This is a genomic window from Bradyrhizobium betae, from assembly GCF_004123905.1.
GTDB classification, from domain to species: Bacteria; Pseudomonadota; Alphaproteobacteria; order Rhizobiales; family Xanthobacteraceae; genus Bradyrhizobium; species Bradyrhizobium betae_A.
Genome location: NZ_MZXW01000035.1, coordinates 1 through 57671, shown reverse-complemented (window position 1 = coordinate 57671; position 57671 = coordinate 1). Strand labels below are relative to the sequence as shown.

General features: G+C 65.2%; 41 protein-coding genes and 1 pseudogene (1 of these 42 running past the window's edge). 18 read left to right on the top strand and 24 right to left on the bottom strand.

The features are described 5' to 3' along the window. The 10 genes from aat to B5V03_RS25250 all read right to left on the bottom strand — a co-directional run. Nucleotides 1-495 carry the 5' portion of a leucyl/phenylalanyl-tRNA--protein transferase gene (aat, locus tag B5V03_RS25295; protein WP_129273097.1) on the bottom strand. It extends 186 nt beyond the left edge of the window, so 495 of the gene's 681 nt are visible here — the first part of the coding sequence; its start codon is at nucleotides 493-495; the stop codon falls past the left edge of the window. Nucleotides 496-558: 63 nt separating this feature from the next. Beyond that, on the bottom strand, nucleotides 559-1662 hold the full coding sequence (locus B5V03_RS25290; RefSeq protein ID WP_129273096.1) for a sensor histidine kinase: 1104 nt from the start codon (nucleotides 1660-1662) through the stop codon (nucleotides 559-561). Further along, nucleotides 1659-2099 (bottom strand): response regulator, encoded by a 441-nt coding sequence (locus tag B5V03_RS25285; RefSeq protein ID WP_129273095.1) that lies wholly within the window; start codon nucleotides 2097-2099, stop codon nucleotides 1659-1661. Before B5V03_RS25285 ends, B5V03_RS25290 begins: the two co-directional genes overlap by 4 nt. Then, nucleotides 2096-3613, bottom strand: a complete 1518-nt coding sequence (locus tag B5V03_RS25280) for a sensor histidine kinase (RefSeq protein ID WP_129273094.1) — start codon at nucleotides 3611-3613, stop codon at nucleotides 2096-2098. Before B5V03_RS25280 ends, B5V03_RS25285 begins: the two co-directional genes overlap by 4 nt. Before the next feature lie 105 nt (nucleotides 3614-3718). After that, on the bottom strand, nucleotides 3719-5077 hold the full coding sequence (gene accC / locus B5V03_RS25275; protein ID WP_129273093.1) for an acetyl-CoA carboxylase biotin carboxylase subunit: 1359 nt from the start codon (nucleotides 5075-5077) through the stop codon (nucleotides 3719-3721). Between the two features lie 60 nt (nucleotides 5078-5137). After that, complete coding sequence (gene accB, locus B5V03_RS25270) at nucleotides 5138-5629, bottom strand: acetyl-CoA carboxylase biotin carboxyl carrier protein (RefSeq protein WP_129273092.1); 492 nt, start codon at nucleotides 5627-5629, stop codon at nucleotides 5138-5140. A 37-nt stretch (nucleotides 5630-5666) separates the two neighbouring features. Beyond that, nucleotides 5667-6134 carry a type II 3-dehydroquinate dehydratase gene (gene aroQ / locus B5V03_RS25265; RefSeq protein WP_129273091.1) on the bottom strand — a complete coding sequence of 156 codons (468 nt, stop codon included), beginning with the start codon at nucleotides 6132-6134 and terminating at the stop codon, nucleotides 5667-5669. Nucleotides 6135-6362: 228 nt separating this feature from the next. Beyond that, a complete protein-coding gene (locus tag B5V03_RS25260; RefSeq protein WP_129273090.1) occupies nucleotides 6363-7223 on the bottom strand; it encodes a DUF1236 domain-containing protein in 861 nt (286 codons plus the stop codon). A 224-nt stretch (nucleotides 7224-7447) separates the two neighbouring features. Next, nucleotides 7448-8215 carry a DsbA family protein gene (locus tag B5V03_RS25255; protein ID WP_129273089.1) on the bottom strand — a complete coding sequence of 256 codons (768 nt, stop codon included), beginning with the start codon at nucleotides 8213-8215 and terminating at the stop codon, nucleotides 7448-7450. 109 nt (nucleotides 8216-8324) lie between these two features. Further along, nucleotides 8325-9725, bottom strand: coding sequence for a M48 family metalloprotease (locus tag B5V03_RS25250; protein WP_129273088.1), 1401 nt, complete (start codon nucleotides 9723-9725; stop codon nucleotides 8325-8327). 205 nt (nucleotides 9726-9930) lie between these two features. Here B5V03_RS25250 and B5V03_RS25245 point away from each other — a divergent pair, with 205 nt between their 5' ends. The 3 genes from B5V03_RS25245 (at nucleotide 9931) to B5V03_RS25235 (ending at nucleotide 13179) form a co-directional block, all read left to right on the top strand. Continuing rightward, nucleotides 9931-11118, top strand: a complete 1188-nt coding sequence (locus B5V03_RS25245) for a pyridoxal phosphate-dependent aminotransferase (protein WP_129273087.1) — start codon at nucleotides 9931-9933, stop codon at nucleotides 11116-11118. A gap of 84 nt (nucleotides 11119-11202) precedes the next feature. After that, entirely contained in the window at nucleotides 11203-11760 is a 558-nt protein-coding gene (locus B5V03_RS25240; protein ID WP_129273581.1) for a biotin transporter BioY, read from the top strand. Nucleotides 11761-11844: 84 nt separating this feature from the next. After that, the gene (locus B5V03_RS25235) at nucleotides 11845-13179 is read left to right on the top strand and encodes a dicarboxylate/amino acid:cation symporter (RefSeq protein ID WP_129273086.1); all 1335 of its coding nucleotides are present in this window, start codon (nucleotides 11845-11847) and stop codon (nucleotides 13177-13179) included. A gap of 33 nt (nucleotides 13180-13212) precedes the next feature. Here B5V03_RS25235 and B5V03_RS25230 read toward each other — a convergent pair whose 3' ends face one another. After that, complete coding sequence (locus tag B5V03_RS25230) at nucleotides 13213-14091, bottom strand: SDR family oxidoreductase (RefSeq protein ID WP_129273085.1); 879 nt, start codon at nucleotides 14089-14091, stop codon at nucleotides 13213-13215. Between the two features lie 91 nt (nucleotides 14092-14182). On the opposite strand from B5V03_RS25230, the gene B5V03_RS25225 reads away from it, so the two are divergent. Both B5V03_RS25225 and B5V03_RS25220 read left to right on the top strand, forming a co-directional pair. Further along, complete coding sequence (locus tag B5V03_RS25225) at nucleotides 14183-15019, top strand: helix-turn-helix transcriptional regulator (protein WP_129273084.1); 837 nt, start codon at nucleotides 14183-14185, stop codon at nucleotides 15017-15019. Nucleotides 15020-15068: 49 nt separating this feature from the next. Beyond that, nucleotides 15069-17166: pseudogene (locus B5V03_RS25220) on the top strand (tetratricopeptide repeat protein). On the opposite strand, the gene B5V03_RS25215 reads toward B5V03_RS25220, so the two are convergent. Next, nucleotides 17163-18395, bottom strand: coding sequence for an NAD(P)/FAD-dependent oxidoreductase (locus B5V03_RS25215; protein ID WP_129273083.1), 1233 nt, complete (start codon nucleotides 18393-18395; stop codon nucleotides 17163-17165). The pseudogene B5V03_RS25220 and the gene B5V03_RS25215 overlap by 4 nt on opposite strands. A gap of 54 nt (nucleotides 18396-18449) precedes the next feature. Next, nucleotides 18450-19946, bottom strand: a complete 1497-nt coding sequence (locus tag B5V03_RS25210) for an amidase (protein ID WP_129273082.1) — start codon at nucleotides 19944-19946, stop codon at nucleotides 18450-18452. A gap of 205 nt (nucleotides 19947-20151) precedes the next feature. Between B5V03_RS25210 and B5V03_RS25205 the strand changes: the two genes are divergently transcribed. Beyond that, complete coding sequence (locus B5V03_RS25205; protein WP_129273081.1) at nucleotides 20152-20832, top strand: helix-turn-helix domain-containing protein; 681 nt, start codon at nucleotides 20152-20154, stop codon at nucleotides 20830-20832. Nucleotides 20833-20898: 66 nt separating this feature from the next. On the opposite strand, the gene B5V03_RS25200 is transcribed toward B5V03_RS25205, so the two are convergent. After that, complete coding sequence (locus tag B5V03_RS25200) at nucleotides 20899-23979, bottom strand: Rne/Rng family ribonuclease (protein WP_129273080.1); 3081 nt, start codon at nucleotides 23977-23979, stop codon at nucleotides 20899-20901. A 704-nt stretch (nucleotides 23980-24683) separates the two neighbouring features. Here B5V03_RS25200 and B5V03_RS25195 point away from each other — a divergent pair. The 8 genes from B5V03_RS25195 (at nucleotide 24684) to B5V03_RS25160 (ending at nucleotide 36785) form a co-directional block, all read left to right on the top strand. After that, nucleotides 24684-25979 (top strand): N-acetylmuramoyl-L-alanine amidase, encoded by a 1296-nt coding sequence (locus tag B5V03_RS25195; protein ID WP_129273079.1) that lies wholly within the window; start codon nucleotides 24684-24686, stop codon nucleotides 25977-25979. A 231-nt stretch (nucleotides 25980-26210) separates the two neighbouring features. Next, a complete protein-coding gene (locus B5V03_RS25190) occupies nucleotides 26211-28700 on the top strand; it encodes a penicillin-binding protein 1A (protein WP_129273078.1) in 2490 nt (829 codons plus the stop codon). Nucleotides 28701-28935: 235 nt separating this feature from the next. Next, the gene (locus B5V03_RS25185) at nucleotides 28936-31446 is read left to right on the top strand and encodes a penicillin-binding protein 1A (protein ID WP_129273077.1); all 2511 of its coding nucleotides are present in this window, start codon (nucleotides 28936-28938) and stop codon (nucleotides 31444-31446) included. 105 nt (nucleotides 31447-31551) lie between these two features. Beyond that, nucleotides 31552-32683 (top strand): peptide chain release factor 2 gene (gene prfB, locus B5V03_RS25180; RefSeq protein WP_129273076.1). Its coding sequence is split into 2 segments (ribosomal slippage): nucleotides 31552-31620 and nucleotides 31622-32683, totalling 1131 coding nucleotides; the frame shifts between segments, so codons are not numbered across the junction. 2 nt (nucleotides 32684-32685) lie between these two features. Then, entirely contained in the window at nucleotides 32686-33567 is an 882-nt protein-coding gene (locus B5V03_RS25175; protein WP_129273075.1) for an NAD(P)-dependent oxidoreductase, read from the top strand. 14 nt (nucleotides 33568-33581) lie between these two features. Continuing rightward, complete coding sequence (locus tag B5V03_RS25170; RefSeq protein WP_129273074.1) at nucleotides 33582-34457, top strand: DMT family transporter; 876 nt, start codon at nucleotides 33582-33584, stop codon at nucleotides 34455-34457. A 77-nt stretch (nucleotides 34458-34534) separates the two neighbouring features. Next, nucleotides 34535-35440: a DMT family transporter gene (locus tag B5V03_RS25165; RefSeq protein WP_129273073.1), complete on the top strand. Its 906-nt coding sequence runs from the start codon at nucleotides 34535-34537 to the stop codon at nucleotides 35438-35440. A 109-nt stretch (nucleotides 35441-35549) separates the two neighbouring features. Continuing rightward, the gene (locus tag B5V03_RS25160; RefSeq protein ID WP_129273072.1) at nucleotides 35550-36785 is read left to right on the top strand and encodes an ABC transporter substrate-binding protein; all 1236 of its coding nucleotides are present in this window, start codon (nucleotides 35550-35552) and stop codon (nucleotides 36783-36785) included. Nucleotide 36786: 1 nt separating this feature from the next. Here the strand turns inward: B5V03_RS25160 and B5V03_RS25155 are convergent, their stop codons facing one another. Genes B5V03_RS25155 through B5V03_RS41640 form a run of 5 tightly spaced genes read right to left on the bottom strand, consistent with a single transcriptional unit; the run spans nucleotide 36787 to nucleotide 42296 of the window. Next, on the bottom strand, nucleotides 36787-38067 hold the full coding sequence (locus B5V03_RS25155; protein WP_129273071.1) for an O-antigen ligase family protein: 1281 nt from the start codon (nucleotides 38065-38067) through the stop codon (nucleotides 36787-36789). A 10-nt stretch (nucleotides 38068-38077) separates the two neighbouring features. Then, nucleotides 38078-39457 (bottom strand): glycosyltransferase family 4 protein, encoded by a 1380-nt coding sequence (locus B5V03_RS25150; protein WP_164988272.1) that lies wholly within the window; start codon nucleotides 39455-39457, stop codon nucleotides 38078-38080. Continuing rightward, nucleotides 39454-40194 carry an ABC transporter ATP-binding protein gene (locus B5V03_RS25145; RefSeq protein ID WP_129273070.1) on the bottom strand — a complete coding sequence of 247 codons (741 nt, stop codon included), beginning with the start codon at nucleotides 40192-40194 and terminating at the stop codon, nucleotides 39454-39456. Before B5V03_RS25145 ends, B5V03_RS25150 begins: the two co-directional genes overlap by 4 nt. 3 nt (nucleotides 40195-40197) lie before the next feature. Next, a complete protein-coding gene (locus B5V03_RS25140; protein ID WP_129273579.1) occupies nucleotides 40198-42126 on the bottom strand; it encodes a glycosyltransferase in 1929 nt (642 codons plus the stop codon). An 8-nt stretch (nucleotides 42127-42134) separates the two neighbouring features. Next, on the bottom strand, nucleotides 42135-42296 hold the full coding sequence (locus tag B5V03_RS41640; RefSeq protein ID WP_164988271.1) for a hypothetical protein: 162 nt from the start codon (nucleotides 42294-42296) through the stop codon (nucleotides 42135-42137). 128 nt (nucleotides 42297-42424) lie between these two features. On the opposite strand from B5V03_RS41640, the gene B5V03_RS25135 reads away from it, so the two are divergent. Together B5V03_RS25135 and B5V03_RS25130 are read left to right on the top strand one after the other, a co-directional pair. Then, the gene (locus tag B5V03_RS25135; protein ID WP_129273069.1) at nucleotides 42425-43300 is read left to right on the top strand and encodes a DUF6502 family protein; all 876 of its coding nucleotides are present in this window, start codon (nucleotides 42425-42427) and stop codon (nucleotides 43298-43300) included. Next, the gene (locus B5V03_RS25130; protein WP_129273068.1) at nucleotides 43297-44481 is read left to right on the top strand and encodes a DUF5666 domain-containing protein; all 1185 of its coding nucleotides are present in this window, start codon (nucleotides 43297-43299) and stop codon (nucleotides 44479-44481) included. The genes B5V03_RS25135 and B5V03_RS25130 overlap by 4 nt, the downstream gene beginning before the upstream one ends. A gap of 54 nt (nucleotides 44482-44535) precedes the next feature. Here the strand turns inward: B5V03_RS25130 and B5V03_RS25125 are convergent, their stop codons facing one another. Genes B5V03_RS25125 through B5V03_RS25115 form a run of 3 tightly spaced genes read right to left on the bottom strand, consistent with a single transcriptional unit; the run spans nucleotide 44536 to nucleotide 50365 of the window. After that, entirely contained in the window at nucleotides 44536-47649 is a 3114-nt protein-coding gene (locus B5V03_RS25125) for an efflux RND transporter permease subunit (protein WP_164988270.1), read from the bottom strand. Between the two features lie 11 nt (nucleotides 47650-47660). Further along, nucleotides 47661-48785 (bottom strand): efflux RND transporter periplasmic adaptor subunit, encoded by a 1125-nt coding sequence (locus B5V03_RS25120; RefSeq protein ID WP_164988269.1) that lies wholly within the window; start codon nucleotides 48783-48785, stop codon nucleotides 47661-47663. Nucleotides 48786-48802: 17 nt separating this feature from the next. Continuing rightward, nucleotides 48803-50365 carry an efflux transporter outer membrane subunit gene (locus B5V03_RS25115; RefSeq protein WP_129273065.1) on the bottom strand — a complete coding sequence of 521 codons (1563 nt, stop codon included), beginning with the start codon at nucleotides 50363-50365 and terminating at the stop codon, nucleotides 48803-48805. 203 nt (nucleotides 50366-50568) lie between these two features. On the opposite strand from B5V03_RS25115, the gene B5V03_RS25110 reads away from it, so the two are divergent. Next, the gene (locus B5V03_RS25110) at nucleotides 50569-51216 is read left to right on the top strand and encodes a TetR/AcrR family transcriptional regulator (RefSeq protein WP_245502339.1); all 648 of its coding nucleotides are present in this window, start codon (nucleotides 50569-50571) and stop codon (nucleotides 51214-51216) included. A gap of 37 nt (nucleotides 51217-51253) precedes the next feature. Here the strand turns inward: B5V03_RS25110 and B5V03_RS25105 are convergent, their stop codons facing one another. Further along, a complete protein-coding gene (locus tag B5V03_RS25105) occupies nucleotides 51254-52621 on the bottom strand; it encodes a M23 family metallopeptidase (protein ID WP_206736191.1) in 1368 nt (455 codons plus the stop codon). Between the two features lie 111 nt (nucleotides 52622-52732). Beyond that, nucleotides 52733-53413, bottom strand: coding sequence for a peroxiredoxin (locus tag B5V03_RS25100; RefSeq protein WP_129273063.1), 681 nt, complete (start codon nucleotides 53411-53413; stop codon nucleotides 52733-52735). Between the two features lie 195 nt (nucleotides 53414-53608). Between B5V03_RS25100 and B5V03_RS25095 the strand changes: the two genes are divergently transcribed. Then, nucleotides 53609-57418, top strand: a complete 3810-nt coding sequence (locus B5V03_RS25095) for a DUF3971 domain-containing protein (protein WP_164988267.1) — start codon at nucleotides 53609-53611, stop codon at nucleotides 57416-57418. Nucleotides 57419-57671 lie beyond the last annotated feature (253 nt).

Sequence of the window (57671 nt, the reverse complement as noted above, 5' to 3'; positions counted from 1 at the left end):
CTCGAAGCCGCCATGGATCAGCCGCGCCACCAGATGCACCAGCGCCACCTTCGAGGCATCGCGCGCGGTGTGAAACATGCTCTCACCGAAGAAGGCGCGCCCGAGGCTGACGCCGTAGAGACCGCCGACGAGGTCGTCGCCCTGCCAGGCCTCGACGCTGTGGCAATGGCCGAGCTCGTAGAGGCCGCCATAGAGATCGCGGATGCGCTTGTTGATCCAGGTGTCCTCGCGCCCTTCCTGCGGCGCGGCGCAGCCCGCGATCGTCGCCTTGAACGCGGTATTGACGGTGACGCGAAAATTATCCGAGCGCACGGTGCGCGCGAGGCGCGAGGCGACGCGAAATCCCTCGAGCGGGATGACGCCGCGCAATTCCGGCTCGACCCAGAACAGGGTCGGATCGTCGGCGCTCTCGGCCATCGGAAAGATGCCGCAGGCATAGGCGCGCAGCAGCACGGCGGGCGTGATTTCAGACGAGGCGGAGTCGCGCGAAGTCATGGCGCGACAATAGCAGGATTGCGATGCGCGTGCGATGGGGCGAAAGCCCCGTGTAATCGCGGATCAGCTCGCCGCAGCGGTGCTCGCCCGGTCCGGTGCTGCGGGCACGCGGCGGAACTTCAGCAGAATACGCGTTCCGGAATGGGCGGGATCGCGCTCGACGGTGGCATCCAGCTTGGTGGCCATCGCCGCGACGATGCGCTGGCCCATGCCGGTGGAGCGCGGATCGGCCTTGACCTTGTCGCCGACGCCGTCGTCGGCGATCGACAGCAGCAGATCGTCGCCCTGCGAGGTCAGCTCGACATGGATCGGGCCGGCGCCATCGGGATAGGCGTATTTCACCGCGTTCATCACCAGCTCGTTGACGATGATACCGACGGCGACCGCGCGGTCCGGATCGATCTCGATGGCTTCCGCCTTCACCGTCAGGCGTGACATCCGGTTGCCTTCGGCCGAGCGGCGCAAATCCTCGAGCAGCGAGTCCAGATATTGGTTCAGCACCACGCTCTTCAGGTCCTGCGAGGTGTAGAGGCGGCGGTGCACCTGCGCGACCGCGGCGACACGGCCCATCGCATTGGTCAGCGCGGCCTTGACCTCTTCCTGCCCTGCGGAGTTCGCCTGGAGATGCAGCAGCGAGGCGATGATCTGGAGCGAGTTGCCTACGCGGTGATTGACTTCGCGCAGCAGCAGCTCGCGTTCGGCGGCAAGCGCCGCGTAGCGGTCGCGCGAAGCATGGATCTCGGCTTCGGCCTCCTCGCGCGCCTTCTGCAATTCGGCCTGGCGCAGCGCGCCGTCGGCGGCGACGTGGAGCAGGGGGATGAAGTCGCCCTTGACGTCCTTGACGAGGTAGTCGGCTGCGCCTGCCTTCAGCGCAGTGACCGCGATGGTGGAATCCTGCGAGGCCGTCACGAACACCACGGGCGGCGCGTCCGGGATCGCCATGATCTGCTCGAGCGTCTCCAGCCCGTCGAGGCCCGGCATGTACTGGTCGAGCGCGACCACGTCGATGCGGCCCTCCATCTCGGCGCGGCGAATCCGCTCCAGGCCTTCCTCGCCGCTTGCGGCATGGATGACCTTGTAGCCGCGCCGCGTCAGGCCGCGATCGACCAGGCGCGCGAGCGCTGAGTCGTCGTCGATATAGAGCAGTGTTGGCGTGTGCTGGGTCATGAGGCGGCTGGCGGGACCTGGATGACGGAGAAGAACAGCCCGAGCTGTCGGATGGCGTTGGCGAAATTCTCGTAATTGACGGGCTTGGTGATGTAGACGTTGCAGCCGAGCTCGTAGCAGCGCTTGATTTCCTGGGAATCGTCGGTGGTGGTCAGCACCACCACGGGCGAGGCCTTCAGATATTTATTCTCCTTGATCTGCTTCAGGATGTCGATCCCGGTCATGTCGGGCAGGTTGAGATCGAGCAGGATCAGGAGCGCATTGCCCTTCTGCACGAGGCCGCTTCCGTCGGCGCCGAACAGATGCTTCATCGCGTCAGTGCCGTTCTTGAAGGAGATGATCTCGTTGTTGACGCCGGACCTGCGGATGTTGCGCTCGATCAGCCGCGCGTGTCCCTCGTCGTCCTCGATCATGATGATGCTGACGGGCAATGTCATTTATCGGCGTTCCGGTTGCTGGCGTTCCAATTGATGGGCAGCGTGATCGTGAAGGTGCTGCCCGTGTTCAGTTCCGACGATACCGACATCGTGCCGCCGAGGCGGCGCACAAGTGCACGCACATGCGCAAGACCTATGCCCTGACCGGGCTTGTCCTGGGTTCCCGCACGGCGGAACAAGTCGAAGATCCGCTGATGATCCCTGGCGTCGATGCCGCGGCCGTTGTCGCTGATCTCGAAGATAGCGTAGCCGAGCTTGGTGCGCCCGCGGATTCTGATCGCGCCGGGAACACCGTTCTTCAAATATTTAATCCCGTTGTCGATCAGATTGGAGAAGATCTGCTCCAGCGCAAGGCGGTCACTGACGAGATCCGGCAGCGGTTCGATATGGATTTCGGCCTGCGCTTCGGCGGCCTGATGCGCAAGCGTCGACACGATGGCCTCGATCAGCTCGCGTGTGTCGATCCTCTCCGGCTGGAACTCGCGCCGACCCTCGCGGGTGAGATTGAGGATCGCCGAGATCAGGCGGTCCATCTTGGCGATCGAGGACTTGATGAAGCCGAGCGCTTCGGCAAAATCCGTCGACAATTGCTGGTCCGGACCTTCGAGCGCAATCTCGCCGGCGGCCGGCGGCGGCCCGCCGGTCGCGGCATGGGTGAGGCCGCCGATACGGCGGAAGATGTCGCCGCCGAGCTCCTCCAGCTCGCTGGTAAAGCCCATGATGTTCACCAGCGGCGAACGCAGATCGTGGCTGACGATATAGGCAAAGCGCTGGATCTCGTCGTTGGCTTCGCGCAGGTCGGCCGTGCGCGCCTCGACGGTGGCCTCGAGGTTGAGATTGGCGTCGCGCAGCCGCGTCTCGGCCTCGTCGCGGGCCCGGGCGGAACGACGCACCAGCCAGATCGAGATGCCGGCCAGCAGCACGACGAGGCCGGAGCCGATGCCGGTCATCGATGCGGCGAGGGTCTGGCTGCGGTCCGCGTTTGCCGAGCGGAGCCGGAACAGCCGTTCCTCCTCGCGGATCATCGCATTGGCCAGATTGCCGATCGTGGTTGTGGTGTTGCCGGCAGCGGCCTCGCGGATGAGCGCCACGGCATTGCCGGGTTCACCCTGCCTGACGAAATTCATTTCGCGCGAAAACTGATCGAGCCGGGTCTCGATGGCTGCGCTCAACTTCTCAATGCTGTCGCGTTGCGCCGGATTGTCGCCGATCTGGCGCGTGAGCTTGTCGAGCGCCGGAACGATCGCTGCGATGGCCTTCTCATGATCCGACAGGAAGTCGGGCCCCTGCGTCAGCAGAAAGCCGCGGGCGCCGCTCTCGGCGCGCCGGACTTCGAGCAGCAGGGTGTTGAGCTGGTTCTCCACCTCGATGGTGTGAACCACCCATTTGCTGTCGTCGCGCGCCTTGTTGACGAGATAGACCGAGCCGGCACTGATCACGGTCAACACCAAAAGCCCCGCCGAGAACAGCAGGATCTGCCAAAACGCGCGCCGCCGTTGTCCCTCAGCGGTCACGGCAGTATGGCCTTCTTGCGTCGACGGAGTTCAAAACGGCCCCTTGGAACTTGTCCCCTCCGTCGCAAACGCGATTGGGGTCAAAGGGTTCCATCAGCGAGGCGGTTATTTCGCGGTCGGTTCCGTTTTACCGGCGAGGTACTGTTCCAGCCAGTGGATGTGATAGTCGCCGTCGATGATGGATGGTTGGCGCACGAGGTCACGGAACAGCGGCAGCGTCGTCTCGATGCCCTCGACCACCATCTCGTCCAGCGCGCGGCGCAAGCGCATCAGGCATTCGCTGCGGGTCTTGCCGTGGACGATCAGCTTGCCGACGAGCGAGTCGTAATAGGGCGGGATAGTGTAGCCCTGATAGACTGCGGAATCGATGCGCACGCCGAGACCGCCGGGCGGGTGGTATTGCGTGATGCGGCCGGGCGAGGGACGGAAGGTCTGCGGGTTCTCGGCGTTGATGCGGCACTCGATGGCGTGGCCGATGATCTGGATCTCGCTCTGCTTGGCCGGCAATTCGCCGCCGGCGGCGATGCGGATCTGCTCCAGCACGAGGTCGATGTCGGTGATGCTCTCGGTGACGGGATGCTCGACCTGGATGCGGGTGTTCATCTCGATGAAGTAGAACTCGCCGTCCTCGAACAGGAATTCGATGGTGCCAACGCCGAGATATTTCATCTCGCGCATCGCCTTGGCACAGGTCTCGCCGATTTTTGCGCGCGCGGCTGCCTCCAGCACGGGCGAGGGGCCTTCTTCCCAGACCTTCTGGTGACGGCGCTGCAGCGAGCAGTCGCGCTCGCCGAGATGGATCGCACCGCCGCGGCCGTCGCCGAGGATCTGGATCTCGATGTGGCGCGGCTTCTGGAGGTATTTTTCGAGGTAGACCGAGGCGTCGCCGAAGGCGGATTTGGCTTCGTTGGCGGCCGTCGATAGCGCGATCTGAAGATCCGCCTCGCTCTGCGCGACCTTCATGCCGCGGCCACCACCACCGGCTGCGGCCTTCACCAGCACGGGGAAGCCGATCTTCTTCGCGATCGCCATCGCGTCGTCATCAGGGCCGACCCCGCCGTCGGAGCCGGGCACCACGGGGATGCCGAGCCGCTTGGCGGTCTTCTTGGCCTCGATCTTGTCGCCCATCAGGCGGATGTGCTCGGCCTTGGGGCCGATGAAATGCAGATTGTGCTCGCCGAGGATTTCCGCGAAGCGCGCGTTCTCGGACAGGAAGCCGTAGCCGGGATGCACGGCATCAGCACCGGTGATCTCGCAGGCCGCGAGCAGCGCGGGCACGTTGAGATAGCTGTCCTTGGACGGCGGCGGCCCGATGCAGACGCTCTCGTCCGACAGGCGCACATGCATGGCGTCGGCATCGGCGGTGGAGTGCACGGCGACGGTCGCGATCCCGAGCTCCTTGCAGGCGCGCAGGATGCGAAGGGCGATCTCGCCGCGATTGGCTATGAGGATCTTGTCGAACATGGTGTCCTTTGGGGACTGGCGCGCGAAAAGCGGCGAGGGCGGGTTGGCCGCCTTCAGCCGTTACTCAATGATGACGAGCGGCTCGCCGAACTCGACCGGCTGGCCGTCCTCGACCAGGATCTGCGTCACCGTGCCTGCGCGCGGCGAGGGGATCTGGTTCATGGTCTTCATGGCTTCGATGATCAGCAGCGTCTGGCCGACCGAGACCTTGCTGCCGACCTCGATGAATGGCTTGGCGCCGGGCTCCGGCGACCAATAGGCGGTGCCGACCATCGGCGAGGTCACGGCGCCCGGATGCTTCGACAGATCCGGAGCGGCGGCCGCTGGTGCGGCGGCGGCAATGGCGACCGGCGCGTGGGCCGCATGCGCCATCGGCACCGGCATGGTTGCGGCGACGCTGATGTTGCGGGCAACCCGCAGGCGCAGGCCGGCGCGCTCGATCTCGATCTCGGTCAGGCTGGTCTCGTCGAGCAGAAGCGCGAGCTCGCGGACGAGCGCGGAATCCTCGCTGGAAAACTTTGCGGCTGCTTTGTCGTCTGGCTGGCGCGCCATGTTGTTTGATCCGAATGTTCTGTGTGAGGAGGGAGCGTCAGGCTTTGGGCTTGATGCCGAGCTTGGCGGCAAGGCCCTGGATGGCGAGGCGGTAGCCCTCGATGCCGAAACCGCAGAGCGAGGCGAAGGCCGCGCGCGCGGTGTAGGAGTGGTGGCGGAAACTCTCGCGGGCGTGAATGTTGGTCACGTGCACTTCGACCGTCGGGATCTGCACCGCGAGCAGCGCGTCGTGCAACGCGATCGAGGTGTGCGAATAGCCGCCGGCATTGATGATGATGCCCTTCATCTTGCGCGCATGCGCCTCGTGGATGAAGTCGATCAGCTCGCCCTCGCGGTTGGACTGGCGGCAATCTGCCTTGAGGCCGAACGCTGCTGCGGTCTCCCGGCACAGCGCCTCGACGTCGGCCAGTGTCGCGTGACCATACTTCTCGGGCTCGCGCGTCCCCAACATGTTGAGGTTCGGCCCGTTGAGGACGAGGATCGTGTCGGTTGCAGGTTCAGCCATTCCAATCCCGGAAGAGGTGCTTCGGCGTGGCGGGGGTTATAGGTAACAAAGCGTCCTAGGGGAAGCCTTGAAGGGCCTCCCGGAGGCCTTCAGGTACCTCATCCAGGGTGCAAAAACCTGTGCGGAAGCTACGGAAATTGCTTGTTAACAAGTCCGAACCATGGCTGTCGGCCCAACGCAGGAGGGCGGGCATCGCTGCCCGCCCTCCGAGGTTAACGGCCTTGAGCCTTACACGTCGAGAACGGCAACGATCTCGTAGGTGTTCGGGTCAATGATCACGATCTGCTCGCGGACCATCACGTACCGATAGCTCCGCCATTCCGGATAGATCGTCGCAACGCGGGACGGCAGGGCATGCAGTTCGATGCCCTCGCGCGGAATGCGGGTGCCGACCGAGATTGCGAAGTTCACGTTGGTCACGGGGGACACGCGCTGTTCGCGGATGACGGACGTGATCTGCGTCCGCTGCTCCGTCGAGAGTTTCGCACCCGCGCCGGCCTGACCGACGGTGGTCGAGGACGAGCTCTGGCCCTGTGCGTTCTGGTTGGTGCTGGTGCCGGTCTGACCCTGAGCATTCTGGTTGGGGGTCGTGCCGGTACCCGGGCGATTCTCGGCGTTGTTGGTCGAGGTGCCGCTCTTGCTGCCCTCAGCCTTCATGTCCTTGTCCTTCTGGCCGGACTTTGTCGTGTCCTGGCTCATGCTCTTGGACTTGTCCTGCTGGGACTTGTCCTGCGCGCGTTCATCGGTGCGCTGGCCCTTGGCGGCGCCGGCCTTGTCCTCAGCCGCGTTCTTGTGCATCGCGCCGCCCGAGGGCCGCTCGTCCTTCATCGCGCCGGAAGACTTGTCCTCGGCGGCAGCTCCAGGCTTGGTGCTGGCGCCGCCAGCCTGACCGACGGTGCCCTTCTCAGGAGCCGCGGATTCCTTGCCCATCGAGCCGCGCTCGGCGGCGCCGCCGGACGGCTGTGAATGCTGCATCTGCTGCTGCGAGCCAGCGCCGCCAGCGTCGCGGCCCTTGTCTTGTGCGTTCGCCAGACCGGTGCCCGCGACGAGCGCGAGAGCGGCAACCGAGATCATAAAGCGGTTAGACATCGAATTCTCCTCACGTGTTTCTTTGCGTCATTGCCCGCGCCGACAACGAAAGGGGATTTGAGTTGTTCCGGAACATTGGGGGTTCCGGGGTATTTGTTTCTTAAATGCGGGATGAACGCGCGCGCTGGATTCGCGCCAATATTCGGCCAACGAAAAAGGCCGGCTTTTCAGCCGGCCTCGTTGCATGCGTGTGAGATCTGGAAGCGATCAGCAAGTCGCCTCTTTTAGCAAGTCGCCTTGCCGCAGCGGGCGACGCCGATCTTTTCCTTGAGGCCTTCGAGGCCGACGGCGCCGATCACGATCTGCTTGCCGATCACGTAGCTCGGCGTGCCGTTCATGCCCATGGCTTCGGCAAGCTTGAAGTTCTCCTCGATGGTGGCGCGCACCTCGGGGCTGCCGATGTCCTTCTCGATCTTGGCGGTGTCGAGGCCGGCTTCCTTGGCGGCCTGAAGCGCACGCGCCTTGTCGGCGGCGCCGCGGCCACCGAGCAGCTTCTGGTGGAAGTCGAGATACTTCTTGCCGGAGGGATCCTGCATGCGCACGGCGACCGCAACCTGCGCTGCTTCCACCGAGCCCTGGCTCAGCACCGGAAACTCCTTCAGCACGACCTTCAGCTTCGGATCGGCCTTCATGAGGTCGAGCATGTCGCCCATGGCGCGCTTGCAGTAGCCGCAATTGTAGTCGAAGAACTCGACGAAGGTGACGTCGCCTTCCTTGTTGCCAAGCACGACCTGGCGCGGCGAGTTGAAGATCGCGTCGGAATTCTGCGCGATGCTGGCCTCGTGCTTCTGCGTTTCGGCCGCGGCCTGGCGCTTGCTGAGCTCGGCCATGGCCTCCTCGAGCACCTCGGGATGGCTGATGAGGTAGTTCTTGACGATCGCCTCGATGTCGGTGCGCTGGGCATCGGAGAAGCTGTCGGCCGACGCCGGCACGGCTGCGCCGAACATGGCGAGCGCGAACAGCGCGGGAGCAAGCAGGCGCAGCGAAGGCATAGGCAAATCCTCTTATCCAAAGCAGGTTTCGGAAAACGTCCCGGCGGACTCAAGCCCGGTGTCGTGACGTCGTGGTGCAAGGCGTCTCAGTGGCGTCGTCTTGGTCGCGTTAGTCGCGCGGCGCTTTTGACGCCACGATGTCGTCGGCCTTGACCCATCCGGGCGTGCCGACGGCGAAACGGGTTTTCGCGCGCGTGGCAAGCTCGCGGGCGGTCTTGTTGTCGCCGCGCAGATAAGCGGCCTGCGCCGAGGCCAGATCCGCCTCGGCATAGTCGCCCTTCCGGCCATAGGCCATCGCGAGCTGCATGTAGCCGAGGGCAGCCTCGGGTTCCCGTGCCACCGCGGCCCGGAGAATCCGAACGGCATCGTCCGTGTAGGCCTTATTATCTGATCCAACCAGAGCCTGCCCAAGTAACATCTCGATGAGGGGCGCGTTGTTGGAGAGCGCGACAGCCTTGCGCAGGGGCGCGATGGCCTCGGCCGGCTTGCCGCCCTCCAGAAGCGCCTGGCCGCGCACCTCGTAGAAGTACGGGTTGTTCGGCTGGACCTGAATCAGCGTGTCGATCTGGGCGAGCGCGCTGCGCAGATCGCCGTGCAGATAGGTGCTGATGGCGCGGGCATAACGCGCCGGCAGGCTGTCGTTGGTCTGGGGATAGCGGCGATACACCGTCTCCGGCCGCTCCATGAAGGCCGAGATCTTGGCGCGCACCATGTCGTGGCGGAGCTGGAGGGCCGGATCGTCCTTCTTGTCCCAATAGGGACTGGCGCTGGCGAACTCCTGCAGCGAGGCGACGCGCTCGGCGGGCATCGGGTGCGACTGGAGATAGGGATCGGCGCCGCGGGCCGCAAACAGGCTCTCGCTGGTGAAGCGCTTGAAGGTCTCGTACATGCCCTTGGGCGATTGCTGGGTCGCTGTCAGGAATTTCACGCCGGCACGGTCGGCGTTCTCCTCCTGCTGGCGCTGATAGGACAACAGCGTCCGGCGGATCATCTCCTGCGGGCCGGCGATCGCGGCAGCTCCTGCATTGGCGAGCCCGTTGTTGCCGGTGCTGCTGTTGCGCGTGCTGCCGACGGCGATCGCGCCGGCGCCGAGCAGCATCGCGATGATCATCTGGGTCTGGGCGTTGGCGAGCTGTTCGCGCAGCTTGGACAGATGGCCGCCGGCCAGATGCCCGGTCTCGTGCGCAAGCACGCCGATGATCTGGTTCGGCGTCTCCGACTGGAGGATCGCGCCGTAATTGACGAAGATGCGGCGGCCGTCCGCCACGAAGGCGTTGAACGAGCCCTCGTTGACGATCACCATCTGGATGTTCTGCTTTTCCAGACCGGCGGCGCGCAGGATCGGGCGGGTATATTCGCGCAGCAGCTGCTCGGTCTCGGTGTCACGCAGGACCGGCGGTCCCTTGCCCTGGGCGTGCACGGCCGGCAACGGCAACAGCGCGATCGCCGCCGCCGTGACGAGGGCGGTGAGGGCGGAGGCCTTCTTGCGCAATGCGATCTGGAGCAACATCAAACGGTCTTGGTCAAACGGGCATGGTTAGACAGGCTTGGAAGCAGTTTCGTGATTGGTTTTGGCGATTGGCGGCGGACCGGATACGCGATATGCCCTTATAAGCCGTACCCCTTATGAGCCGTACAATGCGGCCAGTCTGGGGCGCAAGCGCCCTGTTTTCCGGACCGGACGGCCCGGTTCGCCAGCGAAATAGCAGAAATCGATGCACGATGCGACATTGAGGAACCGGTTGGGGCAGTGGCTCGAGCCCTCCCGCCGCAGCGACGTTCCCCCGTTCATGGTGATGGACGTGATGGCCGCTGCGGCCCGAATCGAGGCGGCTGGCGGCCATGTCATCCATATGGAGGTCGGCCAGCCCGCGGCAGGCGCCCCGAAGACCGCGATCGCGGCCGCCCACGCGGCGCTCGAGGCGGGGCGGATCGACTATACCTCCGCGCTCGGCATTCCCTCCCTGCGCGCCCGCATCGCGCGCCACTATCGTGACGCCTACGGCTGCGACGTCAGTCCTGACAGGATCGTGGTGACGACGGGCTCATCCGGCGGCTTCATCCTGGCCTTCCTGTCTATGTTCGAGCCCGGGGATCGCGTCGCCGTGACGGTGCCGGGCTATCCGCCATACCGTCATATCCTCACCGCGCTCGGCTGCGAGCCGGTGCTGATCGAGACCACCAACGAGACGCGCCATGCCCTGACCGGCGAGGCGCTGCTGGCGGCGCATCGCAAGGCACCGCTGAAGGGCGTGCTGGTGGGCAGTCCCGCCAACCCGACGGGGACGATGATGTCCCGCGAGGCGCTCGCCGGTCTCATCATCGCTGCGGAAGACGCCGGCATCCGCTTTATCTCCGACGAGATCTATCACGGGCTCGACTACGCATTTCCTGCGGTGACGGCGGCCTCGCTCTCCGACCACGCACTCGTGATCAACTCGTTCTCGAAGTATTTTTGCATGACGGGCTGGCGCGTTGGCTGGATGGTCGTGCCTGACGTTCTGGTGCGGCCGATCGAGCGGCTCCAGCAGAACCTCTCGATCTCGGTACCGTCGCTGTCGCAGATCGCGGCAGAGGCCGCCTTCGACGGCGCGGCCGAGATGGAGGAGATCAAGCACGGCTATCAGGAAAACCGGCGCATTCTGATCGAGGGATTGCCGAAAGCCGGCCTCAGCAAGTTCCTGCCGGCTGACGGCGCATTCTATCTCTATGCCGATGTCTCGGATTTTACCTCCGACAGTTTCGAGTTCGCCAAGCAGATGCTGGAACAGGCGCACGTTGCGGTCACGCCGGGCCTCGATTTCGACCCCATCCATGGCCGCTCGTTCATACGGTTGTCCTATGCACGCTCGCCTGACGAGATGCGGGAGGCAGTTGACCGGATCGCTCACTGGCTTAAATAGCCGCCAGTTTTCGACAGAATTCTGGAGTGCCCCTTGTCTGACCGTTCCGTCTCGACCGCCACACATTCTCCTCTCGCCGCTTTGATGTGGCCGACCCGGCCGGGTGAAAGCGTCGGCGCCCTGCGCGCCGTCGTGCTGATCGCGCTCGGTACCGCACTTATGACGCTGTCGGCCAAGGTGAACCTGCCGCTGCCTTACGTGCCCATGACGTTGCAGACGCTGGTGGTGCTGATGATCGGCGCCGCCTATGGCTGGCGCCTTGGCAGCGCAACCATGATCGCCTACCTCGCCGAGGGCGCGATGGGCCTGCCGGTGTTCGCCGGTCCGGTCGGTGGAATTGCACCGCTGGTCGGCCCGACTGCCGGCTACCTGTTCGGCTTCGTACTAGCTGCCTTCGTCACGGGCTGGCTCGCCGAACGCGGCTGGGATCGCAGCGTGGTGCTGCTGTTTGCGGCGATGGCGGTTGGCCACATCGTCATTCTGGCCGCCGGATTCGGCTGGCTGGCCTTCGGCATCGGCCTTGGCATGGCCAAGGCCTGGCAGGTCGGCCTTGCGCCGTTCATTGCAGCATCTCTGGTCAAGAACGCGCTGGGCGCGACGTTGATGCCGGCGGCCCGCCGGATCATCAATCGTCGCGGTTAAAGCGCGCTAAAAAAGAGCAGTTCCAATTGACAGGGCCGGCCAAGTTGATCTTGGCTGGCTCTGAGTTTGAGGGGGAGTGAAACAATGACGACGACAACGATGGCGGGGGCGCCGGTCGCACCCAGCGCCGCAAAGCCGTGGTATAAAGTTCTCTACGTTCAGGTGTTGATCGCGATCGTGCTCGGCGCCATCGTCGGCTGGCTCTGGCCGACGGTTGCCACCAACGACTGGATCAAGGCGCTCGGCGACGGCTTCATCAAGCTGATCAAGATGGTGATCGCGCCGATCATCTTCTGCACCGTGGTCTCCGGCATCGCCCACATCCAGGACGCCAAGAAGGTCGGCCGCATCGGCGTCAAGGCGCTGGTCTATTTCGAGATCGTCTCGACCTTCGCGCTGGTGATCGGGCTCATCGTCGGCAATGTCGTCAAGCCCGGCGCGGGCTTCGGCAGCGCCGCCGCCAACGCTCAGGCCGTCGCGAATTATGCCAAGCAGGCCGAAGGCCAGAAGTCGGTCGACTTCATCCTGCACATCATTCCCGACACGGTCGTCGGCGCCTTCGCGCAGGGCGAGATTCTGCAGGTGCTGCTGTTCTCGGTGCTGTTCGGCTTCGCCATCATGGGGCTCGGCGAGCGCGGCCACACCATTCGCACCTTCATCGACGATGCCGCGCATGCGGTGTTCGGCGTCATCTCCATCGTGATGCGTGCGGCGCCGATCGGCGCGTTCGGCGCGATGGCTTTCACCATCGGCAAATTTGGTACCGGCGCGATCCTCAATTTGATGGGGCTGATTGCGACATTCTATCTGACCGCTGCGCTGTTTGTCTTCGTGGTGCTCGGGATCATCGCGCGGGTCGCGGGCTTCTCGATCTTCCGCTTCCTGGCCTACATCAAGGACGAGCTCCTGATCGTGCTCGGCACCTCGTCGTCGGAAAGCGCGCTGCCGTCCCTGATGGAGAAGCTCGAACGTCTCGGCTGCTCCAAGTCGGTTGTCGGCCTCGTGGTCCCCACGGGCTATTCGTTCAATCTCGACGGCACCAACATCTACATGACGCTGGCGACTTTGTTCATCGCGCAGGCGCTGGGCTTCGACCTCACCTTCGGCCAGCAGCTCACCATCCTCGTGGTGGCGATGCTGACCTCGAAGGGCGCCTCCGGCATCACCGGCGCGGGCTTCATCACCCTGGCCGCGACGCTGGCCGTGGTCGACCCGCGCCTCGTGCCGGGCATGGCAATCGTGCTCGGCATCGACAAGTTCATGAGCGAGTGCCGCGCGCTGACCAATCTGTGCGGCAACGGCGTCGCCTGCGTCATCGTCGCCTGGTGGGAGGGCGAGCTCGATCGCGACAAGCTCAACGCGCGGCTCAGCCGGCAGATCGATCCGACCGACATGGAAACGGCTGTTACGACGGACTGATCTGCGAACTGCATATGGCGGCGCGGTGCGCCGTCAGGTCTTGAAGTAATAGGGCTGGTCGAGATCCTCGATCAGCCCTTTTTCTTTCGGCTCCCAGCCGAGGAGGGCGCGTGTCTTCGCGCTCGAGGTCGGGACGTCGACGTCCGCAAATCGCGCGAACCAGCCGAAATGCGCTTCGGCTTCATCAGGGGATTTCGAGACCACGGGCACGCCAAGACTTTTGCCGATCACCTCCGCGATTGCCTTGAACGGCACGCCTTCCTCGGCGATCGCGTGATAGTGCTTCATGGTTGCGCCTTGCTCCAGAGCGACACGATAGACGCGCGCAGCGTCGACACGGTGCGTGGCCGGCCAGCGGTTCATGCCATCACCGATATAGGCCGCCACGCCCTTCTCGCGCGCAAGATTGATCAGGATCGGAACGAAGCCGTGATCGCCTTCGCCGTGCGTGGACGGCGGAAGCCGAACGGCGGCGGCGCGGACGCCGGCGAGCGACAGTGCGGCCGATTCCGACACGCGCGGGAAATGCTGCGCCGCCTCGTCGTCCTCGGTCGCGAGACGTCCGGGCGCGAGCAGTGCCACGCCTGACGTGACGATGAGCGGACGCTCGGAGCCCTTTAGCTCCTCGCCGAGCGCGAGGATCGCGCGGCGGTCGAGCTCGCAATTGTCGAGGAATTTCGAGAAGTCGTGGTTGAAGCCGAGATGCAGCACGCCGTCGGAGGCGGCGGCGCCGCTGCGCAAGGACGCATGGTCCTCCAGCGAGCCGCGATGGACCTCGGCGCCCATCGCAATGAGTGTTGTGGCACCCGCGTCGGAGCGGGCGAGACCGGTGACACGGTGGCCGGCGGCGATCAGGTCGCGCACTACGGCGGAGCCGACGAAGCCGGTGGCGCCGGTGACGAAAACACGCATGAGATATCTCCAGAGGTTGGTCGAGACGAGCTTCTGCGCTAGGATTATCCGGGTAAAGTAGTGACGTTATTAGGGTATAATAGCTAACAGGATGAGCGAAACCGTTTCAGCCGAGAACCTGCTCGGGACCTATCTGAAGGACCGTCGCACCCGGCTCGATGCGGCGGCGTTCGGCCTTGGCGGCAGCCGCAGGCGCACGCCCGGCCTGCGTCGCGAGGAGGTGGCCCAGCGCGCCAATATCAGCCCGACCTGGTACACGTGGCTGGAGCAGGGCCGGGGCGGGGCGCCGTCGGCCGATGTGCTCGACCGCATTGCGCGTGCGCTGATGCTGACCGATGTCGAGCGCGAGCATCTGTTCCTGATCGGCCTCGGCCGCCCGCCTGAGGTGCGCTACCAGGCCACCGAAGGCGTCTCGCCTCGGCTCCAGCGCGTGCTCGATGCGCTCGCGTTCAGTCCCGCGCTGGTGCGGACCGCGACCTGGGACGTCGTCGCCTGGAATCGCGCGGCGAGCGTGGTGCTGACGGACTACGGCGCGATCCCGCCGGACAAGCGCAACATCCTGCGGTTCATCTTCTGCGATCCGCGCGTGCGCGCCGCGCAATATGACTGGGACAGCGTCGCCCGTTTCGTGGTGGCGGCGTTCAGGGCGGACGCCGCGCGCGCAGGCGCGGTGTCGCATGTCGCCGATTTCGTCGACGAGCTGTGCCGGACCAGTCCGGAATTCGCAGCGCTTTGGCGCGACAATGACGTACGCCATCATGGCGACGGCACCAAGCGGCTGAAGCACCCCGTGCACGGCACCATGTCGTTCGAATATTCGAGCTTCAATGTCGAGGGCCGACCGGATCTCAGCATGATCGTCTACAACCCGGCGACGCAGGAGGATGCCGACCGCATCAGGACACTGCTCGTCGAGCGCGCCGACTGACGGAATTTGCGACCTCGCCCGTTTAATCCCCATCTCGGACCTCGAAGGGGTGGGTGGTATCGTGGGCAAGGCGGCAGTGAATCCGATTGTGGTGCAGGCGGCGGAGCACTTTGCGGCGGGGCGTCCGGACCAGGCCGATGCGCTCTGCGCGGAGGTTTTGAGGGCCGATCCGGATCACGTCCCGGCGCTGCATCTGGCTGCGGTCGCCGCCTTCCTTACCGACCGCGCGAGTGCGGGTGCTGCGCTGCTCGGCCGCGTCTTCAACATCGATCCCGACCACGCGCCGGCCCTCGTCACGCTCGGCGATGCGCTCGCCGTGAAGGGCGAGCAGGAGGGGGCGGTGGCCGCGTTCCGACGCGCGCTGGTTCGGCGGCCGGATGATGCCGGCCTGCACAACAAGCTCGGCGTGGCGCTCGGCGAACTCGCCCGCTTCGACGAGGCCGAGGCCGCCTATCGCCGCGCGCTGGCACTCGATGCGCATCTGACGCGAGCCTGCTTCAACCTCGCCGTCGCGCTCGCGGAGCAGGGACGGCTCGCCGAGGCCGAAGAGGCCTATCGCGCGGTGATTGCGCGAGAGCCGGCCTATCGCGGCGTCTGGCTCAATCTCGGCAACATCCTCGTGGATCAAAAAAGGCTCGGCGAGGCGGAGACAGCCTATCGCCGCGCGCTCGACCACGATCCCGATGATCCCGGACTGCTCTGCAATCTCGGCGCCGCGCTTTATCGGCAGGGGCTGCTGGAAGGTGCCATCGTCCAGTACCGCCACGCGATTGCGCTCGCGCCGGACAACGGTCCAGCGCTGCGCTTGCTCGGTCTCGTCCTGCATGAGGCCGGTCATCTGCTGGAAGCTGCCGCGATCTACCGGCGGGCCTTCGCGCTGGATGCCTCGGATCATGTGATCGCCAGCAATCTCGGCGCCTGTCTTTCCGAGCTCGGCACATTGGACGAGGCGATTGCGGCTTGCGAGCATGCGCTGCTGCTCAAGCCGGATCATGCGCCGGCCTGGACCAATCTCGGCATCATCTTCGAGAAGCAGGAGCGCACCGAGGAGGCGGTCGCCGCGCATCGCTGCGCGGTCGTGGCCGACCCCGCCTATGCCAAGGGCCACGCCAACCTCGCGGTCGCGCTGCGCAATGCCGGCGAGATCGACGAGGCGCTCGCGGTCTCGCATCGCGCGATCGCGCTCGATCCGGAGCAGCCACTCGCGCAGTACAACCACGCGCATTTCCTGCTGATGAACGGCGATCTCCTGAACGGGTTCGAGACCTATCGCTGGCGGCGCAAATGCAAGACGCTGTCGGACGGCGATCCCGAGTTCACCGAGCCGGAATGGCAGGGCGAGCCGCTCGACGGCCGCACGCTGTTGGTGTTCGCCGAATATGGGCTTGGCGATGCCCTGCATTTCGTGCGCTATCTGCCGATGGTGACGGCGAAGGGCGGCAGGATCATCCTGCAGGTTCAACCCGCGCTCGCTGCGCTGCTGCGGCAGCTCCCCGACGTCACCGTGATCGCGCGTGGCGAGAAGCTGCCGCCGTTCGATGTGCAGCTGCCGCTGATGAGCCTGCCGCGCGTGTTCGGTACCACGCTCGATACCATTCCGGCCGATATCCCGTATCTGCATCCCGATCCAGCGAAGCTAGCCCGACGGCGCGCGGCGCTTGCGGATGTGACGGCGCTGAAGGTCGGTGTGGTCTGGGCCGGCAATGCCAGGCACAAGGGCGACCGGCAGCGCTCGCTATCGGCCAAAGCTGTTGCTGCCACGCCTCGTGATGCCGGGCGTGCAGCTCTACTCCTTGCAAAAGGAGCCGCGGCCCGAAGATGGTGAGGTGCTGGCGTCGCTCGGTAAGGACATCATCGATCTGGCATCAGCGCTCGGTGACTTCGCCGACACCGCCGCGGCGGTCGCAGCGCTCGATCTCGTCATCGCCGTCGATACATCAGTTGCGCATCTTGCCGGGGCGCTCGGCCGTCCGGTGTGGATGCTGACGCCTTACGCGCTCGATTGGCGCTGGCTGCGGAACCGCGAAGACAGTCCGTGGTATCCGACCATGCGGCTGTTCCGCCAGCGCGCCCCGCGCGAATGGGACGATCCGTTGCTGCGGATGTCGGCCGCGCTCGCAGTGCTGGCCGCGAACGCGGAGGGCTAGAAGCGCTCCGGCCGATAAGGCGTCGGATCGATCGACGGCGTCTCGCCGTTCATCATCTCCGCGAGCAAGCGTCCGGTTGCGGGCCCGAGCGTAAAGCCCTGGTGGCCGTGGCCGAAGTTCATCCAGAGGCCGGGGTGGCGCGGGGCGCGGCCGAGCACCGGCAGCATGTCGGGCGTGCAGGGGCGCGTGCCGAACCATGGCTCGGGTTCGGCGCGCTTGCCGAGATCGATCAGCTCGCGTGCGGAGGCTTCTGCACTGGCGAGCTGAACCGGGGTTGCGAGCGCGTGCGGCCCGGTGAGCTCGGCGCCGGTGGTGATGCGGATGCCCTTGGCCATCGGACCCATGGCGTAGCCACTGCCCTTGTCGACCAGGGGCAGGTCGAGCGATGCACCACCGCTGTAGTGCATGTGATAGCCGCGCTTGCGCACCAGCGGGACGCGATAGCCGAATTTGTACAGGAGATCGGGCGACCACGGCCCGAGCGTCACGACGGCGTTGGCGGCGTCGATGCGGCCCTGGTCGGTGTTGACCGACCAACCGGTTGCGGTCTGTTGCAGCGACTGCGCATCGCCGAGCACGATCCTGCCGCCGAGGCGCACGAACAGCTCGGCATAGGCGGTGACCAGCGCACCGGGATCGGACACGGTCCAGGTGTCGAGCCAATGGATCGCGCCGGGAAGATCGTCGCGCAGGATCGGCTCGGCTTTGGTCAGTTCGCTGCCCGACAGCACGCGAAACTTCACGCCGAATTCGCGCTGGTCTTGTTCCGCGTCCTTGATCGAGTGCTCCAGGGCGGCGGCATCGCGATAAAGCGCCCGATAGCCGGCGCGGCGGATCAGATTGTCGGCATGGGCCTCGCGAATGAGGATGTCGTGCTCGGGTGTCGCGTAGGCGATCAGCCGCGCCCAGCCGACGATCGCCTCACGATGCCGCTTCGGCGCCGAATGCCACCAGTAGCGCAGCAGCGGCTCGATGTGGCGGTGAAGCGACGACAGGCTGTAGCGCACGTCGTTGGTGCGGCCGGTCGCGATCTTCACGAGCGTGGCGAGGTCGCGCGGCATCGGATAGGGGCGGACCGCTTCGGCCTGGATCATGCCGGCATTGCCGTAGCTGGTCTCGCGGCCGGGCTCCCTGCGGTCGACCAGCGTGACCGACCAGCCGCGCTGCTGCAAATGCAGCGCCGCGCCCACACCGACCATGCCACCGCCGAGAATGATTGCGCTTTGCATTGGTAGAAATCTCCTGTCAGGCTGGCGTCTGCACGAGCCCTGGCTGGTGTCGGTTCATTCCCAGGTGAGGAAGCCGGGCGCGGCCGACAGCGGCGGCGAAGCCGCAAGCCGTGCCAGGTCAGGCACCGGCCGGCACAATTGCGCATCGTTCGCGAACGCAGCCTCGATGCTCGCGGCGACCGCAAGCACGATGGCATCGCCGCCGCGCGGGCCGACGATCTGGAGCCCGAACGGCAGCCCGGCTTCATCGAGCCCGAGCGGAATGCTGATCGCGGGATGGCCGGGAAGCGTCACGGCGTAAGCGAGCGCGAGCCAGTGGAAATAGGATCTGGTCGGCATGCCGTCGATCTCGGCGGGATAGGCTTCCGACCAGGGACGCGGGCTGAGCGTGATCGTCGGGCTGATCAGCACGTCGCAGTTTGCGAAGAAGGTCTGCCAGGCGCGATAGATCCGCGTCTGGATCGTGGTGGCGCGGGCGTGGTCTTCGAGCGAATAGCCGAGGCCTTCCTCGACATTGGTGCGAACGTTGGGACCGAGCATCTCGGGACGTTCTTTGTAGTTCTTGCCATGCGTCGCCAGGAACATCCCCGCGCGCAGCACGGCGAAGGCATCGTCGGCGCCGGAACAGTCGGGCGTCGCCTCGCGGCTTTCGCCGAACAGCGGCGCGAGCTTGCTCACGCGCGCGCGGAACACGCGGCGGATCGCCTGCTCGGTCGGTGCGAAGCCGAAATCTTCCGTAAAAGCGAGACGCAGCTTGCCAAGGTCCGCAGGATGCGGCGCGGCCCAGCGTTCGGGCCGCGCACGCACGGGCTCGCCGGGCAAGGTGTAGGCGAGCGGGTCGCGGGCATCGTCGCTTGCCATCACCGACAGCATCAGCGCGACATCGGCGACATTGCGCGCCATCGGCCCGTCGGTCGACAGATTGGACCAGCCGAAGATGCGCTTTTCGCTGGGCACGAGGCCATAGGAGGGACGCATGCCGACGATGCCGGAGAAGCCGGCGGGATTGCGCAGGGAGCCGCCGGTGTCGGAGCCCGAGGCGAGCGGGGCCATGCCGCAGGCGAGCGCGACCGCCGAACCGCCGGAGGAGCCGGCCGCCGAGCGCATGGGATCGAAGGGATTGCCGGTTGCGCCGAACACGGGATTGCGGGTGTTGGCGCCGGCCGCCCATTCCGGCGTGTTGGTCTTGCCGAAGATGATGGCGCCGGCTGCGCGTAAACGCGCAACCGAGCCCTGGTCCGCGACCGGGACGTTGTCGCGCAACAGCGGGCTGCCATAGGTGGAGCGCATCCCGGCGGTGTCCTGGGTGTCCTTGATCAGGACGGGGAGCCCGGTGAGCGCGCCGCGATCCTCGCCGCGCAGGATCGCCGCCTCGGCCGCCTTCGCGGCGGCGCGCGCCCCCGGCTCGTCCAGCGTCACGACGGCGTTGACGGCGGGGTTGACGGTGGCGATGCGCGACAGGCAGGCGTCGAGCAGCTCGACGGGCGAGATCGCCTTGGCGGACAGCAGGCGGCGCAGCTCAACGGCGCTGGAATCGCACAGTTCGGACAAAGCCAGTCCTTTCAGATTATGAAAACGATTTAGCATATCGGAAAGTAAGTGTGACGCACCAATAATCGTCAAACCGGGGTATTTCATGCACAAATGCTGGCGTGGCTGCCCGGTGGGCTGCCAAATCGGTTCCATCAAGCGATTCAGTCGAAAAGATTAGACGGATAGGCCAACAATTTTTCAACCACCGTGGTAGCCTTGCTGCATGAGCGAGATCACGACGCCCGAAGGGGCCAATTCGCAGCTCGGCCAATGCCTGAAGGCCGCCCGCCAGGCGCGCGGCCTGACGCTCAAGCAGGTGGCGGAGCGGACCGGCATGGCGCTCTCGACCCTGTCCAAGGTCGAGAACGGCCTGATGTCGCTGACCTACGACAAGCTGGTCCAGCTCACCTCGGGCCTGAAGATGGAGATCGCCGAGCTGTTCAATCCGGCGGTCGCGGCGCCTGCGCCGGGACGGCCGGTCACCGCGCGGCGGAGCATCAGCCGGGTCGGGCAGGGGCAGGTCATCACCACGAAATTCTACACCTACACCTATCAATGCACCGACCTGATCGGCAAACGCATGGTGCCGATCGTGGCCGACGTCCGCGCGCGCTCGCTGGAGGAGTTTGGCCCGCTGCTGCGCCATGGCGGTGAAGAGTATTTTCTGGTGACCAGCGGACGCGTCGCTGTCCACACCGAGTTCTACGCGCCGGAGATCCTGGGCGTAGGCGACGGCATCTATCTCGACAGCACCATGGGCCACGCCTACCTCAATGCCGGCGAGGCGACGTCCGCAACGGGCGTTTGCCTCTGCACCAGCGAGGCGCCGGATCTCTACGACCAGCTTCGCCAGATCGCCTCGCGCGAGGTGGCGCCGCTCGGCGGCGACGAATTGCCGCCGTAGCGTTTTGGCGAGTCTTGAAACGAAAAACGCCCGGCTTGGCCGGGCGTTTTTTATGGGGTGTCCGGCTTACTCGCCGCCGCCGAAGCGGCGCGACCACCAGCCGGCGCGACGCGGGGCGGACGAAGTCTCGCTTGCTTCTTCCGGCGCGGGCTGAGGTGCCGGTGCGGGCGGAGCGACCGATTCGGTCGCCTGTGCAACCGGCGCTGCCGGCTCGCTCGGGTTGCTCGACAGGAAGCTCACCTTTTCCCGGACCGTGGAACGGCGCCGCGCGGCCTTGTCGTCGGCAGGCTCTTCCTCCGCTGCAACGACAGCGGGAGCCGGCTCCGGCTGGGCCGGTGCCTCGGTCCGCACTTCGGCGCGCGGTTCTGGCTGAGTGAACTGTGGCTCCGCAGTGTGTTCGGCCTGCGCGATCGAAGGCGCAGCCTCGTCGCCGGCGCCATCGAAGTCTGCAACCGCGTCGGCTGCTTCCGGCGGCGCATTGGCCGCGAGCTCGTCGCCGATGGATCCGGCAAGACCTTCCTCGCCATTGCCACGCCGGCGGCGCCCGCCGCGACGACCGCGCCGGCGGCGGCGATCGGCGCTGCCCTGCTGCTCGCCGCGGGCGGCCTGTTCTTCGCCTTCCTCGCCATCCTGCTCGGACTCGGATTCCTCTTCACCTTCGCTGGTCGCGACGGCTGCTTCAGACGACACCGGAGCGCCATCCTCGCGAGGTTCACCGTCGCGCTGGCCACCGCGGCCGCGGCGGCGACGGCGGCGCTTGCCGCGACGCTGCCCATCCTGTTCGGAGGCTGCGTCACCCGCGGCCTGCTCCTCGGCGAGACCTTCGGTCTCCTCGGTCTCGACCTCGGATTCCAACTCCGGATCGAACTCCTCGTCGTCATAGGCTTCTTCGGGCAACGGCGGCGGGCTTGCGGCCGCCTGCGCCGCAAGCAGTGCCTTGGCGGCTTCGAGCGTATGCACCTGCTCGCCGCGGTCGATGAGATAGGCCTGCGGTCCGCTGACGCTGGGGTCGGCGATGACCGACAGCGTAACCTTGAAACCGTTCTCGAGATCGCGCAGATGGCCGCGCTTGTGGTTCAGCACATAGAGCGCGACGTCGGTGCGGGTGCGGACCACGAGATTGTGGGTCGCGCCCTTCATCAGGATCTCTTCGAGGCCGCGCAGCAGCTGCAGCGCCACCGAGGACACCGAGCGGACATGGCCGGTGCCGCCGCAGTGCGGGCAGGGATCTGTCGAGGATTCCAGCACGCTGGCGCGGATGCGCTGGCGCGACATTTCCAGCAGGCCGAAATGCGAGATGCGGCCGACCTGGATGCGCGCGCGATCTTGCCTGAGGCAATCGGAGAGCTTGCGCTCAACCGCACGGTTGTTGCGCTTCTCGTCCATGTCGATGAAGTCGATGACGATCAGGCCGGCGAGATCGCGCAGACGGAGCTGGCGGGCGACCTCTTCGGACGCTTCCAGATTGGTCTTGAGCGCGGTGTCCTCGATGTGGTGCTCGCGGGTCGACCGTCCGGAGTTGACGTCGATCGAGACCAGCGCCTCGGTCTGGTTGATCACGATGTAGCCGCCGGAGCGCAGCTGAACGGTCGGCGAGAACATCGCGTCGAGCTGGCTTTCGACGCCCATCCGGGAGAAAAGCGGCTGGCCGTCGCGATACTGCTTCACCGCGCTGACATTGGCGGGCATCAGCATCTTCATGAAGTCGCGCGCTTCGCGGTGGCCGGCTTCACCGGCAACCTGGATCTCGTCGATCTCCTTGTTGTAGAGGTCGCGCAGCGAGCGCTTGATCAGCGAGCCTTCCTCGTAGACGAGGGTCGGGGCCTGCGACTGCAGCGTGAGGTCGCGCACCGTCTCCCACATCCGGATCAGATATTCGAAGTCGCGCTTGATCTCGGGCTTGGTGCGGGCGGCACCGGCGGTGCGCAGGATGATGCCCATGCCCTCGGGCACGTCGAGATCCTGCACCACTTCCTTCAGGCGCGAACGGTCCTGCGCTGAGGTGATCTTGCGGCTGATGCCGCCGCCACGTGCGGTGTTCGGCATCAACACGGCGTAGCGGCCGGCGAGCGACAGGTAGGTCGTGAGCGCTGCGCCCTTGTTGCCGCGCTCTTCCTTGACGACCTGCACCAGCATCACCTGGCGGCGCTTGATGACTTCCTGGATCTTGTACTGGCGGCGCGGGCGGAAGGTGCGCTCCGGCACTTCCTCCAGCACGTCGTCGCCGCCGACGGATTCGACGACTTCCTCTTCGGCTTCCTCGTCGTCCTCGTCCTCGTCGTCGTCTTCATGGGCGGCTTCCGCGGCCTCGGCGTGCGGCGCCCCGGCGCTGTCGCCATACACGGCGTCGGCCGGTTCAGCGGCTGCGGTCACGGCTTCGGCGAGAGCCTCGGCGTGAGTTTCGAAAGCTGCAGCTTCCTGCGGTTCGGCAACCGTCTCGGCCGCGGCTACGGGCTCGGCGCCAATGGCTGCGACAGGCGCGGGCGTCTCGGCGCGGTCATGGTCGTGATGATCGTGCTCGCCGTCATGATGATGGTCATGATCGTGAGGGTGATCGTCATCATGGGCATGATGATGGTCGTCGTGACCATGGTCATGGTGATCGTGGTCGCCATGGTCGTGATGCTCGTGACCTTCGTGCTCGCCGTGGTGCTCCGCATCGGCGTGCAGATGCTCGCCCTCGTGCGGAGCGCCCTCGGTGTGAAGGGCCTCGCCCTCAACCGGCTGGGCCGCGGGATCGGCGCCTTCGACGATGTCGCTGCGGACGCGTTCGCCCTGACTGCGGCGGCGGGAATTGCGGTGGCGCGAGCGGCGGCGGCCGTGGGAGCGGTTCTCGCTCTCTTCTTCGGCTTCGCGATGGGCCTGTTCCTCGGCTTCGATCAGCGCCTGCCGGTCGGCAACCGGGATCTGGTAGTAGTCGGGATGGATTTCGCTGAAGGCGAGGAAGCCGTGGCGGTTGCCGCCATATTCGACGAAAGCGGCCTGGAGCGAGGGTTCGACCCTTGTGACCTTGGCGAGGTAGATATTCCCGCGTAGTTGCTTGCGTTGCGCGGTCTCGAAATCAAACTCTTCGACGCGATTGCCGCGGACCACGACGACCCGGGTCTCTTCCGGGTGGGTGGCATCGATCAACATCTTGTTGGGCATGTCTTAACTCTTGGCGGCGGCGGGCGCGATTCACCGTGGGCGCGATCTGCGCTGCCGGGTGACGCGACGGTCCACCTGATTCGGGGGTGAGGGGAAGGCCGAAACGCCGTCTCTCGCGCCTCGCCGAATCGGAAGCCGGAGGACCACAGCGGCGCGCGGGATTGTCACTCCGCAGCGTCGCGAATGGTCCTTCAGAATTCGTCGGCACAGTCTGGCGCATCAAGCGTCGGCCCGTATGAAACATTGGGCGGCGGGGCCGCCCCTCAATCAGTTGCTGCTGGCCAGGCATGGCGCGAGCGCGCTCGCCTTGGAGATCACGAACCGTCCCCTTGGGATCAAGGGACCGGGTAATGGGTTACGCCGCTGTCAGAACTGTCCCTGATACATGAGTGGTACCCTGGAACCGTCCGCCGCCGGGGCTTGACCCGTTCCACCTCGCTGCCGCGCACCGCGCTGGTCTTAGAGGGGAACGGAAAACGCTGGAATTCCCAAACCTTGGGAGTTCCGGCGCTGCACCGGGAGGCTGAATGCGACACAACCGGAAATATCGGCCGTCAGCACTCCGTACATACGTGGATTGGGCCAGTCGTGCAAGGAGCGTCGCACGGCGGTCACAGTCAGCGAGTTTCGCGTTTCTGTCATTAAGGATCGATTAACCCTGTGGTTCTATTGCGTTAAAGAGGCTGCTCGGAGGCACGGAATCGGTGGCGAGCCGCACAAATCAAAGGGTTTTGCTGGGATGCGCGCTGCTGTGCGCCGCAGTACTGCCATGTGCTGATTCCTCGCGCCTGAGCGCGGCGGAAAGCCAGTCGCAACCCTCTGTTGCGGTAGCGAATTTTCCAATCGCCTCGGCCGCGCGCCTCGCCGGCGATGGCAAGCAGACCCGCTTCATCCTCGACATCGACCAGACCGTCAGCTTCCGCGCCGTGACGCTCGCCGACCCCTATCGGGTCGTGGTGGACGTCCCACAGATCAATTTTCAGCTGCCCACGGGCATCGGCTCCGGAGGACGGGGGCTGGTCAAGGCCTTCCGCTACGGGCTCGTCATGCCCGGCGGCTCGCGAATCGTGTTCGACCTGACGGGCCCGGCCAAGATCGCCAATTCCTACGTGCTGGAGGCAGCCAACGGCCAGCCGGCCCGGCTGGTGCTCGAGCTGGAGGAGGTCGACCGCACCGCCTTCGTGCAATCGCTCGCCCCGGAAAACCGCCCCGAGCTGCGGCCCGCGATCGCGCCCGCGCCGCCGGCAACGGTTCCCGCTGCGGCTGCCCCAGAGGTGCCGCAGCAGAAGGTCGATGGACGCCCAGTGGTCGTGATCGATCCCGGTCACGGCGGCATCGACAACGGCACGCAGTCGAGCGGCGAGAGCGAGAAGAATCTGGTGCTGGCCTTTGGCCTGGCGCTGCGCGATCGGCTGGAAAAGGCCGGCAAATACCGGGTGGTGATGACGCGGAACGACGACACCTTCATCCCGCTCAGTGACCGGACCAAGATCGCGCGCAACCTAAAGGCCGCGCTGTTCGTCTCTATTCACGCCGATGCACTGCCGCGTGCCGAGGGGGACGCGCAGGGCGCCACCATCTACACGCTGTCCGACAAGGCCTCCGACGCCGAGGCCCAGCGTCTGGCGGACGCCGAAAACCGCGCGGACGCGATCGCCGGCTTCAATCTGGCGGAGGAGCCGACCGACGTCGCCGACATTCTGATCGATCTGACGCAGCGGGAAACCCGCACGTTTTCAAATCGTTTTGCCCATTTGCTGATGGGCGAAATGAAGTCGGCCGTGCGGATGCACAAGCATCCCCTGAAATCGGCCGGTTTCCGGGTGCTGAAGGCGCCCGACGTGCCCTCGGTGCTGGTCGAGATCGGCTATGTCTCCAACAAGGGCGACCTCGAGCATCTGGTGTCCGAGGGCTGGCGGTCCAAGGCCGTGGGCTCGATGGCGCAGGCGATCGACGGGTTTCTGGCCAAACGGCTGGCGACGGCGGGGGCGGGGAATTGAGAGGGCTTTTGCCGTGCTGCCGCAAAGGCCCTAGTTTGGCCACAGCGGGCGCTTTATAGAAGCGCCGGAGGGGGCTCGGAATCGACGAGAATCCCGTTCGGCAAGTGTCTCCAGGTCCGGCCTGATGTGATTGCGTAGGCTGGTGAATTTGCAATATCGGGTTGGCGCCCGTTCCGCGCCTTGGCGGGGTAGCGCCTGTTCGGCGCCTTGGGCTGGGTAGATCGTCAGATAATGCGCTTGCTGGTGCGGTTCCTGGGCTTCCTGTTCACCGCAGGAACGGTTGTCTTCTTGGCCGGCGTTGGCGTCGCGGCTGGCTTGATGTGGCATTTCTCCAAGGACTTGCCGGAGTACTCCCAGCTTCAAGATTACGAGCCGCCGGTGATGACCCGCGTGCATGCGGTCGACGGTTCGCTGCTTGGCGAATACGCCAAGGAGCGGCGGCTGTATTTGCCGATCCAGGCGATGCCCAAGCTCGTGATCAACGCCTTCCTCGCAGCAGAGGACAAGAATTTCTACGAACATGGCGGCATCGACTACACCGGAATGGCCCGTGCCGGCCTGCTGTTGATCCAGAACTTCGGCTCAAACCGCCGTCCGCAGGGTGCGTCCACGATTACCCAGCAGGTTGCCAAGAACTTTCTCCTGACCAACGAGGTTTCGTTCGCCCGCAAGATCAAGGAAGCCTTGTTGGCGATGCGGATCGAGAAAGCCTATTCGAAGGACAAGATCCTCGAACTGTATCTGAACGAGATCTATCTCGGTCTCGGCGCCTACGGCATTGCAGCGGCCTCGCTGGTCTATTTCGACAAGTCCGTGAACGAACTCACCGTTGCCGAAGCCTCTTACCTCGCGGCGCTGCCGAAGGCGCCAGCCCTTCTGCATCCGGTGAAGAATCGGGATCGCGCCATCGAGCGCCGCAATTACGTGATCGACCGTCTGCTGGAAAACGGCTGGATTCAGCAGGCTGACGCCGACAAGGCGCGTAAGGAGCCGCTGGCCGTCACCAGCCGGTCCAACGGCGCTCACACCTTCGCCGGCGAATATTTCGCCGAGGAAGTCCGCCGCGACATCCTCGAACGCTATGGCGAGAAGAAGCTGTACGAGGGCGGTCTGTCCGTCCGCACCACGCTCGATCCGAAGATCCAGGTGATGGCGCGCAAGGCCATGGTCTCGGGCCTCGTGAACTACGACGAGCTGCAGGGCTATCGTGGTGCCGTGAGCAAGCTCGATATTTCGGGCGACTGGGGTGTCAAGCTCGCCGAGATCAAGTCGCTCTCTGACATTTCGCCCTGGCGCATGGCCGTGGTGCTGGAGGCGGGCGACCAGTCGGCGCGCATCGGCTTCCAACCGCCCCGCGAGCTCGGCGGCGCCGTCAGCAAGCAGCGCGAGACCGGCATCGTGACACTCGACGGCGTGCGTTGGGCAAGAATCGCTCAGAGCGCGGCCAAGGGCAGGGCCCCGACCGGCGTGTCGCAGGTTCTCCAGCCCGGCGACGTCATCTATGCCGACCCGCTTTACAAGGACGGGCAGCCGGTCGAGGGCCAGTACCGGCTGCGGCAGATCCCCGAAATCTCCGGCGCGATGGTGGCGATGGACCCGTGGACCGGCCGCGTGCTCGCGATGGTCGGCGGCTTCTCGTTCGACCAGAGCCAGTTCAACCGCGCCACGCAGGCCTACCGACAGCCGGGTTCGACCATCAAGCCGATCGTCTACTCGGCCGCGCTCGACAACGGCTATACGCCGTCGACCGTCCTGGTCGACGGGCCGATTGAGATCGACCAGGGCCAGGGTGCCGGCGTCTGGCGGCCGGACAATTTTTCGGTGGGCAAATATCAGGGGCCGACGACGCTGCGCAATGCGCTGCGGCTGTCGCTCAACACCGTGACGGTGCGCCTTGCGCAGGACATCGGAATGCCGTTGATCGGAGAATATGCCAAGCGGTACGGCGTCTACGACGAGCTGCCGAATTATCTCTCCTACGCGCTCGGGACCGGAGAAACCACGGTGATCCGAATGGCCACGGCCTATTCGATGATCGCCAATGGCGGCCGTCGGGTGAAGCCGACCCTGATCGACCGCATCCAGGACCGCTACGGCCATACTATTTTCAAGCATGACCAGCGCGAATGCCGCGGATGCGACGCGCCTGATGGGTGGAAGAACCAGTCCGAACCCCAGCTCATCGACCGTCGCGAACAGGTTCTGGATGTGTTGTCGGCTTATCAGATCACGTCGATGATGGAAGGCGTGGTCCAGGGCGGCACGGCCATCGCGCTGCGTGAGGTGGGCAAGCCGATTGCCGGCAAAACGGGGACCTCCTCCGATGCAAAGGATCTGTGGTTCGTCGGCTTCTCGTCCGATCTCGTCGTCGGTCTCTATGTTGGCTACGACAAGCCTCGCAGCCTGGGCCGAAACGCCCAAGCAGGCCATACGGCAGCCCCCATTGCCAGGGACTTCATGAAGTTGGCGCTGGCGGACAAGCCGGCGACGCCGTTTCGGATTCCCGCCGGCATCAAGCTGGTTCGGGTCGATGCCAAGACCGGCCTGCGTGCCGTGCCGGGCGATTCCGGCCGAACCATCCTGGAGGCCTTCAAGCCCGGCACCGCGCCGTCGGACAACTATTCCGCGATCGGCATGACCGATGATGACGGACGCGCGCCGCAGTTGCCGCCGCCCGAGACCGGTTTCATCATGCGGCCGGGGACCGGTGGACTGTGGTAGTCCATCGGGGAGGGCGCCAATGCCCGCTCGCGACCGCCAATCGCAAAAAGGGACTTTGCCTGACCCGCCCAAAGCCCTAGTTTGGCCACAGCGGACGCATTATAAAACGCGGAATCAGCGAAAATCCTTCCGGCAGACCAGCCGGAGCTCGGCGTCAATGTGCTGGCGTTTTGGTGAATTGCTTCGTTGGAAAGCGCCATTTGAGCGGCGCCAGGATTGAACGGATAAACACATAATGCGCTTGCTGGTGCGGTTCATGGGCTTCCTGTTCGCCGCGGGAACAGTGTTGTTCCTGGTCGGTGTCGGGGCCGTGGCAGGCCTGATCTGGCATTTCTCCAAGGACTTGCCCGATTACTCTCAGCTTCAGGATTACGAGCCGCCGGTGATGACGCGCGTCCACGCGGTCGACGGTTCGCTGCTCGGCGAATACGCCAAGGAGCGGCGGCTGTATCTGCCGATCCAGGCCGTGCCAAAGCTCGTGATCAACGCCTTCCTCGCCGCCGAGGACAAGAATTTCTACGAACATGGCGGCATCGACTACACCGGAATGGCGCGCGCGGGCGTGCTCTATCTCCAGAACTTCGGCTCCAACCGCCGTCCGCAGGGTGCGTCCACGATCACCCAGCAGGTCGCCAAGAATTTCCTTCTGACCAACGAGGTCTCCTTCGCCCGCAAGATCAAGGAAGCCTTGCTGGCGATGCGGATCGAGAAGACCTATTCGAAGGACAAGATCCTCGAGCTGTATCTGAACGAGATCTATCTCGGCCTCGGCGCCTACGGCATCGCGGCCGCCTCGCTGGTCTATTTCGACAAGTCGGTGAACGAGCTGACCGTGGCGGAAGCCTCCTATCTGGCGGCGCTGCCGAAGATGCCCGCGACCCTGCATCCGGTGCGTAACCGCGACCGCGCCGTCGAGCGCCGCAATTACGTGATCGACCGTCTGCTGGAGAACGGCTGGATCAAGCAAGCCGACGCCGACAAGGCCCGCAAGGAGCTGCTGACCGTCACCAACCGCTCCAACGGTGCCCACACCTTCGCGGGCGAATATTTCGCCGAGGAAGTCCGCCGCGACATCTTCGAGCGCTATGGCGAGAAGAAGCTGTACGAGGGCGGTCTGTCCGTCCGCACCACGCTCGATCCGAAGATCCAGGTGATGGCGCGCAAGACCATGGTCTCGGGCCTCGTGAACTATGACGAGCAGCAGGGCTATCGCGGCGCCATGAGCAAGCTCGACATTTCGGGCGATTGGGGCGTGAAGCTCGCCGAGATCAAGTCGCTGTCCGACATCTCGCCGTGGCGCATGGCGGTAGTGCTGGAGACCAGCGACCAGTCGGCGCGCATCGGCTTCCAGCCCAGCCGCGAGCTCGGCGGCGCCATCAGCAAGCAGCGCGAGACCGGTCTCATCTCACTTGACGGCATCAAATGGGCCAGGGCGGCCTCGGGGCCTGCGAAGGGCAGGGCGGCGACTGCGGTGTCGCAGGTGCTGCAGCCCGGCGACGTGATCTATGCCGATCCGCTCTACAGCAAGGAGGGACAGCCGGTCGAAGGCCAGTACCGCCTGCGCCAGATCCCCGAGGTCTCGGGCGCGATGGTGGTGATGGATCCCTGGACCGGCCGCGTGCTCGCGATGGTCGGCGGCTTCTCGTTCGACCAGAGCCAGTTCAACCGCGCCACCCAGGCCTACCGGCAGCCGGGTTCGTCGTTCAAGCCGATCGTCTATTCGGCAGCCCTCGACAACGGCTATACGCCGTCGACCGTCGTGCTCGACGCCCCCATCGAAATCGACCAGGGCCAGGGCGCCGGCGTGTGGCGGCCGGAAAACTTCTCCTCGGGCAAGTTCCAGGGCCCGGTGACGCTGCGCAATGCGTTGCGGCAGTCGCTCAACACCGTGACGGTGCGCCTTGCGCAGGACATCGGCATGCCCTTGATCGGCGAATATGCGCGCCGCTTCGGTGTCTATGACGAGCTGCCGAACTATCTGTCCTATGCGCTCGGCGCCGGCGAGACGACGGCGATGCGCATGGTCACGGCCTATTCGATGCTCGCCAATGGCGGCCGCCGCGTGAAGCCGACCCTGATCGACCGCATCCAGGATCGCTACGGCCGCACCATCTTCAAGCACGACCAGCGTGAATGCCGCGGCTGCGATGCACCGGGCGGCTGGAAGAGCCAGAACGAGCCGCAGCTGATCGACCGCCGCGAGCAGGTGCTGGATTCCATGACCGCCTATCAGATCACCGAGCTGATGGAAGGCGTGGTGCAGGCCGGTACCGCGACCGTAGTCAAGGAGGTCGGCAAGCCGATTGCCGGCAAGACCGGCACCACCAACGAGGCCAAGGACGCCTGGTTCGTTGGCTTCTCGCCTGACGTCGCCGTCGCCATCTACATGGGCTACGACAAGCCGCGCGCGCTCGGTAAGGGCAACGCCGCGACCGGCGGCCATCTGGCCGCGCCCATCGCGCGCGACTTCCTCAAGCTCGCGCTCGCCGACAAGCCCGCCGTTCCGTTCAAGGTGCCGGCCGGCATCAAGCTGGTGCGCGTCGTCGCCAAGACCGGCATGCGTGCCGGCCCCGGTGAGACCGGTGGAACGATCCTCGAAGCCTTCAAGCCGGGCACGGCGCCGCCGGATAATTACTCCGTCATCGGCGTTGCAGATGCCGACGGCCGCGGCGGCGTGCCGGCCTCGCAACAGCAGCAGCCGGATTCCGGCTTCTTCATGCGGCCGGGCACCGGCGGGCTGTACTAGCGTATAAGGCCGACGTTTGAGGGAGCGGGCGGTTGCGCTTTGGCGCCGCCGCCGCTACATCCCCTTTTCAATTGCACGCGGGATTCCGCGAGACCAGAGAACGACATGCGCGCCGAAATCGAACGGTTGGTAGAAGAGATCAAGCAGTCGGTCGGGCTGCTGAGGAGGCATCTTTGACGTCGATAAGTCGACGGCGCGCCTCGCTGAGCTGAACAAGCTCGCAGAAGATCCCAATCTCTGGAACGATTCCCAGAAAGCCCAGAAGCTGATGCAGGAGCGGACCTCGCTGGAGGATTCGCTCTCGGGCATCGGCAAGGTCGAGCAGCAGCTTGAAGACGACATCGGCATGATCGAGCTCGGCGAGGCCGAGGGCGATGCGGGTGTCGTCGCTGAAGCCGAAGCCGCATTGAAGAACCTCAAGAAGGAAGTGGCGCGGCGCGAGCTCGAGGCGCTGCTGTCGGGCGAAGCCGACGGCTTTGATTCCTATCTCGAAGTCCATGCCGGCGCCGGCGGCACCGAGAGCCAGGACTGGGCGCAGATGCTGCTGCGCATGTACACGCGCTGGGCCGAGACCCACGGCTTCAAGGTCGAATTCCTCGAAGAGTCCGAGGGCGAAGAGGCCGGCATCAAGTCCGCAACGATCCAGGTCTCCGGGCACAATGCCTATGGCTGGCTCAAGACAGAGGCTGGCGTGCATCGGCTGGTGCGCATCTCGCCGTTCGATTCCAACGCGCGGCGGCACACCTCGTTCTCGAGCGTGCAGGTCTTCCCCGTCATCGATGACAGCATCAAGATCGACATCAAGGAATCCGACGTCCGGACCGACACCATGCGCTCGGGCGGTGCCGGCGGCCAGCACGTCAACAAGACCGAATCCGCAGTGCGCCTGACGCATATTCCGACCGGCGTCGCGGTGGTCTGCCAGGCCGGCCGCTCCCAGCACAAGAACCGGGCGCAGGCGTGGGACATGCTGCGCGCACGGCTCTATCAGATGGAGCTGAAGCGGCGCGAAGAGAAAGCCGCCGCCGACCAGGCCGCCAAGACCGATATCGGCTGGGGCCACCAGATCCGTTCCTACGTGCTGCAGCCCTACCAGATGGTGAAGGATCTGCGCACGGGGGTGCAGACCTCCGACACCTCGGGCGTGCTCAACGGCGAGCTCGACGACTTCATGGCCGCGACACTGGCGCAGCGCGCCTTCGGCACCACCGGCGCTGACATCGAGGACGTGGACTGATCATGCCCCGCGTTGCCTTCATCGGGCTTGGACGGATGGGCCATGGCATGGCCGGCCGCTATCTCGATGCAGGCTTCACGGTGACGCTGTGGAATCGCAGCAAATCAAAAGCGGAAGACCTGATCGCGCGCGGCGCGCTTTGGGCGACCTCGCCTGAGGATGCCGCGATCGATGCCGACGCCGTCGTGACCATGGTTGCCGACGACGAGGCCTCGCGCGCGGTCTGGCTCGGGCCCGAGGGCGCGGCCAAGACGGCCAAATCAGGCACCATTGCGATCGAATGCTCGACCGTCTCCTATGACCACGCCCGCGAGATGGGCCGCGAGCTGAACGCGCTCGGGCTGATCTATATCGATTGCCCCGTGACCGGATTGCCGGATGCAGCTGCCAGCGGAAAGCTGACGTTGCTCGCCGGCGCGGACGCGGCCGACCTCGAACGCGCGCGGCCGTATCTGACGCCGATCGGCTCGACCATCCGCCATTTCGGCGCGGTCGGCTCCGGCACGGTCTACAAACTCATCAACAATCTGATGGGTGCGATCCAGATCGCCGGCCTCGCCGAGGGCCTGGCGATCGCCGAGCAGGCCGGGCTCGACATGAACCTCGTGCTTGAATCGATCCAGGCGGGAGTCGCCGCGAGCCCGCAGGTGCAGCGCCACTCCAGGCGCATGGTCGCCCGCGATTTCAGCGGCGCGACCTTCACGGCGGCGCTGCGGCACAAGGATGCCGCCTATGCCGTGAAGCTCGCCGAGAGCCTGCTGGCCGGCAAGCCGCTGGTTTCGCGCGCGGCCGTCGAGGCCTACGCGCAGGCCAAGGCCACGATGCCGGATGATGACGAAGGCAAGATGATCGAGCTGGTGTCGCGGCCGAAGAAGCCGCTTTAGCCGGGCACGTCGACATGGGGCAGCCTCGTTCGGAACGCGGTCTCGGCATTGCCCTCGTCACCGCGGCCGCGGTCGCCTGGAGCACGGCGCCGTTCTTCACCCGGCTGCTGCCGTTCGATCCCTGGACCATCCTGTTCTGGCGCGGCCTGTTCGCGGGCAGCCTGATCAGCATGTTTCTCGTGGTGATGCAGGGCCGCGCCGCCCTGTGGCAATTGCTGGTGCCGGGGCGCGGCGGCCTGTTGGTGGCGTCATTGTCCACCATCGGCATGGTCGCGTTCATTCCGGCGCTTCAGATGACCAAGGTGATGAATGTGGCAGTGCTGATCGCCACTCAGCCCTTCGTCGCGGCTGCGCTGGCGTGGCTCTGGCTCGGTGAGGTCGCGACATGGCGCACGCTGGTCGCGAGCCTGATCGCCTTTGCCGGCGTCGTCATCACGGTTGGCGGCGTTGCGGCCGGCGCCGATCTCGGCGGTGTGGCCCTGAGCTGTCTGATGGTGCTCGCCATCTCCGCCATGACGGTGGTGGTCCGGCGCCACCGCGAGACGTCGATGGTGGCGGCCGCCGCACTCTCCAACTTCCTGGGAAGCCTCGTCAGCTTTCCATTCGCCCACGACATCGCCCATGTCGGCGGCAATAGCCTAGCGATCCTCGCGATGTTCGGCTGCCTCCAGGTCGCACTCGGCCTGACCTTCTACATGCTCGGCTCGCGCCTGCTGCCGTCAGGGCAGGCCTCCCTGATCGCGACGCTGGAGACGCCGCTGATGGCGTTCTGGATCTGGGTCGCATTCCGCGAGCTGCCGGCCGTGCATGCGCTGATTGGCGGGGCTCTCGTCATTGGTGCTGTCGTTGCCGACATCGCCGGCGCTGCCCGGTCGGGCCAATCCTCGTGAACTGCGTCTTCGGAAATCGGGTGGCCTTGTCCGCCGCGTCGTCCTAGGCGGCAGGCTCGGCCGCCGAGGAGAGACGCATGCCCGCGAACGACAACCGGATCGACGCACGCGACTGGTCGCTGCTTGCCGTGCTCTCGGTGCTCTGGGGCGGCTCGTTTTTCTTCAATGGCGCGGCGTTGCGGGAATTGCCGCCGCTGACGCTGGTGTTTTTGCGCGTCGCGCTTGGTGCGGCCATCCTTCTGCCGTTGCTCCGGATGCAGGGCATTGGTCTTCCCAAGGGCATGACGGGCTGGAAACCGTTCGTTGCGATCGGGCTGCTCAACAACGTCATTCCGTTCTCGCTGATCGTGATCGGCCAGACCTTTATTCCGAGTGGGCTGGCGTCGATTCTGAACGCGACCACGCCGCTTTTCACCGTGCTCGTGATGGCGGCGGCGCGCGAAGAGCGCTTGCAGATGCGCCGTGTCGCCGGCGTGGCGCTGGGCCTCGCCGGCGTGATCATCCTGCGCGGATGGGGGATCGAGACGAGGGCCGGGCAGGGGATTGGCATCCTGCTCTGCCTGGGTGGTGCCTTCAGCTATGGTCTCGCCGCGTTGGCGGCGCGACGGCTGTTGAAGGGCTCTCCGCCGCTCGGCACGGCGACGTTTCAGCTGATGGCGTCGGCAGTAATGATGGCGGTTGTCGCCGGTGCGGTGGAGCAGCCGTGGCATCTTCCGATGCCGGGCCTCACGACCTGGCTCGCGGTGTTCGGCCTTGCCGGACTGTCGACGGCGCTCGCCTACATCGTCTTCTTTCAGATCATTCGGCGCTCGGGCGCGACCAATGTGATGCTGGTGACGCTGCTCATTCCGGTTACCGCCATTCTTCTGGGATGGCTGGTGCTGGGTGAGCCGATCTCCCTGCGCGAGATCGCCGGCGCCATCGTCATCGCTAGTGCGCTGCTCGTAATCGACGGGCGTGTCATGCTGCGGCGCGGCGCGTAAGTTCCCGATCGAGCGTTTCACCTCACGGAAAAACGAGCCGCTTGCCAGCGGTCAACCGCCTTGCGACACTCTCCACAAAACAAGACTACAAAACATAGGGGAGAGAACGATGCCGGGTCGTCGCCAAAACCTTGCTGCCCTCGCCATTCTTGCTGCTGTAGTGCTCATCGCAGCACCGGCAATGGCGCAGAAGAAATACGACCCCGGCGCCACCGACACCGACATCAAGATCGGCAACATCATGCCCTATAGCGGGCCGGCGTCGTCCTATGGCGTGATCGGCAAGACCGAGGCCGCCTTTTTCAGGATGATCAACGATCAGGGCGGGATCAACGGGCGCAAGATCGACTTCATCAGCTATGACGACGCCTATTCGCCGCCGAAGGCGATCGAGCAGGCGCGCAAGCTGGTCGAGAGCGACGAGGTGTTGCTGATCTTCCAACCGCTCGGCACGCCTTCGAACTCCGCGATCATGAAATACATGAATGCGAAGAAAGTGCCGCAGCTGTTCGTCGCCTCCGGCGGCACCAAGTTCGGCGATCCCAAAAACTTCCCGTGGACCATGGGTTTTCAGCCCAACTACCAGAGCGAGGGGCGGATCTACGCAAAATGCATCCGCGACAACTTTCCGAACGGCAAGATCGCGGTGTTCTGGCAGAACGACGACGCCGGCAAGGACCAGTTCAAGGGCCTCAAGGACGGGCTCGGCGACAAGGTCAACATGATCATCGCCGACAAATCCTACGAGGTCAGCGATCCCTCGATCGACTCGCAGATCGTCGCACTGCACGATTCCGGTGCCGACATCTTCTTCTCGTGGGCCGCGCCAAAAGGCTCGGCACAGGCGATCCGCAAGGTCGGCGAGCTCGGCTGGAAGCCAAAATTCTTCCTCGCCAACACCGCGACTTCGGTCGCCTCGGTGCTCAAGCCCGCCGGGCTCGACTATTCCAAGGACATCGTCTCGACGGTCTATCTGAAGGACCCGACCGATCCGACCTGGGACAAGGATCCCGCGGTGATCAAATGGCGTGCGTTCATGGACAAATATTACCCTGATGGCGACAAGGCCAACGCGAACAACGTCTATGGCTACGTGCAGGCCGAGGCGATGGCCCAGGTCTTGAAGCAGTGCGGTGACAACCTCACGCGCGAGAACGTCATGAAGCAGGCGGCGAACCTGAAGGATTTCCACACCGATCTGATGCTGCCGGGCATCATGGTCAACACCTCACCGGACGATTATTTCCCGATCGAGCAGATGCAGCTGATGCGCTTCAACGGGCAGGCCTGGGAGCTGTTCGGTGACGTCATCACCGGCGAGGTCGGCCACGAGCGTGGCCAGTAGGTCAGGATCGGCTGGCGGCTTGCGCCTTCAACGCCATGCCGCCCGCGACGCCGACGCCGAGCATATACATCCAGCCCTCGTGAAAATCGAACAGATGCGAGTTCAGCAGCGAGCTTGCGATGTTCTGCACGATGACCACGAGGCCGATCCAGGCGGTAAGGCCTTCGCCCAGCAACAGGCGAAGGTGTGCGATCCACATCGCGTAGAGCAGGACGACGCCGAGCAAGCCCCACTGCATCGCGACATTGAGGGTCTGGTTGTGCGGATTGTTGACGATCTCCGCATCAAGGCTGTTGCTGCTGGTCGCAGCGCGCTCGAACTGGCGCTTGATCGAGCCGGTGCCATGGCCGATCAGAGGAGCCTCGGTAAAGGCGTGTAGCGCCTTCCGCCAATAGGTCAGCCGCTGCGCGGTCGAGGCGCGGCTGATATCCTCATGGCCATGTCGGTATTCGACGGCGATGTCGGTGATGCGCTGGCGCAGATAGGGCGACGTCGTCCACGCGAGCGCGCTAGCGGCGACTGTGCCTGCGAGCAGGAGCAGCGTCGCTCGCCGGCTGAGATGTTTCCAGGCAAACAGGCCTAGCAGCACCGGGATGCAGAGCAGGGCGGTGCGGCTTGACGCGACGAACACCATGTTGGTGGCGAACAGCAGGATCAGTGCCAGGCAAGCGGCCGTTGCGGCCATGCTTCCGGCGCGCCAGAAGGTCAACGCCGGCAGCGCAAGCGCAAAGGCGCACAGCGTGAACTCCTGGCTCTGGTCGATGTAGTTCTTGACGGGAACGCCTGATGATGCCGTCGCGGTGATTTTCCAGGTGGGGTCGAGCAGCACGATCCAGGAGTAGAGCGCAAGCAGCGCGCAGGAGGCAAGAAAAGCGAGGCAAACCTGGAAGCCGCGCTCCGACCGGCTGAAATGGTAGAGCAGCGGCGGAATCAGCACGAGCTTTGCGACCGGCTTGATCGCATGCAGTCGGTCAGCCCAGTCGCCGTCCGACCACAGCGTGCCCACGAGCGCGAGCAGCAAGAGCGCGAATGGCAGGGCGAATGCCGGCCGCGTCAGTTCGCGCGCATAGTGGCGCCAGTCGATGGTCGGCGTCACCGCGAGCAGCCACAGCCCGACGAAGATCGAAGGCGCCGTGGTCGACCACGGCAACGATGCCGCGATCAGGATGACCAGCACATCTGCCGCTCGGACCAGCGCGGCCGAATGGCCCAAAGCCAGCCATCGGCGGCGCAGCTCACCCGGACCGGCCGGACCGGACAATACGGCAGGTTCAGCGGTCATGTGGATGCGCTTACTGTGCCGCGACCAATCGTTCCCTCGGCATCTCATGGCCGAGGAAATCGCGGGCCTGGGTCTCGTAGCCGAACCGTTCGGCAAGCTCGTGGCGCCTCGCGCGGATCTTGCCGCGGCACTCCTCCTGTCGCGTCAGCCCGCGGGTGATCGAGGCTGCAATGGAGTCGGTCGAGAACGGGTCGAAATAATCGGCGAGCTCGCCCGCGACCTCTCGGAATACTGCGATATCCGAGCAGAGCACAGGCGTGTTCGCAGCCAGCGCCTCAATGATCGGCACGCCAAAGCCTTCAGCGAAGCTCGGCATGATGAGGCCGTGCGCCTCCGCGATCAGGGCCGCCTTCTCGTGCTCGTCGACATAGCCGGCGAAGCGGACGTTTGGCGGCAGGTTGCGTGTCCGGCTGGTCTCGCCGGCATAGCCGATCACCACGAGATCGGCCTGCGGCACGTTGCGGAAAGCGCGGATGACGGTGGCGACGTTCTTGCGCGGCTCGTTCGAGACGATGACGACAAAGCTCGGCCGCCCCGGACGCCCCGACGGGGCTGGGAGGTGCAGGACATCCGGGGCGTCGAACCGGGTGCGGGGATATACGACCCGCGCCGGCAGCTGCGCATATTGCGGCAATAGTTCCCTGAACCGCATCATGCTATAGTTTGAAACGAAGGCGAGTTCGTCGGCCTGACGCAGGCTGGTGCGGATTCGCGCCAGGAACTGCCGCGTCGCGATGTCGCTGAGCTTGAGGTCGGTGAGCGGCAGCAGATCATGGACCACGCAGATCACCTTGGCGCCGGGCTTGCGCTTGATCGCCACCCGGGTTGGGGTGTCCACGACGATGATGTCGTAGTCCCGCGCATCGATCCGCGGCGGCGGCAGCAGGAAGAAGGCGGAGGAGTCCTGATAGTTGAAGAATCCGGGCTCGAGCTGAAAGTCGCCGAACAGTTCGAGGTGGCTCAGATCCGGCGGAATGTATTCGAGCGCGGCGGTCCGGTTCTCGATCAGCCGCGCTTGCAGGCCGCGCAGGCCGATCGCGCGCAGGAGGCAAAGGAGGTTGTCCCGCGAGAGCAACATGCCTGCCCTGTGGCGGAGCCAGTCGAATTTGCGGCGCGTGCCGCTGAGCGTCACCGGCCCGCTGACGTTGATTTCGTCCAGGAAACGATAAAGAGCAAGCAGCTCGATGTTGCGTGATGGCGCCGCAAACAGTTTTGTGCGTCGCTCGCGCCGGCACAGCTTGCGATAGCGCTTCGAGGTCTCCACCAGCAGCGTGAGTTCATGGCCCTCCGCGGCGAGCGAACGTACCAATTCCCGGGTGAAGTGGAAGATGCCGCGCTTGTGGTTGGGTTGTCCGAGCGACTCGGAGACGACGAGGATGTTCTGTTTCATGCGCGTTTCTCGCGGAGCTCCAAGGCGTGCGTGCCTGATGGCTCGACCGTGACGGTCGAAGCGATGCGGCCGTGATCGAGATTGATGATGGTGGAGCAGGTACGGCGCAGCAGCGGCTGGTCGTGCGAGGCGATGATCACGATCGCGGCCTGCGACACCAGGTTCAACAGCCGCACCTCGGCCTTCTCCGCAAAGTGCTCGTCGACCACGCTGAGCCATTCGTCGAGCAGGAGGATGTCGGCCGGAAAGGCGGTGGCCGTCGCAAACAGCACCCGCATCAGCATGCCCGAGGAGAACATCCGCAGCGGCAGCCGCCGCATCCGCGTCTCGAGCTCGGTGAAGGCCCAGATCTCGTCGATCACGCTGCGGGTCGGCTTGCGGCCGCTGATCCGCAGCAGCAGCGCGATGTTGTCCTCCGCGACGAAATCCAGGTTGACGCCGGCGTTCAGGCCGAGCAGGGGCACGACGTTGCCCTGGACCGCGATGCTGCCGCTGCTCGGCGGGTAGACGCCGGCGATCAGCCGCAGTAGCGTCGACTTGCCGGAGCCGTTGGGACCGGCCAGCCCGATGCGGGCGCCGGCTTCCGCCTCGATCGTGACATTGTCGACGGCGCGGATGATCCGCATCTCGCCCGGCTCGCGGATGAGGTGCCCGAGCAGCCGCCGCTTCAGCGAGAAGTCGTAGGCGCCGTAGAGCGGGTAATCGAGGCAGATATTGCGAAGGCTGATCGAGACCATGCGTCAGATCCAGAATGCGGCTTTGCGCAGATGGACCAGCGTCAGGAGGCTCGCAAAGATCAGCAGCGTCAGCGTAATCAGCACGTAGACGATGCTGACGGGATCGATCGGGACGCCTGCCAGCGGCTCGCGCCACACGGCGAACAGATGCGTCAGCGGATTGAGCCGCATCACCGTCGAGCGGTGGTTGATGATGTCGGACGACCAGATCACCGGCGAGGCAAGAAAGGCCAGCATCAGCGTGGATTCGATGATCGGCTTGAGGTCGCGATAGCGCGTCGCCATGGCGCCGAGGACGAGGCTCAGGGCGAAAGTGCAGGCGATGAAGAGAAGCAGGCCGGGCAGTGCCGCCAACGCATGAGAGAGGTCGTGTGGGGAGATGACCAGCCACAGTAGCAGCGGCACGCAGGCATTATGCAGCGCGAACAGCGCCTGGCGGAACGTGCATTGCAGCAGGAAGATGACCGGCGGCAGTGCCCGGTCGCGGATCAGGCTCGCCGAGTTCTGTAACGCCGTGGTCGCATCGAGCACCACGCTGTTGAGGAAGGTCCAGGCCGTCATCGACAGCGCGAGCATCGGCAGACGCGACAGCATGCTGGTGTTCGAGATCTGGCCGATCACCGAGCCCAGCACTGCGACCACGATCGCCATCTGGAGCGACATCCAGAACGGGCCGAGCAGCGAGCGGACGTAGCGATGCCGCATGTCGGACCAGGCCAGCGCCGCTGCGATCCGCACCGTGTCCAGCCAGCCGGTCGTCGGCACCGGCTCGCAGGTCGCCGATCGCTCCTCGCAGGATGCAGTGACAGCGTTGCGGTAGACAGTCTCCATCCCCTGCTTGAAGGCCGTGGCCGAATAGCGGGTGAAGGCGCGCGTGCGTGCCGAAAGTCCCATGCGGCGGCGGCGCTCGGGATCGCGGATCAGGGTGTCGATGGCCTCACCCAGCTTCTCGGCGTCGCCGGGCGGCACGGTGATCGCCTCCATGCCATGGCGGGCGACGTGCGGCACTGCCGTGTCGAGCGCCGTGTTCACCACGGGGCGGCCGGCGGCCATGGCTTCGAGCTGGACCAGCCCGAAGGTCTCGGCATTGGTCACCGACGGCATCACGAAGACGTCGGACAGGCACATCAGCTTGATGCGCTCGCTGTCACTGACCGAGCCGAGCAGGCGAACGCGCTCACCCAGGCCGAGCTCTTGGATCAATTGCTCGAGCCGCGGTCGCTCGGCGCCCTCGCCGATGATCCAGGTTTCGAAATTGTGCGCCGCCGCCGCGCGGATCAGGACGTCAAAACCCTTGTAGGGTACGAGCCGGCCGCAGGCGAGCACGAGCCGGCCGCGATCGTTGACGTGGTGCGGCTCGATCTTCGAGCAGTCATAGCCGCTGGTGTCGATGCCGAACGGCACGACGTGGCATTTGTCCTCGAATTCGCGCAAGAGCGGCGTGTTGTCGACCAGCACGTGGTCCGAGACGATGATCGCCTTGGCGCGGCGCAGCGTCCGCCGCATCAGCGGTTCGATGAACCAGCGCAGGCCGGCATGGGTGACGATGTCGGCGTGCCAGTGCACCACCAGCGGCCGCCTGGCGCCGAAGCCAAAAGCGAAGATGAGATCGGCGAGCGGGAAGGGGGCGTGGAGGGCGAGCAGATCGTGCTCGGCGATCCTGCGCCACAGACGCCAGGGATAGGCGGGGGCGGCGGGCAGCGACAGCACATTGCCGAACGAGCGCACGCGCTCGACCGGCACGTCGTTGACGACGATCTCACGCCGCTCCGGCGATTGCGAACAGACCAGCACGGCCGAGGCGAAAGCGTCTTTCAGGCTCGTGCAGATGTCGCGGATCACCGTGAGCGTGCCGCCGAACAGGTCGGGATAATAGATCTTGAAGATGTGCAGCACCGACGGGCGGCGCGGGGTTTCGTTGATGTGATGCATCATGTTGGTCAGCCTGCGAGAAGCGCGGCGACGAACGGTGCTGCGAGCACCGAGATGAAGATGATTCCGCGCAGCAGCGCCGGCAGCATCGGCTCGATCGTGCCGCGCCCCGGGTCGGGAGCCGACAAAGCATGCAGCGAGCTGGAATTGCGGACCAAGCGGTCGGCCATGGGTGGTGTGTCCCTTTACGTCGCGCCCTCAGTGCCGTCTCGTATATGTGGGAAAATTTACCACGTCAATTGGGGATGGGCGAAAATGTGGGATTGTGTCCCACGTGAGGCGTTGGTACAATTCAGACATGAATGCCAAGTCCGGGCCCAAAGCAGCGGCGCCACAGCCGAACGCTGCCGAGAAGCTGCACGCGCCGCTGGCGCGGCTGCTGCGCCCGCTCGTGCGGCTCTGCATCCGCAGCGGAATGACCTTTCCGGCCCTGGCCCAATTGCTTCGCGAGCTTTTCGTCAACGTCGCCGAGCATGATTTCGCGTTGGAGGAAAAGGAGCAGACCGACAGCCGCGTCAGCCTGCTCACCGGCATCCACCGCAAGGAGGTGGCGCGGCTGCGCGGCGCGGGCGCGCCCGTGCACGAGGCGCCGGCGGCGGTGTCGCTGACCAGCGCGGTGATCGCGCGCTGGCTCGCCGCGCCCGAGTTCACTGATTCGAAGGGCGAGCCGCTGGCGCTGCCGCGCACCGCCGAAGGCGATGCGCCGTCCTTCGAGCAACTCGTCGCGTCCGTCACCAAGGACGTCCGGCCCCGCGCCGTGCTCGACGAATGGGTCGACCGCAAGCTCGTGACCATCAATGATGCCGACGAGATCGAGCTGGTCGAAGCCGCCTTCGTTCCGAGCGGCGAGGACGACAGCAAATGGCACTATCTCGGCCGTAATCTGCACGACCACATCGCCGCGGCCGCGCAGAACGTCTCGGGCGGGCCGCGCTTCCTCGAACGCGCGGTGCACTACAACAACATCTCGCCGAAGCTGGCACAGAAGCTCGAGGCACGCTCGCGCGAGCTCGCCATGGACGCGCTGAAGACGGCCAACCGCGAGGCCAACCGCGCGCTCGCCAAGGACAAGGGCGGGGATGCCCGCTGGAATTTCGGCATCTACATCTACAGCGAAGATGCCGATGAGGAGAGCGCCGGGAAGGAAGCGGGCAATGAGGGCGGTCATTCATGAGCCGGCCGCCGCTGATCTCCCGCCGTCTGCTGCTGACGGGGTTCTGGCTCGCCGGCACGGCGATTGCGCGTGCGCAGGTCAAGCGCGGCACCGATCAGGGCATCGGCGGCACCGGAATTACGCGCGGAGATGATCACGGCATCGGCGGCACCGGCATCGTCGGCGTGATCCAGCGTTTTGGCAGCATCTACGTCAACGGCGAACGCGTGACCTATGCCAGCGACGTGCCTGTCAGGATCGACGGCGAGGCCGCGAGCCCCAAGGCATTGCGGATCGGCCAGCTCGCCCGCTTGGTCGCCACCCGTCAAGCCGACGGCACCCTCGTCACGCGCAACATCACGATCGCAAGCGAGGTCTCCGGCCCGATCGAGCAGGTCAAGGGCAACGAGTTGACGGTGCTCGGCCAGAACATCGTCGCGAGCGGCAAGGAGACCAAGCTTCGTGCGGGCACGCAGGTGGCCGTCTACGGCTTGCGCCGGGCCGACGGCGTGATCGTCGCAAGCCTGGTCGAGCCGCGGCGCGAGGCGACCGAGCGTGTCACCGGTCTGGTCGAGCGCGGGCCCGATGGCCTGCGCATCGGCGGGCTGAAGCTGAGCGGCGTCGATCCGCTGCTGGTCGGCCAGCGCGTCCAGATCGAAGGCAGTGCGAGCCAGGGCACGATGCAGGCCGCGCGGACGCGGATCGACGATTTCTCGGATCTGGTCGGCGCCAGCCGCCTGTCGATCGAGGCTTACGTGCAGCGCGCGGGTGCGAATCTCCAGCTTGGCTCGGGCCTCGTGGCCCGTGACGGCTCGCGGTTCGGCCCGGCAGCCGGCGAAGCCCGCATGGTGGTCAACGGCGTGTTCGATCGCTCGCGTGGTCTTCAGGTCGATTCGGCTCAGGCGATCGGCCAGGGCCCTGGACCATCCCCGCAAGGGCCGGGCGGTGCCGGCAATCGCTCGCCGGGTGGCTCGATCATGCATCCGAGTCGTCCTGCCACCACGCCAGGCGGTAGCCAGCCCGGCCCCGCGGGTGCCCCTGCGCCGGGGGCCAGCCCGGGTGCGCCCCCGGGCGCCCGCCCAAGCGGTCCGTCGGGTCCCGGCGGGTTTGGCTCGCCCGGTGGAGGTCCGATGGGGCCTGGCGGACCGGGAGGTGGAGGCTTCGGTGGACCCGGCGGCGGTATGGGCGGCGGCCGGCGCTGAGGAAACCGGATCGGCCGTCGGGCGGGTTGATCCGGGTTTCTTCATTTGCTTGGCTCAATGAGCTGTTCGCGGCTCACCGCTGGCTTTGGAGCCGGCGGCGTCGCGTAACGCCGTGTCCTCATCCGTCGCCGCTACGGAATGGTCGGCGGCCAGCAGCACATAGAAGGCCGGCACCACGAACAGGGTGAACAGCGTTCCGATCGAAAGTCCGGAGGCGATCACCAGCCCCATGTTGAAGCGCGAGGCGGCGCCGGCGCCGGACGCGGTGATCAGCGGCATTACGCCGATCACCATCGCCGCAGTCGTCATCAGAATCGGGCGCAGCCGGATCGCGGTGGCCTCGATGACTGCATCGCGCTTGGAGCGGCCGGCATGCTGCAGCTCGTTGGCGAACTCGACGATGAGAATGCCGTGCTTGCTGATCAATCCCATCAGCGTCACGAGGCCGACCTCGGTGTAGATGTTCAGGCTCGCGCCCTTGATGCCCAGCGTGATGAAGATCAGGGCGCCTGCGATCGACATCGGCACCGAGACCAGGATGATGAGCGGATCGCGGAAACTTTCGAACTGTGCCGACAGCGCCAGGAAGATGATGATCAGCGCAAACCCGAAGGTGGCGGCGAAGCCGGATGATTCCTGGATGAACTGCCGCGATTGTCCGCCATAGTCGATGCTGTAGCCTTTGGGCAGGGTCCGGTCCGCAATCTCCTTCAGCATTGCGAGCGCTTCGCCGGTGATCACTCCCGGCATGGCCACGCCGGAGATGGTGGCGGCATTGACCTGCTGGAAATGGTTCAGGGATTGCGGGACCGTGGTCGTTTTCAGCGACGCCACCGTCGACAGCGGAACCGACGTGCCGTCGGAGGTCTTGATATAGTAGTTCAGCACCTGATCGGCATTAAGTCGCTCGCGCTGCTCAACCTGGGGGATCACCTTGTAGGAGCGACCGTCAAGGCCGAAATAGTTGACATACCCGCCGCCCAGCATGTTGCCGAGCGCGCTGCCGACATCGCTGAGCTTCAGCCCGAGCTGCGCGGTCTTTTCACGATCGATCAGCACCGTGGTTTGCGGCTGGTCCACCTTCAGGTCGTTGTCGAGGAAGATGAACTTGCCGCTTTTCAGCGCCTCGGCGGTGAACGCCTTGGCGATGCCGTCAAGCCGGTCGAACGGGTCGGTGGTCTGGATCACGAACTGGATCGGAAGTCCGCTCGCCCCGGGCAGCGGCGGCAATTGGAACGCCACGATCTTGGCACCGGCAACCCCGGCCATCTCCTGTTGTAGCACCGGCTGCAGTTGCGCCGCGGTCTTGTCGCGCTTGTCCCAGGGCTTCAGGACCCAGCCTGCAATCGAGCTGCCGACGAGATCCAGCTGAAACACGCCCGCGGTTTCGGCATAGGCGGAAATGCGCCGGTGGACCTCGGCCGAATACAGCAGCTTCTGCTGCAGCGTTGCGTTCGGCGCCAGCGTCGACTGCATCAGGATCGCGCCCTGATCCTCCTCCGGCGCCAGCTCGTTCTTGGAGTTCGTATAGAGCCAATAGATGCTGCTCAGGACCAGGGCCGCGAACACGACCGTGACCGGGATCGTCGTCAGGCTGCCGGCGAGCAGGCGCCGGTATCGATGCTGCAACGTCTCCATCCGCGCATCGATGAACGCGACGATGCGATCGTCGAGCGTCGGCTTGCCGGTGGTCGGCGGCTTGAGGATGTAGGCGCAGCACATCGGCGTCAGCGTCAGCGCGACGACGGCCGACACCGCGACGGCGCCGGCAAGGGTAAAGGCGAACTCGGTGAAGAGCGCTCCGGTCAGGCCGCCCTGGAATCCGATCGGCACGTAGACTGCGATCAGCACCACGGTCATGGCCACGATCGGACCCGCAAGCTCGCGCGCGGCGGCGATCGCGGCCTGCAACGGCTTTGCGCCCTCGGCCAGATGCCGGTTGACGTTCTCGACCACGATGATGGCGTCGTCGACCACAAGACCGATCGCGAGCACCAGCGCGAGCAGCGTCAGGAGGTTGATCGAGAAGCCGAGCGCCAGCAGCAGGGTGAAGGTGCCGACCAGCGAGAGCGGTATAGCGATCACCGGAATCAGCACCGAGCGCCACGAGCCGAGGAACAGGAAGACGACCACCGTGACGATGAGAAGCGCTTCGACCAGGGTATGGATCACCTCGTCGATCGAGCTGTTCACGAATTCGGTGGAGTCGTAGATGATCTCGGAATTCAGCCCGTCCGGCTGCTGCGCCTTGATGTCGGGATAGACCGCGCGGATGCCCTTGATGACGTCGAGCAGGTTGGCGTTCGGCGCCACCTGGATGCCGATATAGACCGCGCGCTTGCCGTTGAAGCCGACCGACGAGTCGTAATCTTCGGAGCCCAGGGTGACGTTGGCCACATCCGACAGCTTGACGTTGGAGGCGCCGGCCTGCTTCACGACCAGGTCGCGAAACTCCTGCAGCGACTTCAGGTTGGTCGCGGCCGTGAGGTTGACCTGCACCATCTGGCCCTTGGTGGTACCGAGCCCGGCGATGTAGTCGTTGGCGGAGAGCGCGGTCGACACGTCCGACGCGGTCAGCCCATACGCCGCAAGCTTGATCGGATCGAGCCAGGCGCGTAGCGCGAAGGTCTTGTTGCCGAGCAGTTCCGCGGTCTGCACGCCCGACACGGCCTGGAGCTTCGGCTGCACCACCCGGATCAGGTAATCGGTGATCTGGTTCGGCGCCAGCACGTCGCTGCTGAAGCCGAGATACATGGCGTCGATGGTCTGACCGACCTTGATCGTCAGCACCGGCTGCTGCGCGCCGCTCGGAAGCTGATTGAGCACCGAGTTCACCTTGGTGTTGATTTCGGTCAGCGCTTTGCCGGAATCGAAGTTCAGCCGCAGATTGACGGTGATGGTCGAGGTGCTCGATTGGCTGTTCGACGTCATGTAGTCGATGCCGTTGGCCTGCGCGATGGCATTTTCCAGCGGCGTGGTGATGAAGCCGGCGACGATCGCCGGATCCGCGCCGTAATACGTCGTCGACACGGTGACGATCGCATTCTGGGTCCGCGGATATTGCAGGATCGGCAGCGCAGTCATCGACTTGAGACCCAGCACCAGGATCATCAGGCTGACGACGATCGCAAGCACCGGCCGACGAATGAAGAGGTCGGTAAAGGACACGTTCTCGCTCCTCACTGGTCGGCGGGTGCCGGATTGGGATCGTTCGCCAAGGCAATGGAGTTGTCGACCTTCAGCAGGGTGCCGTTGCGCAGCTTGATCTGGCCGGCAGTGACGACGGTCGCGCCCTGGTCGAGACCCGAGATCACCGCCACCTGATCGCCGCGGGTGGCGCCGGTCTTGATGAAGGTCTGTCGGGCGACCAGCCCCTGCTTGTCCGCGGCCTCGCTCTTGACCGCCAGGAACACGGAATCTCCGTAGGTGTTGTAGACGATGGCGGTCTGCGGCAGCGTGACGTAGCTCGTGGCGTGGCCGATGTTGAGGTCGATCCGCGCGAACATGCCGGGCAGGAGCTTGCGATCCGGATTGTCGAAGATCGCGCGGACCTGAACGTTGCGGCTGGTTTGATCGACCTTGGAATTGAACGCCTGCACGACGCCCTTGAAGGTGTGCCCCGGAAACGCGTCGATGCGGGCAGCAACCTCCTGCCCGACCTTGACCTGGTCGACCGCCTGCTGCGGCAGGGTGAAGTCGACAAAGAGGCGGTCGAGCGCCTGCAGCGTGACGATGGCGGTGCCCGCGGTGAGATATTGGCCGACGTCGACCTGACGCACGCCGAGACGCCCTGCAAACGGTGCCTTCAGGGTCTTCTGCTCCAGCAGCGCCTGCTGCTGGGCGACCAGCGCCAACGCGTTGCGCTCATTGACGAGATCACTGTCGACCGTCGCCTGGCTGACCGCATTGATCTTCAACTGGCCCTGATCGCGCCGCAACGTGATGGCGGAGCCGTCAGCGGTGGCCTGCAGTGATTGCAGCTTGGCGATATCGTCCTCCTTGCGCAGGTCAAGCAGCACGTCACCCGCGGCGACGTCCTTGCCCGACTCGAAGTGCAGGCTATCCACGATGCCGGACTGCTGCAGCGAGAGATCGGCGCCGTTTACCGCGCGAAACGTGCCGATGGCGGTCAGCGCCGACTGCCAGTCGCTGAGCACCGCGGTGGTGGTCGACACTGTCTGCGGCGGATCGGCGAGGGCGGCCATGGCCTGCCTGATCATGCCGGCGCGGAAATTGACGAACCACGCCAGCGCGGCGAACACCGCACCCACGACACACAGCATGATCATCATGCGCTTCAACATGGCTTCGGACTCTCGGATCAGTTGGCTGGCGGGGTCGGCTGTGCCGGCAGGGCGCCCGCGGGAGTGAATATCGCGGCAATGCCTGCGGGCTTTGCCGTGGCTGCCGGAGTTTCATCGACACGATTCCACCAGCCGCCGCCGAGCGACTGGTACAGCGCCACGGTGTCGGCATAGCGCGAGGCCTGCGCCTTCACGCGGTTGATCCGCGCCGTCAGCAGCGTCTGTTCGGCGTTGATGACGGAGATGAAGGTGGTGGAACCGGCCTTGAATTGGGCCTGGGACATCTTCAGGCTTTCGGCGGAGGCCTTTTCCGCCTCGAGCTGGGCCTTCAGCAGATCAGCGTCCGATTGAATCGCGCGGAGCGCGTCGGCGACATTCTGGAACGCGGTGATCACGGTCGAGCGATATTTTGCGCCGCTCTGCTCCAAAGCTGCGACCTTGGACTCCTTGGTGTGGAACAGGGACCCGGCATCGAAGATCGGGCCGGTGACACTCGCCGCCACGCTCCAGGCCGCCGATTGCGGACCATAGAGGCCCGCCAGCGCCGACGCGGAGCTGCCACCCGAGGCCGACAGCGTCACGCTTGGCAGCATGTTGGCCGTGGCGACACCCACGTTGGCGCTGGCCTGATGCACCTGGCTTTCGGCGGCACGAATGTCCGGGCGCTGCCGCACCAGCAACGACGGCACGCTGACCGGCAGATCGCGCGGCAGGCGCAGATTTGCCAGCGGCACCGCCTCGCCTCTGTCCTGGCTGGGCAGCCTGCCGAGATAAGCCATCAGCTGGTTGCGATTTTGCGCGCGCGACTTTTGCAGCGGCGGCAGCGTCGCAATCGTCTGCGCCAGTTGGGCCTTCTGAGTCAGGACATCGCTGTTGGCGACGGCGCCGAGGGCAAACTGCTGTTCCAGCAACGCGACCAGCTGACGCTGACCTTCGATCTGCTCCTGGGTTACGCGAATTTGCGCCGCGTAGGACGCATCGCTGATTGCGGTCGTCACGACGTTTGCCGTCAGCGTCAGGTACGTCGCCTCGAGCTGGAAGCGCTGATAGTCCGCACTGGCGAGATCGGCCTCGATGCCGCGCGCCTTGCCACCGAAAATGTCCGGCGTGAATGAAACCGGGACCGAGGTCTTGTAGAGGGTGTACAGCGACGATGGTCCGGTTTGTCCGGATTGTGCCAGCGGCACTTCGTTGCGTGTCACGCTGCTTTCCCCGGTGATCGACGGCAGCAACGCGCTGGTGTCTGCCGCCGCAACTTCGCGGGCCTGGCGCAGCGCCGCCTGGGCGGCGGCGAGATCCGGATGGTTGTCGATCGCCTCCCGGACGAAGACTTCGATCTGCCGCGAGCGGAACACCTGCCACCAGACCGCGGGCACGTCGGCACCGTAAGCGAACCGTTGCGCCATGCCGCCGGGCCCGTCTGCGCCTTGCGTCACGGGCAGTCGGCCCGTCGTGTAACCGCTCACCGCCGGAGCGGCCGGCGACTCAAAATCAGGGCCGACCGCGCAGCCGCAAAGGGAAAGGGCAGCCTGAACGATAGGTACTAAAGCACCTCTGTGGAGCAACGTTCTAACCGACATCCGCCGCCTATACTAAACTAGACCGTTTAGTACTTGACGGAGTCGAGTAGGGTTGTCAACGGTACTGAACTGTTTAGTTTTGTTGCTGAATGATGCACATTTGTGTATCGCCGGCAACAGGACCCGGTTCTTTGTTCTTTCAAGACGTTGATGCGCCGTCATTGTGCGCCGACACCAGCGACACCGATTCGCGAGCCGACGGAGTGCCATCATTGATCGACACGATCGCCCATCCCGCTCTTGAGCAGCCAAGCGCGCCGGCAGGCCGCAAGATGGACATTGTCATTCGCGCGGCGTGGCAGCTGTTTCTCGACCACGGCTTTTCCGCAACCAGCATGGACGCCGTCGCGAAAGCCGCCGGTGTGTCGAAAGCCACGCTCTACGCGTATTTCCCGAGCAAGGAAGCCTTGTTTGCCTCGTTGATCGTGGCGGAATGCGAGAGCCTGCAACACGACCTGCCGATGCCCAAACTGTCGGCCGGACTATCCGAGGCGTTGAGGGAGTTCGCCAGGCAATACATCCGCACCTTCATCGATCGGAAAGACGTCGCCTTCGTGCGCATCATCGCCAACGAAAGCGGACGGTTTCCTGCGCTCGCGCGGCTGTTCTATGAAAGCGGTCCCGAGGCGACGATCCGGCGGCTCTCTCAATTCCTTGAAGAGGCGAGGGCGGCGAAGCTGCTGGAATTTGACGACTCGATTGGCGCCGCCAAACAATTCCTGAGCCTGGTCCGCGGCGAGCTACCGCTGCTGATCGTGTTGGGTCTCAACGAGCTCACGGAGGGAATGATCGAACAGGAGATCGAGGCGGGACTCAATTTCTTTCTGAAAGCGTGTCAGCCTCGCGGCTGAAGCCCGCACGCATGTTTCATGAAGGCAGAGGCCGGCTCTAGCCCGCGCTGAGCCGCACGCCCGCGCGCAAAAATTTCTGCGGGTCGACTGCTTCGCCGTCGATGCGGGTTTCGTAATGAAGATGCGGACCGGTCGAGCGGCCCGTGGATCCGACGAGGCCGACGACCTGGCCGAGCTTGACGATCTCGCCGACCTTGACGTTGATCTCGGAGAGATGGCCGTAGCGCGTCGACAGCCCGTTGCCGTGGTCGACCTCGACCATGCGGCCGTAACCACCGGACCAGCCGGCCGACACCACCTTGCCGCTGGCGGTGACGCGTGCGGGATCGCCGGTGGCGGCGCGGAAGTCGAGACCGGTGTGCATCGCGGGCCGTCCGAGGAAGGGATCGCTGCGCACGCCGAAACCGGAGGTGAACTCGACCTCGCCGATGACGGGCTTGCGGTAGGGCACCAGCGCCAGCGTGCGATTGAGACGATCCAGCTCGGCGCGGGCGATGTTGATGCGATTGAGCTGCTTCTCAAATGGTCCGGCATTGGCTGTCAGCTTGACGGGAACGAACGGGCCGCCCATCGCGGCCCGCGGCACAGCGGCTTCCAGATTGGCGAGGTTCAAACCGAGATCGCTGACGACGCCGCGCATCCGGCGCATGCGCGAATCCATGCCTTCCTCGACGGCGCTGAGCGACGCCATCTGGCGACGCTCGACCTGGTCGAGTGAGCTCGTGAGCCGGACCAGGACATTGTCAAAGCCCTGGTTCTTGGCGAATTGATTGGTCGGCGGCGCCATCACGGCCGGCGCGCGCGACTCAAGCCGCGCTTCGCGATCCGGCGGCGCCACGAAGATCACGGTGTCGCTGATCGGCGAGGGCTTTGGCGTGCCCTGTGTCGCACCCTGACTCGCATCGCCACGCTGCGGCGTCGCGCGAGGGATCGATCCGGTCACGTCGGGCATGGCTCCGAGCGCCGTGGCCCGGGACTCCAGCGCCGTCTGACGCTTCATGATCTGGTCGAGCTTCTGGTCGAACTGCTCCTGGTCGAGCAGCTGCCGGCTGGTGGTGCGGTCGACCTTGGCGCGCAGCTCGGTGATGCGGTCCTCATAGGCGTATTGCATCTCGGCCTGGCGGGCGATCAGCCGAGTCAGGACGTCGTCGCGGAATGCGAAATAGGTGGCGGTCGCAGCCGACCAGAGGCCGAGCAGGACGACGGTGCCGACCACGATCCAGAATACCACGGGTCCCAGGCGAACCTGCTTGCCGTGATGCGCGATGGTGTAGGCGTCGTCAGCGTCGGGAAGGGGAATCGCAGTGGTGGTCGCTGTGGCGGCGTGACGGCGCTGGAAGGCCCGTCCGTGGTCGTGGGGATGATGCTGGGGGTACTGCGAGAATTGGGCAGAACTTTTCGACATCGGCACTCCCGCGCCGGTCGGATGGGTTCCTTGCGGCCTAATTGCCGCAGCAATCTGGGCCGGTCATGGTTAATTTTCCGGAAACGGAACTGCTTGAACTTAACGGACTGGTTAAAGACTTCTTGCCGCTTCCAGCACCTGGTCGGCATGGCCGTCGACCCGGACGTTACGCCAGATCCTGGCCACTTTGCCGTCGCTCCCGACCAGCACCGTCGTGCGAAGAATCCCGAGGAAGCTCTTGCCATACATAGATTTTTCGCCCCAGGCGCCATACGCCTCCAGCATCTCGTGTGCCTCGTCGGAGATCAGGGGGACGCCGAGGCTGTGCTTGTCGCGGAACTTCTCCTGGGCCTTTAACGAATCGGCGGAGATGCCGAGCACCGCCGTGCCGGCTGCTTTGAAGTCTTGGGCCAGCCGGGTGAAGTCGATGGCCTCCCGGGTGCAGCCGGGCGTGTCGGCGCGGGGATAGAAGAACAAGACGAGCTTCTGGCCGGCGTATTCCGACAGCGTGGCCACGCTGCCGCCGTCGCGGGGCAGCCGGAAGGCTGGGGCCTTCTGGCCTTCGGTCAGGGTGGCCTTCGCCGCAGCGGCCGATTTGGAGGAATTTAACTGTTTCGATGCGGCCCCATGCGATGCTGTCTTTGATATGGTCGCGCTTGATTTGCTGGCCGTTGTCCGCTGGGTTCTTGCGGACTTTGTTTGAACAGATGCCCGCGTTTTCAGGGCCTTCTTTTTTACCGTCGGACTGGCGGAGGGCGTTTTGGACGATTTCTTTCGGGATGTCTTGGACATACGCCTTCCTTTCGTCGCTTTCGGCGGGTCAACCAAAGCGGTATTGCAGCTCTCGTCCGGTGTGCCGGAATCGTGCCCTCGGCTGGGCAACTCTGACGACGCCGGAGTATGGTTACAAGGAATTCCACGCACCACCCCACTGCTCGTTGAACGCGCTCCCGGGGCGAAATGACGAACAGCAGGAATATTCGAGGTATGGCGGCAGTGCCGGTGCAGGGAGCTTCGCTTCCCGCAGGCGGCTGCGGTCCCGGCGGCGCTCAATCCTACGACGGGCGCCTGTATCGAGAGGCAATGGCAAGGAATACGTCGCCCCAGGATTACAATCGGGAGCTTGATCGGCGCGGCGGCCAACCACAGCCGCAGGAATGGGACGACGCCGACTGGGATCCGGATCAGGAAGCGGCGGCGGGCCATCGGGCGCGCCGGCTGTTGTCGCGTTCCAATTCGGGCTTCCATCGCTTTGGTGACGGGTTTGGGTCGATGCGCCGCTGGCTCGGCGGAGGCCGCTGGCTGAAGCGGCTGGCCATCGTGGTCGGGGCTCTCGTCGTCATCTTCGTCGGCTGTTTCGGCACGCTGTGGTGGCGGCTTGGCGCCGGTCCCATCAACCTCGACATCGCGACACCCTGGCTGGCGGCTGCGATCGAGGACAATATCGGTCATGGCAATACGGTCGAGGTCGGCGGCACCCAGATCGAGCGGGCCGGCCGTATCAGGATCGCCGTCCGCATCCGCGACATCGTCGTCCGCGACCACGACCACGCCATCGTCGCTACCGCTCCGAAGGCCGAGGTGAAGCTGTCGGGCGCGGGCCTCTTGATGGGCCACCTCCGCGCCGAAAGCCTCAATCTCGTCGATGCCGAGCTTGCGATCCGGATCTCCCCCGACGGGACCGTCACCGTGTCCGCCGGCGACACGGCCAAGCCGCTCGCAACCGGCGTCGCGTCGAAGAAGGAAGCGGGCCTGCCGCCGACATTCCCGCGCAACGGGGTCCCACCACCGCCCTTTGGGATGGCGCCCGCAACGCCCGACGCATCGCAGGCCGCGCCACAGGCGGCCGCGCAGAGCGGCATTCTTCAGGGCCTCGACTGGCTCGACAGTCTGAGCATGACCGGCCTCGACGGCCAGAACCTCAACGAGATCGGTCTGAAGAACGGCAATCTGATCGTCGACGATCAGCAGCGCGGCAGCAAATGGTCGTTCGAGAACATCACGCTCAGTCTGCGCCGGCCGAGCCAGGGCGGCGTCACGCTCAGCCTCGGCGAAGAGGGCGCGCGCCCGTGGTCGCTGCGCGCCACGATCGGCCCCGCCGAGAACGGCGTGCGCTCGGTCGATATCCGCGCCGACAAGGTCTCGACCGCCAACATCCTGCTGGCGCTGCGGGTGAAGGATCTCACCTATACCGCCGATCTGCCGCTGACCGGCGAGCTCAAGGGTGAGCTCGGCCGCGACGGCGTGCCGACCTTCTTCCGCGGCAAGGTCACGATCGGCGCCGGCAACATCATCGACACCGATACGCCCGATTATCCGATGGCGATCGACTCGGCCGAGATCAATGTCGAGTGGGACGCCAACCGGCGCGTGCTGGTCGCGCCCTTCAAGATTCTCTCGGGCGCCAACCGCCTGACGCTTCTGGCCCATCTCGAACCGCCGAATGGCAGCATCAACGACTGGCAGCTCGGCTTCAGCGGTGGATCGATCCTGCTTGGCGGTATCGACAACGAGCCGCCGCTCGTCTTCAACCGGATTGCGATCGGCTTCCGCTTCGACACCGACCACAAGCGCCTTCTGCTGACGCAGGCCGATATCTCCAATGGCGAAATCGGCGTCGCCGGCACCGGCGCCATCGACTATTCCGGCGAGCCGCGGCTGACGCTGGGCTTTGCGGGGACGCCGATGTCGGCCTCCGTGCTGAAGCGGATGTGGCCGACGCTGGTCGTTCCGGAGCTGCGCGAATGGGTGATCGAGCGGATCGAGCGCGGCACGCTCCAGCGCATCGAGATCGGTATCAATTCGCCGACGAAGAACCTTCCGCGCAAGGGCCCGCCGATTCCCGATGACGGCCTGTCGGTGAACATCGTCGCCAGTGGCGTCGCAGTCCGCCCGGTGGATGGCATGCCCGTCGTGCACGACGCCGATCTGAAGGCGCGCGTGACCGGGCGTACCGCGACCGTGACGATCGGGCAGGGCATCGCCGATACGCCGGCGGGCCGCAAGGTCACGATTTCCGACTTCGTCTTCGAGGTGCCTGACATGGCGCCCAAGCCGTCACCGTCACGGACCAGGTTCCGCGCCGAAGGGCCGGTGCCTGCGGCGGCCGAGATGCTCTCCAACGATCGCCTGAGCGATCTGTCGTCGACCGTCATCGACCCCAACACCAGCAAGGGCACGTTCTCGGCGAACATCCAGCTCGCGCTGCCGGTCAAAGGCGAGCTGACCAAGGCCGACACCGTTTACGCGGTGACCGCCGATCTCAACGGTTTTGCCGCGGACAAGCTGGTGATGAACCAGAAGCTGGAGGCCAACAACCTCAAGATCGCCGCCAACAACCAGGGCTATCAGGTCAAGGGCGACGTCAAGATCAACGGGCAGGCCGCCTCGCTCGACTACCGCAAGCCGGCCGAGGGCGACGCGGACGTCAAGCTGCAGACGACGCTGGACGACGCCAGTCGCGCTCGCCTCGGCTTCGATCTTAGCCCCGCCCTCAGCGGATCGCTGCCGATCAAGGTGTCCGGCAAGATTGCCGGCGGTCCCGACGCGACGACCAAGCTCGGCATCGAGGCCGACCTGACCTCGGTCAAGCTCGACAACATCCTGCCCGGCTGGGTCAAGCTGCCCGGCAAGTCGGGCAAGGCCATCTTCAAGGTGGTGCCGACGGCGCAATCGACGCGGCTGGAGGACATCGTCATCGAAGGCGGCGGGGCCTCGATCAAGGGCTCGCTCGAAGTCGATCCGAACGGCGACCTCATCAATGCGAACTTCCCGACCTATTCGCCGTCCGACGGTGACAAGGCGTCGCTGAAGGTCGAGCGCGGTCAGGACGGCGTGGTCAAGGGCACGATGCGCGGCGACGTGTTCGACGGTCGCGGCTTCCTGAAATCGGCGATCTCAGGCAATTCCAAGGATGACGCCAAGAACAAGATGAAGAACGTCGATTTCGACATCGACGTGAAGCTCGGCGCCGTCATGGGTTTCAACGGCGAGGCGATGCGCAGCGTCGATGCCAAGATGTCGCGCCGCAGCGGCGCAGTCAAAGCCTTCACGCTGAACGGCAGGATCGGCAAGGACACGCCGGTTGCGGCGGATCTGCGCGGCGGTCGTGCCCAGGGCAACCGCGAGGTGATCTACCTCCAGACCAACGATGCCGGCGCGCTGCTGCGCTTCACCGACACCTACACCAAGGCGGTCGGCGGCCAGATGGTGGTGGCGATGGAGCCGCCGACGTCCGAGCCGAACACGACGCGCGAGGGCCTCATCAACGTCCGCGACTTCACGGTGAAGGGCGAGGCGCAGCTAGAACGCGTCGCCGCGGGCGCACCCAATGGCACCGGCAACGGCGTTTCCTTCAGCGCGTTGCGAGCCGAGTTCATCCGCCAGAACGGCGCACTCACCGTTCGTGACGGCGTCGTTAAAGGCCCGATGATCGGCGCCACCATCGAGGGTTCGATCGACTATCCCGGCAACCAGGTCTGTATGAGCGGCACCTTCGTGCCGATGTACGGGTTGAACAACATGTTCGGACAGATACCGCTCCTCGGGTTGGTCCTGGGTGCTGGCGATAAAGAGGGACTGATCGGCGTGACCTACGAGGTCGTCGGCACGCCGGCGGCACCCGTGATGCGCGTCAATCCGATCTCGGCGATCTTTCCCGGCGTGACCCGGAAGATCATGGAGTTCAACACCGGCAAGCAGAACTCGCCGTTCGAGGAATTCCCCTCGCAGTCGAACGACGGTTCGACCGGATCGACGCGCCAACTTTCGAGCGGCTGCAGTCTCGCGCGGCGATAGGAGCGGATGCTCCCGACGTCGTCATGGCCGGGCCTGTCCCGGCCATCCACGCTCTTCGGGCCACGTATCCCGAAACGCGGACGGCCGGCACCACCCCGGCACCGACGCACGTAGACCTCTTCACGCGCGTCAGCCCTCTCCCGCGCGCTCCCCGCCCAGTCGGCTCCGCACTCCGCCCCAGTGCTGCTCGTCCCGCTTCGCGCGCATCCAGCGCGCCGTCGGCCAGATGCCGCCGAGCGCGACGATGCCTGCC

What these genes read in the sequence shown, in the direction of transcription:
- B5V03_RS25135 (WP_129273069.1), top strand. Translation starts at nt 42,425, where the DNA reads ATGAATGCCAAGTCCGGGCCCAAAGCAGCGGCGCCACAGCCGAACGCT.
- B5V03_RS25155 (WP_129273071.1), bottom strand. Translation starts at nt 38,067, where the DNA reads ATGACCGCTGAACCTGCCGTATTGTCCGGTCCGGCCGGTCCGGGTGAG.
- B5V03_RS25150 (WP_164988272.1), bottom strand. Translation starts at nt 39,457, where the DNA reads ATGAAACAGAACATCCTCGTCGTCTCCGAGTCGCTCGGACAACCCAAC.
- B5V03_RS25240 (WP_129273581.1), top strand. Translation starts at nt 11,203, where the DNA reads ATGTGGCCGACCCGGCCGGGTGAAAGCGTCGGCGCCCTGCGCGCCGTC.
- B5V03_RS25115 (WP_129273065.1), bottom strand. Translation starts at nt 50,365, where the DNA reads ATGTCGGTTAGAACGTTGCTCCACAGAGGTGCTTTAGTACCTATCGTT.
- B5V03_RS25255 (WP_129273089.1), bottom strand. Translation starts at nt 8,215, where the DNA reads ATGCCTTCGCTGCGCCTGCTTGCTCCCGCGCTGTTCGCGCTCGCCATG.
- B5V03_RS25165 (WP_129273073.1), top strand. Translation starts at nt 34,535, where the DNA reads ATGCCCGCGAACGACAACCGGATCGACGCACGCGACTGGTCGCTGCTT.
- B5V03_RS25285 (WP_129273095.1), bottom strand. Translation starts at nt 2,099, where the DNA reads ATGACATTGCCCGTCAGCATCATCATGATCGAGGACGACGAGGGACAC.
- B5V03_RS25290 (WP_129273096.1), bottom strand. Translation starts at nt 1,662, where the DNA reads ATGACCCAGCACACGCCAACACTGCTCTATATCGACGACGACTCAGCG.
- B5V03_RS25230 (WP_129273085.1), bottom strand. Translation starts at nt 14,091, where the DNA reads ATGCGTGTTTTCGTCACCGGCGCCACCGGCTTCGTCGGCTCCGCCGTA.
- B5V03_RS25200 (WP_129273080.1), bottom strand. Translation starts at nt 23,979, where the DNA reads ATGCCCAACAAGATGTTGATCGATGCCACCCACCCGGAAGAGACCCGG.
- B5V03_RS25225 (WP_129273084.1), top strand. Translation starts at nt 14,183, where the DNA reads ATGAGCGAAACCGTTTCAGCCGAGAACCTGCTCGGGACCTATCTGAAG.
- B5V03_RS25245 (WP_129273087.1), top strand. Translation starts at nt 9,931, where the DNA reads ATGCACGATGCGACATTGAGGAACCGGTTGGGGCAGTGGCTCGAGCCC.
- B5V03_RS25235 (WP_129273086.1), top strand. Translation starts at nt 11,845, where the DNA reads ATGACGACGACAACGATGGCGGGGGCGCCGGTCGCACCCAGCGCCGCA.
- B5V03_RS25130 (WP_129273068.1), top strand. Translation starts at nt 43,297, where the DNA reads ATGAGCCGGCCGCCGCTGATCTCCCGCCGTCTGCTGCTGACGGGGTTC.
- B5V03_RS25145 (WP_129273070.1), bottom strand. Translation starts at nt 40,194, where the DNA reads ATGGTCTCGATCAGCCTTCGCAATATCTGCCTCGATTACCCGCTCTAC.
- B5V03_RS25205 (WP_129273081.1), top strand. Translation starts at nt 20,152, where the DNA reads ATGAGCGAGATCACGACGCCCGAAGGGGCCAATTCGCAGCTCGGCCAA.
- B5V03_RS25215 (WP_129273083.1), bottom strand. Translation starts at nt 18,395, where the DNA reads ATGCAAAGCGCAATCATTCTCGGCGGTGGCATGGTCGGTGTGGGCGCG.
- B5V03_RS25170 (WP_129273074.1), top strand. Translation starts at nt 33,582, where the DNA reads ATGGGGCAGCCTCGTTCGGAACGCGGTCTCGGCATTGCCCTCGTCACC.
- B5V03_RS25140 (WP_129273579.1), bottom strand. Translation starts at nt 42,126, where the DNA reads ATGCATCACATCAACGAAACCCCGCGCCGCCCGTCGGTGCTGCACATC.
- B5V03_RS25160 (WP_129273072.1), top strand. Translation starts at nt 35,550, where the DNA reads ATGCCGGGTCGTCGCCAAAACCTTGCTGCCCTCGCCATTCTTGCTGCT.
- B5V03_RS25175 (WP_129273075.1), top strand. Translation starts at nt 32,686, where the DNA reads ATGCCCCGCGTTGCCTTCATCGGGCTTGGACGGATGGGCCATGGCATG.
- accC (WP_129273093.1), bottom strand. Translation starts at nt 5,077, where the DNA reads ATGTTCGACAAGATCCTCATAGCCAATCGCGGCGAGATCGCCCTTCGC.
- B5V03_RS25185 (WP_129273077.1), top strand. Translation starts at nt 28,936, where the DNA reads ATGCGCTTGCTGGTGCGGTTCATGGGCTTCCTGTTCGCCGCGGGAACA.
- B5V03_RS25120 (WP_164988269.1), bottom strand. Translation starts at nt 48,785, where the DNA reads ATGTTGAAGCGCATGATGATCATGCTGTGTGTCGTGGGTGCGGTGTTC.
- aroQ (WP_129273091.1), bottom strand. Translation starts at nt 6,134, where the DNA reads ATGGCTGAACCTGCAACCGACACGATCCTCGTCCTCAACGGGCCGAAC.
- B5V03_RS25105 (WP_206736191.1), bottom strand. Translation starts at nt 52,621, where the DNA reads ATGTCGAAAAGTTCTGCCCAATTCTCGCAGTACCCCCAGCATCATCCC.
- accB (WP_129273092.1), bottom strand. Translation starts at nt 5,629, where the DNA reads ATGGCGCGCCAGCCAGACGACAAAGCAGCCGCAAAGTTTTCCAGCGAG.
- B5V03_RS25250 (WP_129273088.1), bottom strand. Translation starts at nt 9,725, where the DNA reads ATGTTGCTCCAGATCGCATTGCGCAAGAAGGCCTCCGCCCTCACCGCC.
- B5V03_RS25100 (WP_129273063.1), bottom strand. Translation starts at nt 53,413, where the DNA reads ATGTCCAAGACATCCCGAAAGAAATCGTCCAAAACGCCCTCCGCCAGT.
- B5V03_RS25095 (WP_164988267.1), top strand. Translation starts at nt 53,609, where the DNA reads ATGGCGGCAGTGCCGGTGCAGGGAGCTTCGCTTCCCGCAGGCGGCTGC.
- B5V03_RS25260 (WP_129273090.1), bottom strand. Translation starts at nt 7,223, where the DNA reads ATGTCTAACCGCTTTATGATCTCGGTTGCCGCTCTCGCGCTCGTCGCG.
- B5V03_RS25190 (WP_129273078.1), top strand. Translation starts at nt 26,211, where the DNA reads ATGCGCTTGCTGGTGCGGTTCCTGGGCTTCCTGTTCACCGCAGGAACG.
- B5V03_RS41640 (WP_164988271.1), bottom strand. Translation starts at nt 42,296, where the DNA reads ATGGCCGACCGCTTGGTCCGCAATTCCAGCTCGCTGCATGCTTTGTCG.